We start from the raw sequence: 54,699 nt of genomic DNA on the forward strand, positions 1-54,699 counted from the left end.
CGGGCCGTTCACCGCGCAGGCGCTGATGACGAGCTTCATGATCTCGTACGCCGTGGACGAGGGATACACGCGCCCGCAGGTGCTGACCGGGGTCACCGTGGCCTCCTGTGTGGCCCTCGTGGTGCTGCCCTGCGCGAACCTGCTCTCCGACCGCTTCGGGCGCCGCCCCCTCGTCCTGGCCGGGGCACTGCTTTCGGCGGCCACGGCCTTCCCGGTCTTCGCCCTCGTGGACAGCCACCGGCCCGGACTGCTGGTCCTCGCCTGCGTGATCGGCCACGGGATCGCCCAGTCCGTGATGTACGGACCGCTGGGAGCGCTGTTCAGCGAGATGTTCTCTACCCGGGTGCGCTACACGGGCGCCTCGCTCGGCTACCAGACGGCGACGCTGCTCGGCGCCGGTTTCTCGCCGCTGATCGCCAGCGGGCTGCTCGCCGCCCACGACTCCAGCGACGCGGTCGCGCTGCTGCTCACGGCCGGCGCCGTGATCACCGCGATCGCTGTGTGGCGGGTCGGGGAGACGGGCGCCAACCGTCTCGACGCACCACTCGAAGCACGAGCCGGGCAACGCGACGCACAAGGAGAAAGCACATGAGCCACCGCCCCCTCGCCGGCCTCGCCGCCCTGCTGCTTCTCGTCGCGGCGCCCCAGGCGTCCGCCACCACCGCACCACCCACCGCCGCACCACCCACCGTCCGCCACCTGGAGGGCACCCTGCCCTCCGGCGCCGCGTACGTGATCGACACCCCGGACGCCTGGAACGGCACCGTCCTCCTCTTCAGCCACGGATACCGTCCCGAGGGCGCCCCGAACCCGGCCGCGAACGCCCCCGACGAGACCACCAAGCGGCTTCTTCTGAAGGAGGGTTACGCACTGGTCGGCTCCTCGTACGCGACGACGGGCTGGTCCGTGGAACAGGCGGTGCCCGACCAACTGGCCGCCCTCGACGCCTTCACCGGGAAAGTCGGCGAAGCCAGGCGGACGCTCGCCTGGGGCCAGTCACTCGGCGGTCTGATCACCACGACGATCGCCGAGCGCCATCCGGGACGCGTCGACGGCTCCCTGTCCATGTGCGGCCTGGTCCACGGCGGGGTCGCCAACTGGAACTCGACTCTGGACGCCACCTTCGCGCTGCGCACACTCCTGGCCCCGCCGTCCGGTGACTCCGGAATCCGCCTGACGGGCTTCAAGGACGCCTCCGACGCGGCCAAGTCCGCCAAGCGCCTCGGCGCGACCCTCGGCACAGCGCAGAAGACGGCGGACGGCCGGGCCCGCATAGCCCTCGCCGCCGCGCTGCACGCCATCCCCGGCTGGAACGACCCCGCCACGCCACGCCCGGCCCCGGACGACCACGCCACCCGACAGGCGAATCAGTACACCGCCGTACGCGGCCTGGTGGCGCAGCCCGGCTTCGTCTGGCGGGAGGAGGCCGAGCGCCGCGCGGGCGGCAACATGTCCTGGAACACGGGCGTCGACTACGCGGCGATGCTGGCACGCTCCGACGACCACAAGGAGGTCAAGGCCCTCTACAAGTCGGCGGGCCTCTCGCTCCGGGACGACCTCCGCGACCTGGCCCGCGCGCCCCGCGTCAGCGCCGAGCCGCGGGCGGTGCGCTACATGACCGAGCACGCCGCGCCCTCGGGCCGCCTGAGCACACCTCAGTTCACCGTCCACACCACCGGCGACGCGCTCGTCCCCGTGCAGGTGGAGAACGCGTACCACCGCGCGGTCACCAGGGCGGGCCGCACCCCGCTGCTGCGCCAGGCGTACACGTCGAACGCCGGGCACTGCACCTTCAGCCCCGCCGAACAGCTCGCCGCCGTCCACACGATCGATCACCGGGTCACCACGGGCCACTGGGCCGACACATCACCAAAGGCGCTCAACTCCCGAGCCCACCATGCCGACCCGACCACGCCCTCGCGTTATGCGTCGTACCGGCCGGGTCCTTATCCGCGACCCTTCTGACGCCACGTCGATCTGACGTCACGTCGAGTGGTATCCGATGACCCCGTCCATTTCCCTGTCGATGCGGCCCGGACATTGGGCCGGGTGGGTCGCTGGTGTGGTCCGTTGTGCCGAACTGGGGGCGTGGGGGAGTTTTCTGACTTGGTGTCGGCAAAGCCTATATTCCGATGTTTTCCGCCTTCACCCCGTCGCACCGGATCTTCCGAGGATGAGGAATCACTCATGGCTGACCGACACGCCGACCGACCCGGCCAAACCGGCCATCCTGCCCGTCCCGCCAGCCCTGTCAGCTCTGCCCGTCCCGCCCGACTCGCCGGCTTCGCCGTGACCGTGCTCGGCGCGTTCGCACTGACGGGGATGCCGGTGGCCGCCGCCGTCGCCCCGTCCGCGCCGCCGCCTCCGCCGGTGCCCGCACCGCAGTCCTCCGCGGGGCCGGCGCTCCCGTCGGCCGCGCAGACGCTGGCTGCCGACAAGCCGTCGAAGGCTTTGCTGCAGGCGCTGCAGCGTGACCTGAAGTTGTCGGGTGAGCAGGCGCGCACGCGGCTGGTGAACGAGGCGGAGGCCGGCACGCGGGCGGGCCGGCTGCAGACCGCGCTGGGCAAGGACTTCGCGGGCGCCTGGGTGCAGGGCGCGACCTCCGCCCGCCTGGTGGTGGCGACCACGGATGCCACGGATGTGCCTGCCATCAAGGCGGAGGGGGCGCAGGCCAAGGTCGTCACGCATGGCCTGGGAGAGCTGGAGGCGCTCACGAAGAAGCTGAATGCCGCCGCGGTGGCGGGAGCGGGTCTGGACACGCCGGTGCGCTACGTCGACGTGCGGGCCAACAAGGCGGCGGTCCAGGCGACGAGCGCCGCGGCCGCCGACAAGCTGATCGCGGCCGCCCAGGTCGACCGGCGGCTCCTGGACGTCAAGGTGTCGGCCGACCGTCCGCGCGCGCTGCACGACGTCCGCGGGGGCGACGCGTACTACATCGACGAGAAGGCCCGCTGTTCGGTGGGGTTCTCGGTGACCAAGGGTGCACAGGAGGGCTTCGCCAGCGCCGGGCACTGCGGCAAGGCGGGCGCCAAGACCACCGGCTTCAACAAGGTCGCCCAAGGTGCCTTCGAGGCGTCGGTCTTCCCGGCCAAGGACATGTCCTGGGTCGGCGTGAACGACCAGTGGACCGCCACGCCCCGGGTCAAGGGCGAGAAGGAGACGGACGTACAGGTCGCCGGGTCGGTACAGGCTCTGGTGGGCGCCGCCGTCTGCCGGTCGGGTTCCACCACCGGCTGGCACTGCGGGACCATCGAGCAGCACGGCACCAGCGTGAGCTACGCGGAGGGCGTCATCGAGGGGGTCACCCGCACCACGGTGTGCGCGGAGCCCGGTGACTCCGGCGGCTCCTACATCTCCGGCACCCAGGCCCAGGGAGTGACCTCGGGGGGCACTGGTGACTGCAAGAGCGGCGGGATCACGTTCCATCAGCCGTTGAACCCGCTGCTCGACGAGTTCGACCTCACGTTGAAGACCGCCCCCGCCCAGCGCGAGCCCAGCACCCAGGAGGCCTCGGGCAGTTGGGGTACGGGCAGGGTCTATGAGACCGGGACACGGGTGACCTACAACGGCATCACCTATGTGTGCCTGCAGCCGCATCAGGCGCAGGGCGTGTGGCAGCCGGCCCGCACGCCGGCCCTGTGGCAGCGCGTCTGACGAACCGTCCGGTCAGCGCATGGGGCCCACCCGAGGGCTCAGGTCTGTGCCAGCAGTGCGTACGCCGTTGCCACGAACGTTTCGCGGGCGTGGTAGCGGCGGGTGCAGACGGCGGCCAGGGCTGTCCCGGTGTCGGGCCGGAAGCCCAGGAAGGCCTGCTGGCCCAGGGTGGCTCCGCAGTGGAAGTAGAGCGGGCCGTGCTCGGCGGGGTGCTGGAACCAGCCGATGGTGTGCGTGTGCCGGTGCCCCCAGCCGCGCCGGATGACCGGGCGGGCCGCCGCCCGCAGGGCCGCGGCCAGGGGGCTGCCCGTCGGGTCGAGGTGGGCTTCGAGGAAGGTCAGCAGGTCGTGCGGGGTGGCACGGATCGCGCCTGCCGCCTCGAAGCCGCCGATGGTCAGCGGGGGCGTGGGCGTGGCGCCGTCCTTGCGGTGGCCGGTGGCGTCGGTGTCCGGGCCGGTGGGATGCAGGGCCGTGCCGCCAAGGCCCAGGGGGCGCAGCACCTGTTCGGTGAGCAGGTCGTCCCAGGGCGTGGCGGTGGCGGCGGCCAAGGCGTGACCGAGCACGGCGACACCGAAGTTGGAGTAGTGCCAGCGAGAACCCGGCCGCCGGGGTGGACGGCGGCGTACGAAGGCGTCGATGACGTGCCGGTCCCGAAAACCGGCGTAGGGGTTGGTGCGCCAGGTGGGCAGGGCCCGGGGGTAGAAGTCGGCGGGCAGGGCGGGCAGGCCGGACGTGTGGGTGATCAGGTGGGCGAGGGTGACGGGGTCCGCGCCCGTACGCCGGGCCGGGGCGAGGAGGGAAAGCGCCGGCTCGCCCGCGGAGAGAGTGCCGGATTGCGTCAGGTGGGCCAGGAGCAGCGCGGTGAACGTCTTGGAAGCCGACCCGATCTCGTAACGCAACTGGTCACGGGGTACGGGCGGCGGTTGTGCCGTGCCGCCGCAGCGCACGGTGCGCCGGCCGTGGCGGGACAGCGCGAAGACGGCGTCGGGTGCCCGTACCGCTTCGATGGCGTCGTCCAGCCGTCGGCTCACCGTCTCGTCGTCGTCATCCTGCGGGCGGGGCTGCGCCGGGGGGTGGCGGGGCGGGTCTTCGTGGGCTTCGCGTGACTCGCCCGGCCAGGGCGGGTGCGGGGGCGTCATGCGGGTGTGGAGTGGGTGAGTTGTGTCAGGGCGCGGGAGGTCGCCATGACGGAGGCGAAGGCGGCGACGAGCGTGGGGTGGTAGATGAGGTCGAAGAGTTCTTCGGGCTCGCCCTGCGGGATGGTGCGTACGGCCGGCATGGCCCCGTCGGGCTGTTGCGCGGCGGCGAAGCCCTCCCAGGCACGCTCGTCGAGGGCGGGGCGGGGCAGGCAGGCGTCGACGACGAGGAGTTCGCCCAGCAGGTCCCAGCGCTCCAGGTCGAGCCAGTCGTCCAGCCAGGCGGGCAGCCAGTGGCTCAGGTAGTCGGCGATCGGGGGCGGGATGTTGTCCGGGCTTTTGCCCCAGTCGGTGAGATGGAAGACGGTGTGGGTGATGTCGTAGGCCGTGTGTCCTTCCACGGTCCAGGGTTCGGGGGTGCGCCCCAGCCATGTCCGGCCGATGACCTCGGATTCCGGCGGCCTCGGCTCGAGCCCGCCGCGGCGTTGGAACGCGGAGAGCCCCAGGCGGCGCACGGGTGACATCTCGTGGGCGGCGAAACTCTCCAGGCTCTGGTTGAGCCGGACCATCTCCTCGAAGGCGGGATGGCTGTAGCCCAGCTCCTTGAAGGGGAGGTACACCTCGAAGGGAATGGGCGAGAGCAGTTCGATGCGCTGGGCGCGCACCAGCATTTGACCGCCGTCCAGGGTGTCGCGCCAGGCGTGGTCGAGCAGTTGCCGTGCCAGCTGCGCCTGCCGGGACCCGGCCACACCTTCGCGGAACAGCACCGCGCAGATGAGGGCCAGTTCGCCGACCGGTTTGAAGCGCTCCAGAAAGCCCACTTCCGGGTCGACGTCCGGTTCCAGGCGAAACCCGTCGCGGTGGGCGTGCAGCCACTCCAGGGCGCGGCTGCCGACGGTGTGCATGAGGCGGGTGCTGGTCATCTCGCCACTCCTCGTCCCCGCTGTCCGCCCTGTCCCTGCCGCGCGACGGGCGGGTGTTCCGGCTGCTGGTGTTCCGGCTGCGCGAGTGCGTGGGCCTTCCCGTTCGCCGCGGGGCGGGTACCGGTGTCCTCGCGCAGCGCGTCGGCGGTCAGTACGGCGGCGAAGGCCGTCATCAGAGTCGAGTGGTAGCAACCGATGAAGTCGGAGGCGGGCACCCGGCCGCCCCGCCCGGAGCCGATCTCCGGAACGGCGCCGGTCGCGTCCTGCGCTCGGGCGAGTCGCGTCCAGGCGTCCCGCAGCATCGTGCGGTCGGGCGGGCCGGGCAGGCTGCCCGCCACGGCAAGGAGCTCGCAGCTCAGGTCCCACCGCTCGTCCTCAAGGCAGGTGTCCAGCCAGGGAGGAAGCCACTGCGACAGATAGGCGGCGACGGGTGGCGGCACATGGTGCGGGGTCGCCCCCCAGTCAGTGAGGTGGAAGATGACGTGGGTGAGCGTGTAACCGGCGTCCCCTTCGAACATCCAGGGTTCCGGAAGGCCGCCGAGCCAGGTGCGCTCCAACGCGCGCTCCATGCCCTGGTGCGGCCGAATGCCCATGTGGCGTTCGGAGTTGAGGATGCCGAGGCGCCGGTTGGGCTGCTGTTCGGTCACCTGCCAGGAGCGGGTACGGGCCACCGTCGCGGCCGCCTTCTCGAAGGCCTCGTGGCGCAGCCCGGCCGAGGCGAACGCCGCGTAGATCTCCGAGGGGTACGTCGCGAACGGCTCCAGGCGCTGCAACTGGCACAGGAGGTCGCCTTGTTCGGTCTGCCGCCAGGCGAAGGCCAGCAGTTCCTGTGCTTGTTCGTGCAGCGGCGAGGACGCCTCGCTGTGCCGGCGCACGGTGACGCACACATGCGCCAGTTCTCCCAGCGGCTTCCAGGTGAAGTTCACGTTGCCGCTCTCGGCCAGCGCGTCGTCCCCCAGCGCGAAGTCGGCACGGTGCTCGGACACCCAGGCCAGCGCCGATCCGGCGATCCCCCGGACATCGCGCGCCCTCACCCCGGCACCCCGGCCCGCAGCAGTTGCGCCGCCTCCACCTGCAGCACCACGCGGGGGTCCGTGGAGCCCATGTGTGCCACGAACTCCAGCCCGGCCTCCAGGCCGAGTGTGTCCGGCACCCCGTCGAGCAGGACCAGCCAGCGGCCCGCTCCGGCGGCTTGCAGCCAGTCGCGGCGCCGGACCGCGCGGACGAAGCCGCGGGCGACGTCCACGGACCGTGTGCGGGCCACCCGGGCCACCTCACAGTCGGTCCCGGGCACCGCGAGGGGGGCCAGCACGGCGAGTTGATGGGTCAGCACCTGCCACGGGGCGTCCTCCAGCCAGGCGGCCCGGGGCTGTGTCGCGTGGTCGGGCGCGCCGTCGAAGGAGGCGTCGAGTCCCGCCAGTGTGCGTCGCATGGCCCAGTGGCTCCACAGTGACGTGGGCGAGGCATCGGCGGGGGGCGGGTAGGCCTGCACGGCTTGGCCGAACAGGGCGAGATCGTCGGGTTCGAGCGGCGTACGGCGCAGGACGCCCGGCAGCACGGCGTCGGCGCCCACCACCCGCACGGCGGCGAGAGCGAGGCCGTCGGCGGCCGCCCCGTCGGGCCCGGCCACACTGCCGGTCAGCCGGAACCGGCCCCCGCTCCGGAGAGCGGAGACCAGTTCCGATGTGAGGCCCTGCACCGCGCCCGCCAGAGGCGTCGTAGTGCCTGAGTCCTCCATACCGGTGCCCGTCAAGCCTTCTTGGGCCGCGGTGTCGGAGGCGACAACAGCAGGGAGATCGTCCCGCCCGTCAGGGCCAGTGCCGCACATTCGCGGCTGTCGCGGTAGGAGCCGTCGGCCTCGACCGGGTCGAGAGCCGCCTCAACGTCCAGCGTTTCGGCTACGTCCTGATCTGTGAATTCGGTGGAAGCCATGCTTCTACCTCTTCCATCATAGAACGCCGGGTCGCCCACGTAATGCCAGCGTGTTTCCCGCACGTACTGCCAGTCGTGGAAACTCAGCGCATGGATTTCCTTTACCTCATGTGCATTAGGGAAATACACGAAGAGGCAAGGCCTTACATGCCGCACGCCTCTGAACTGCGTTCTTCGAGGCGCCTCTATAAGCCTAGACGAACAACCACGGAGCAGCATCCGCAGGCAATATTTGGCTTATCAACTATCGCGACCTGTACGGGCATTGGCTGCGTGAAGCCATCGGGCGCGGGAGAATTCGCCCCCGCCATGGAATATGCCAGGGTCACGCAGCCGTGTGCTTCAGCGCACCCGTCCCCGCGGTTTCAGCGGCACGGGCGGCAAGGACGGCGCGGGGATGCGGTCGCCGTCGTAGCCCTTCACCTCGCCGAAGCGCGAGGCGTCCATCCAGTCCGAACGCGCTTGCGCGATCTCCTCGTTGGACCGCCCGATGAAGTTCCACCACATGATCAGTTCCTCGTCGAACGGCTCGCCGCCGAGGAGCATCAGGTCCGCGTCCGACTCGGCGCGCAGCGGCAGTTCGGTGCGGCCGCAGCCCAGGTACAGCATCGAGCCGGGCAGCACGGGGACGCCGTCCACCCGGGTCTCGCCGGACATGCACAGGACGGCGTACTCGAAGTCGGGGTTCAGCGGCAGGCGTACGTCCGCGTCGCGGGCCAGGGCGAGATCGGCGCCCACGATCGGGGTGTAGGTCGTGCCGGGCGACGTGGCGCCGTCGACCGTGCCGAGGATGAGGGTCGCCGTCAGGCCGGGGGCCGTGACCAAGGGCAGCTCCGCGTGGTGCTCGAAGCGCGGGTCGGTGTTGCGGTGGGCGTCGGGCAGGGCCACCCACAGCTGGGCGCCGTGCAGGAAGCGGGCATGCGACCTGGGGCTCTCCTCGGAGTGCGAGATCGCCCGGCCCGAGGTCATCAGGCCCAGCTCGCGCGGGCGGATCGTCTGGAGGCTGCCGGTGGAGTCGCGGTGCAGGACCTCGCCCTCGTGCAGCCAGCTGACCGTCTGCAGGCCCATGTGCGGGTGGGGGCCCACCTGCATGCCGGGCTCCTCGGCGATGTCGTCGGGGCCGTAGTGGTCCACGAAGCACCAGGCGCCGACCATGCGGCGGCCCAGGTTGGGCAGCAGGCGGCGGACCTCGGTGGACTCGCCGAGCTTGACCTGTCGGGGGCTGAGGAGTTCACGGACCGGTTCGGCGACGACGAACCCGCGACCACCGCACAGGGACGGGACCGCCTCACGATCAAGATTGCTCATGTCGCACAACCTAGACCCGTGGAGCACCGGGCGTCAGGCACGCACGTCGGTCATTGCGGAGCAACCCCGCCAGCGCTGCCGTCCCGGCCGGATTATTTAGTGGAATTTTTAACTAACCCTGACCGTTGGAGCGCTCGAAGGAGGCAACAGTGGACACGATGTACTACGACCACGGAACCGCGGCGGAGCGCTGGGAGCGCGCGCGGCAGTTCTTCGACGCCAAGGAGTACGCCACGGCGGCGCGCATCCTCGACGCCCTGGCCGACGAGGTGCCTGAGCAGGTCGCCCCGCGTCTGCTGCTGGCCCGCGCCTACTACCACTCGGCGCAACTGCTGCGCGCGGAGGCCGAGTTGCGTACGGTCATCGAGCTCGACCCCGTCGAGCAGTACGCCAGGCTGCTGCTCGGCCGCACGCTGGAGCGGCAGGGACGGGACGCGGACGCGGCCCCGCACCTGCGGATGGCGGCGGCCCTCTCCGGGGACTTCGCCGGGGCCTGATCCCTGGAGCGAGAGGCCCGACCCCGGGAGCGGGAAGTCTGATCCCGGGAGCGAGCGGTCCGGTTCCGGGCGTGACGCGCGCTCACGCCCAGAACGCCTCCGCCAACGCGAGACCCACGAAGACCGCGCCGAGCGCGGCGACCACGCCGGCCACGACATTGACCGCGGCGTAGAACCTGGCACCGCCCTCGGTGAGCCGCAGCGTCTCGTACGAGAAGGTCGAGTACGTCGTCAGGGCCCCGCACAGGCCGGTGCCGAGGAAGAGCTGCGTGTGGGAGGAGGCGGCGCCCGCGACCGTCGCGCCCGTGAGCACGCCGAGGATCAGGCTGCCCGCCACGTTGACGGTGAGCGTTCCCCACGGGAAGACCGTGTCGTGCCTGGCCTGCACGGCCCGGTCGGTGAGGAACCGCAGCGGGGCGCCGATCATCGCCCCGGCCACCACACAGAGCCAGTTCACCGGACCACCCCGGTCATGTCCGCCTCCGTACGACCGTCGGTACTACCAGGCGGCGGGTCACCCACGCCGCGCTCCACACCGCCGCGAGGGCCGCGAGCAGCGTCAGTCCGAGATAGGCGAGCCCCGTGCCGGCGTGGCCGCCCGCCACCAGGCGCTCGATGTCCACGGCATAGGTGGAGAAGGTGGTGAAGCCGCCGAGCACGCCGGTGCCGAAGAAGGGCCTCAGCAGCCGGTGCGGGGCCCGCATCTCGGTGAGGATCGCCATGAAGGCGCCCATGACCGCGCATCCGACGACGTTCACCAGGAGCGTCGTCGTGGGGAAGGTGCCGGGGGCGGTCGGCCAGATCAGGGACGCGCCATAGCGCGCCGACGCGCCGATCGCGCCGCCGACGGCCACGACCGCCACCACGGGCCACACGCCGTGTCTCACCTGTCTCACCTGCGCGGAATCGAGAAGCGCCACAGTAGGACGTCGCCAAAGAACGTCACTGGAGCACGCCACTGAAGATCGTCCTCAGGCTAGCCGCCCGGCGGGGTGTCCCGCAGACCGAGGCGCAGGTGCTCGACGTGGAAGAGCGCCTGGTCGAGGAGTTCGGCCACGTGGTGGTCGTAGAGGGCGTAGATGACCGAACGGCCGCGCCGTTCGCCGGTGATGAGGCCGAGATTGCGCAGCAGGCGCAGCTGATGGGAGCAGGCCGACTGCTCCATGCCGACCGCTTCGGCCAGATCACCGGCGGCGCAGGGGCCCTCCTGCAGTCGGGCGAGGATCAGCAGCCGCGAAGGCGTCGCCAGGGCCTGGAGCGTGGCGGCGACGTCGGCGGCCCCCACGCTGTCCAGGCGTTCGCGCGTGGTGGCGTTGCTCTTGTCGTCGACTCCGTGGCCCATGGCGCCATCCTATCGATGACACATGTACGCATGAAAAGCTGTTCATTCATTCCTGTACGGTGTGGACGTTGCCGTTCTCCAGCCCGTGAAGGGTCGCCTCGCCATGCCCACTGCCCTGATCCCCCGCCCCGACCAGGGGACCCCCGCCGGTCCAGCGGCGCCTCCTCGCCGCCGCACCCGCGTCCTCGCGCTGGCCGAGGCCCGCTGGGCGGCCGCGGCCACAGTCGCGTTCCTGATCGCGCTGCCGCTCGAACTGGCCGGGACGCCTTCATGGCTGTGGGGCGCGCTGTACGCCGTCGCGTACGTCGCCGGGGGCTGGGAGCCCGCGCTGGAGGGGCTGCGGGCACTGCGCGAGAAGACCCTGGACGTGGATCTGCTGATGATCGTCGCGGCCCTCGGCGCGGCCTCCATCGGACAGGTGATGGACGGGGCGCTGCTCGTCGTCATCTTCGCCACGTCGGGCGCCCTGGAGGCCCTGGCCACCGCCCGCACCGCCGATTCGGTGCGCAGCCTGCTCGACCTCGCGCCGACCACGGCCACGCGGGTGGGCGACGGTGGCGGCGAAGAGACCGTCGACACCGCCGAGTTGAAGGTCGGCGACGTCATCCTCGTACGGCCGGGTGAGCGGGTCGGCGCGGACGGCGAGGTGCTCGAAGGTGCCAGTGACGTCGATCAGGCGACGATCACCGGGGAGCCGCTGCCGGTCGCCAAGGGTGCCGGGGACGAGGTGTTCGCGGGCACGCTGAACGGGGCCGGGGCGCTGCGGGTGCGGGTCGGGCGTGACGCGTCGGACTCGGTGATCGCGCGGATCGTGGCGATGGTCGAGGAGGCGTCGGAGACCAAGGCGCCCACGCAGCTGTTCATCGAGAAGGTCGAGCAGCGGTACTCGCTCGGCATGGTCGTCGCCACGCTCGCCGTGTTCGCCGTGCCGCTGGCCTTCGGCGACGACCTGACCGGGGCGCTGCTGCGGGCCATGACGTTCATGATCGTGGCATCGCCGTGCGCGGTGGTCCTCGCCACGATGCCGCCGCTGCTCTCGGCGATCGCGAACGCGGGGCGGCACGGTGTCCTGGTGAAGTCGGCCGTCGTGATGGAGCGTCTGGGGCAGGTCGACGCGGTCGCCGTCGACAAGACGGGCACCCTCACCGAGGGGACGCCCCGGGTGACCGCCGTCCACGCGCTCCCCGGCAGCGGCCTGAGCGACGACACCCTTCTCGCGCTCGCGGCGGCGGCCGAGCACCGCAGCGAACACCCCCTGGCCCGCGCCGTGGTGAGCGCCGCGCGGGCGCGCGGCCTGGACCTTCCGCCGGTGACGGACTTCGCGTCGACCCCGGGCGTCGGGGTCAGCGCCACGGTCGGGGGCGCGGACGTCCGGGTGGGCGCTCCGGCACGGCTGCTCGAAACCGGGCCGAGCGACGCCCCCGCGGACGCGGCGAGCGACGAAGTCCACCTCCTCGCACGGCAGTTGGGCAAGGAGGGCCAGACGGCCGTTCTGGTGCTGCGCGACGGGGTCCCCGCGGGTGTGCTCGGCATCGCCGACCGTCTGCGCCCGGACGCCGCGACCACCGTGACCGCCCTGAAGGCCCTCACCGGTACGACCCCGATGCTGCTCACCGGAGACAACGCGCAGGCCGCGGCCCGGGTCGCGGCCGAGGTCGGCATCGAGGACGTACGGGCCGGACTGCTCCCGCAGGACAAGGTCACCGCGGTACGCGAGGCGGAGCGTGCGGGACGCAAGGTCCTCGTGATCGGAGACGGCGTCAACGACGCGCCCGCCCTCGCCGCGGCCCATACCGGCATCGCGATGGGCCGCGCGGGTTCCGACCTCGCCCTGGAAACCGCCGACGCGGTCATCGTGCGGGACGAACTCGCCACCGTGCCGAGGGTGATCGCCCTGTCCCGGCGCGCCCGCGGCCTTGTGGTGCAGAACCTGGTGATCGCCGGCACGTTCATCGCCGTACTGGTCACCTGGGACCTGGTCGGCAACCTGCCGCTCCCCCTCGGCGTGCTCGGCCACGAGGGCTCCACCGTGATCGTGGGCCTCAACGGGCTGCGACTGCTGCGGGAGGCGGCGTGGCGGGACGCGGGGAGCTGACGTCGCACACTCTCAGCGCGAGAGTCGGTCCAGCCACTCGGTGAGGAGGGCCGTCTCGGCGGAGGTGAGCGCCTGCGGCGGCTCCGCTGCCAGCGTCGCGCCCAACCTGGCCGCAGTGGCGGGCAGTTGAGACTCATCCTGCCCGGCACGCCGCGGCGTTTCGGGGCGGCCTTCGGTCGCTTCCGGGGTGAAGACGGCGGCGTGCACCGCGTCCCGTACGCGATGCGACAGGTCGGGGTCGGCGAACGTCGCCGGGCGGGAGACGAGCATGAGCGCCACGCCCACGTTGGCCGACATCACCATCTGGGCTGCCAGTTCGGGAGCCAGTCTCAACTTGCCCTGCGCCGCGGCCCGTTCCAGGTCACGCGTGAGGATCTGATGGGACTCCAGGGCCGCGGCGGGCGGGGTCCGCATCGCGGGCGAGTTCATCAGCCGGTACAGGTTCGGGTTCCGCAGCGCGAAGTCCACATGGCTGTCCCAGCCGTCGCGCAGGTCGCCGACCGGGTCCGCGGTGGCCTCTCGCCGCCGCTTGGTCGCCAGGTACCGGTCGAAGCCCTGGTCGACCACGGCCGCGAGCAGCCCCTGCTTGTCCCCGAAGTACCGGTACAGCGCCGGGGCGCCCACCTGCGCGGCCTCGCACACGGCCCGCGTGGAGACGTCTCCGTCGTCCGACTCCGCGACCAGGCGTGCCGCCACTTCCAGGATGCGTTCACGCGTACCGGCCCGGGGGGCGCCGGACGATCGAGCGGTCATACGATGCCGCCGTTGGCGCGCAGGACCTGGCCGTTGACCCAGCGGGCGGGGCCGGCGAGGAAGGAGACGACCTCACTGATGTCCTGTGGCGTGCCGAGCCGCTCCAGCGGCGGCTGGGCGGCCATCCTGGCGACGGTCTCCTCGTCCTTGCCGTCCAGGAACAGGGCGGTGGCGGTCGGCCCGGGGGCCACCGCGTTCACCGTGATGTCGCGGCCGCGCAGCTCCCTGGCCAGGATCAGCGTCATGGCCTCGACGGCGCCCTTGGTGGCCGCGTAGGCGCTGTAGCCGGGGATGGCGAGACCCACGACGGAGCTGGAGAAGTTGATGATCGCGCCACCGGCCCGCAGGCGGCGCGCGGCCTGCTGGTCGACGACGAACGTGCCGCGGATGTTGGTGCGGTGCATGCGGTCGAGGGCGTCCAGGTCGGTCTCGGCCAGCGGTGCGAGGGTCATGACGCCCGCCGCGTGGACGACGACGTCGATGCCGCCGAAGGTTTCCTCCGCCGCGTCGAAGAGGGCGGACACCGCGTTCTCGTCGGCCACGTCGGCGCGGTGCGCGATCGCCGCTCCCCCGGCGTCGGTGATCGCGGCCACCGCCGCGTCGGCCTCGGTCTTGTTGCCCGCGTAGTTGACGACGACGGCGAACCCGTCGGCGGCCAGCCGCTCGGCGCTCTCCCGGCCGATGCCGCGCGAACCGCCGGTGACCAGGGCCACCCGGCGGGACGCGCTCGACTGCTGCTCACTCATGGCGTTGCTCCCTGTTGCGAGTCCCGAGGGGTGGGCAGCGATGCCCACCCACCACCCGACGAAAGCAACGCTAACACTCACACGTTAGCAGTGCTACCCATCGCGAGTAGCACTGTTACGCCGACCGCGCGCGGCACCTGAGGGTCTAGCCGCGATACGTCTCCAACAGCCGCAACCACACCTCACTGACCGTGGGATACGCCGGAACCGCGTGCCACAACCGGTCGATCGGCACCTCCCCCGCGATCGCCACCGTCGCCGAGTGGATGAGTTCGCCGACGCCTGGACCCACGAAGGTCACGCCGAGCAGGACCTCGCGGTCGAGGTCGACGATCATGCGGGCACGGCCTTCGTAGCCGTCCGCGTAGAGGCCGGCCCCCGCCACGCCCGCCATGTCGTAGTCCACGGCGCGCACGCGATGTCCTGCGGATTCCGCCTCCGCGAGGGTCAGGCCCGCCGAAGCCGCCTCGGGGTCGGTGAAGACCACCTGGGGTACGGCGGCGTGGTCAGCGGTGGCCGAGTGCGCGCCCCAGGCGTCGGTCTCCAGGAGGGGCACGCCCTGGGCGCTTGCGGTGATCGCGGCCCCGGCGATGCGGGCCTGGTACTTGCCCTGATGGGTGAGGAGCGCGCGGTGGTTGGCGTCGCCCACCGCGTAGAGCCAGTCGCTGCCCTGCACCCGCAGGCTCTCGTCGACCGGAAGCCAGGAGCCCGGTTCCATGCCGATCGTCTCCAGGCCCAGGTCGTCGGTGCGCGGGGCACGGCCCGTGGCGAAGAGGATCTCGTCGGCCTCGAGGGTGCCACCGTCGCTCAGGGTCGCGGTAACCGTGCCGTTCTCCCGCCGCACGCCGGTCACGGAGACGCCCGTACGGACCTCGGCGCCCGCCTCCGTCAGCGCCTTGGTGACCAGTTCCCCGGCGAACGGCTCCATGCGCGGCAGCACGCCGTTCTCACCGCGGACGAGCAGGGTGACCTGCGAGCCGAGCGCCTGCCAGGCCGTGGCCATCTCCACGGCGACCACACCGCCGCCGACCACCGCGAGGCGGCCGGGCACGTGATCCGCGCTGGTGGCCTCGCGGCTCGTCCACGGCTTCACCTCGGCCAGACCCGGCAGGTCGGGCAGGGCTGCACGGGTGCCGGTGCACACCGCCACCGCGTGGCGGGCCGTGAGGGTCCGCTCGGTGTTGTCGGGGCTCGTGACGGTCACCTGGCGGGTGCCCGCGATGCGGCCGTGGCCGCGGTAGAGGTCGATGCCGATCGACTCCAGCCAGCCGACCTGGCCGTCGTCCTTCCAGTGGGAGGTGTAGTAGTCCCGGTGCGCCAAGACCGCCGACGCGTCCAGGGGCCCCTGCACCGACTGGCGCAGTCCGGGCACCCTGCGGGCGTCCGCGCGGGCGATCACCGGGCGCAGCAGGGCCTTGCTCGGCATGCACGCCCAGTACGAGCATTCGCCCCCGACGAGTTCGCTCTCCACGATCGCCACGCTCAGGCCGCCCGCACGGGCCCGGTCCGCGACGTTCTCCCCCACCGGACCAGCACCAAGGACCACTACGTCGTACGTCTTCGAATCCGTCATGGAAGCCAGTGTGGTCGCAGGTGTGCGCCGTGGCCACATGGGTACGCGCGCGACAGCGGGCACGGGTGAGCGCGCGGAATACGTCTGCCGCCCGGGCCGTTGTGCACTACGGCTTCGACTGACAGCAGGAAGAGGGAAACACCATGACCAGCACGACTGTGGAGCTCACCAAGGAGAACTTCGACCAGACGGTCACGGACAACGAATTCGTCCTGATCGACTTCTGGGCGGACTGGTGCGGTCCGTGCAAGTCGTTCGCTCCCGTCTACGACAAGGCCGCCGAAGCCAATCCCGACATGGTCTTCGGCAAGGTGGACACGGAGTCGCAGCCCGAGCTCGCTCAGGCCTTCGGCATCCAGTCGATCCCGACGCTGATGATCGTCCGCGATCAGGTGGCCGTGTTCGCGCAGCCCGGCGCCCTGCCGGAGGCCGCGCTCCAGGACGTCATCGGACAGGCCCGGCAGCTGGACATGGACGAGGTCCGCAGGTCCGTCGCCGAGGAGCAGGCCAAGGCCGAGGCGCAGGAGCAGTAAGCGGGAGCAGCAGGAAGGACCCGTAATACAGAGGGTCAACCGAGGGGTCAGCTCGACTCGCGGTGCACTGCCGTCGCACCGAGCACGTCGTGCACCTCGGGCTCCGTGCCCGGGTCACGCACGACCCGGTCGACGAGCTCCGCGAGCTTCTGACCCGACGGCAGCTCGATGCGGACCGTGCTGAGCCGCGGCCGCAGGAGCCTGCCGAGCATCAAGTCGTCGGCGCCGATCATCGCCGTCTCCTCGGGGACGGCGATGCCTTCGTCCTGCAACGCCCGCATCAGCAGCATCGCGAACTCGTCGTTGTACGTGAACACCCCGTCGACGCCGAGCGTGCGCCAGCGCGCCGCGAGCCGCGCCGCCGACTCCTCGTCGTAGGCGAGGGGCAGCTCGGTCATCGTGGCGTCCGTGCCGTACCGCGCCAGGGTGCGGCGGATACCTTCGGCGCGCGGGAGCGCGAAGGCTTCCAGGCCCCTCTCCTCGGGGATCACGACGCCGATGTGCCGGCTGCCGCGCTCCAGGAGGTGGGTGGCGGCGCACTGCCCCACCAGACGCTGGTCCATGAGCAGGGCGTGGGCGCCCTCCGCCCGCTGCGGGCCGATCGTGAAGACGGCCCTGGCGCCCGAGCGCTTCAGGACGTTCACACCGCGCGCGCCGAGCCCCGACGCGTCGGGGGCGAGGACCGCCACCGGGCGCAGCTCGGCCCAGGCGCGGGCCGCCTCCTCGCCGGTCAGGCCGAGGCTGCCGTACTGCACGACCGTGTAGTCGAAGCGGCTGAGAGCCCACTGCAGTTCGTTGAAGAACTCGCTGAAGAGCGGGCCCACCGGGATCTGCGGGGTGGGCATCAGGACCACCCGGGTGTGCCCGGCGCGCAGGCTGCGGGCCGCGGCGTGCGGGACGTAGCCCAGTTCCTTCGCAGCCTCGTGGACCCGGCGGCGGGTGGGTTCGCTGATGCGGACGGCGCTCGTGTTGTTCAGGACGTACGAGACGGTCGCGCGCGAGACCCCCGCCAGGCGTGCCACGTCGGCGCTCGTCGGCACGGAGTACTGCGCTGACTGCCGCGCGGACCGCTGTGCGTCTTTGTTCGGTATCTGCACCATGACGGGGCTCATCTTTCCAGACGGCGCGTGAGCGCTCCCACGCGGGCGCCGGGGCGCTCCCGGTCCGCGTCGGCGCGCCCCCGGCCGCCGTACGCGGCGTGAACTTCCCTGCCCACGTACCGCGTTCCCGACCGGCCGGTTAGCGTGCCTGCACCTGCCCGTCGATCAAAGGTGCCCCCACATGACTGTCGACCGTGCCGATGGACTCGCGCGCACCGCCCGCGCGCTGGCAGACGGAGAAGTGTCCGCGCGCGAGCTGACGGAACGGACGCTGGCGCGGATCGAGGCCTCCCAGCCCACGCTCAACGCGTTCAAGCTGGTGCGGGCCGAGGCCGCGCTCGCCGAAGCGGACGCCGCCGACCGGGAGTTGGCGTCCGGCAAGGGCGGGCGGCCGCTGCTCGGGGTGCCGCTCGCCGTCAAGGACGACACCGACATGGCGGGCGAGCCGACCGCGTTCGGATGCCGGGGCGACTTCCCGCCGAAGAAGGAGGACGCCGAATCGGTGCGCCGGCTGCGGGCGGCCGGAGCGGTGATAGTCGGCAAGACCAACACCTGCGAGCTCGGGCAGTGGCCCTTCACGGAAGGGCCCGGCTTCGGGGACACCCGCAACCCCTGGCACACCGGCCACACCCCCGGCGGTTCGTCGGGCGGCTCGGCGGCCGCGGTCGCCGCGGGCCTGGTGCCCGCCGCGCTCGGCTCGGACGGCGCGGGCTCGGTGCGCATCCCCGCCGCCTGGACCCACCTCGTCGGGATCAAGCCGCAGCGCGGCCGCATATCGACCTGGCCCTGGCCCGAGGCCTTCAACGGCATCACCGTCAACGGCCCCCTCGCACGCACCGTCGCCGACGCGGCCCTGCTGCTCGACGCGGCGAGCGGCAACCACAGCGGTGACCTGCACAAGCCGCCCGCCATCAGCGCCACCGACGCGGCGACCCGCGAGCCCGGGCGGCTGCGGATCGCCCTCTCCCTGCGCATGCCGTTCACCGCGACACCCAAGCGGCTGCATCCCGTGGTGCGGCGCAAGGTCATGGTCCTCGCCGACCGCCTTGCCGCCCTCGGACACGACGTCGTGGAGGACGACCCGCGCTACGGCCAGATCGGCCTCGGCTTCGTCCCCAGGGGCACGGCGGGCATCGCGGACTGGGCCCGCGAGGTGCCGGACCCGAGCCTGCTCGACCCGCGGACCAAGGAGGCGGCCCGCCTCGGCCGGCTGCTCGGCGGCGCCCCGCTGCGCCTGGCCCGGCGCGCCGAGGGCGCGCTGCACCGCAGGATCGGCGCGATCTTCTCGACGTACGACGTCGTCCTCACGCCCACCACCGCCACTCCCCCGCCGCGGATAGGCACGCTGGCCGCCCTCAGCGGCTGGCGCACCGACCAGGCCATGATCGCCGCCTGCCCCTACGCGTGGACGTGGAACGTCCTTGGCTGGCCAGGCGTCAACGTGCCCGCGGGCAGGGTCGGCGACGGCCTTCCGGTCGGCGCCCAACTGCTCGGCCCCGCGAACAGCGAGCCGCTCCTCATCTCGCTCGCCGCACAACTGGAGGCCGACCAGCGCTGGTACGAGCAGTGGCCCGCGATCTACGGTGACCCGCGTGACAGCCAACACCGATGACCCGCAGATGTCCGCAGACCCAGGCCGTACCGGCCGCACCGCGACCACCGAGGCCCGGCCGCGCGAGGTCGGCCGGGTGCAGACGACGTACGCGCCCGCGCACGACGGCGACCCCGACCCCGGCGAGATCGTCTGGACGTGGGTGCCCTACGAGGAGAACGACGGGCGCGGCAAGGACCGCCCCGTCCTGGTCGTCGCCCGCGAGGCGCGCGGCACGCTGCTCGCGGTGCAGCTCTCCAGCAAGCAGCACGCGAACGATCGAATTGGGGCCTCCCCTGGTCGAGCGAAGTCGAGAGCTCGGGGAAGGGTGCCGATCGGCAGCGGGCCGTGGGACCGCGAGGGGCGCGAGTCCTGGGTGGACATCGACCGGGTGCTCCGGGTGCACGACGCGGGCATGCGGCGCGAGGCGTGCGCGCTCGACCGGATGCGGTTCAACCTCGTCGTGCGGCGGCTCCAGGAGCGCTACGGCTGGTGTTGAACGCTTTACTGGAACGCCTTCTCGAAGGCGGCCCGCGTCACCGTGCCGCGCGTACGGTCGAGCACCCCGAAGATGATGTGCCCGAAGTACCCGTGGAACCGGCCGCCTTCGTCGAGCAGCGTCCGGAACGCTTCCGCCACCTGGGCGGGGTCGTTCTGGAAGACCCCGCAGCCCCAGGCGCCGAGCACGAGCCGCCGGTAGCCGCAGGCGACGGCCGTCTCCAGGACCCGCTCCGCGCGCCGGGCCAGCGCGGCCGGCAGGTCCTTCGCGCGCTCGGGGGCCTGGCGCAGCACGACGCCCGCGTTCGGTGCCGCCGAGGTCAGGAAGCCGGCCTCGTAGGCGTCGTCGAGCAGCCGTCCCTTGTCGTCGCGGAAGACCGGAACGCCCGGGGAGTGGATCACGCGGTCGGTGTAGAAGGGGTCGCGGTGGGCGCGGTGGTGGTCGTAGAAGTCCCGGACCGAGCGCACGCACGTGTAGAGGGCCGAGGCCCGGCAGAGCGCCTCTTCCTGCGCCTGGGCGCCGTTCAGATAGCCGCCGCCGGGATTGCGCGCGGAGGAGAAGTTCAGGACGGCCACCGGGCCCCCGTCCGCGGCCGTCAGGCGCCGCGCGGCCTCCAAGCTGCTCTCCCCGGTGACCTCGATTACCGTGGAGATCAGCTCGGGCGGCGTCACGGGAGTCACGGGAGTCCCCACCAGGGCCGCCGGACCGAACATCCGCGTGCCGGAGCGCGCGGCGTCCACGGCATCCGCGATCACCACCTCGCGGCCGCCCGGAGCGACGTACCGCCCTGCCGCCACGATCTCCTCGGTCTGCTGCGCGATTCCGCGCAGTCGCGCACTCATGCTTGCTCCCCCGAACCGGACACTTTCGCGTCCCCCGTCTCACACATGAACGCATCGTGAGCTTTCGCCGACGTCCGTCGCAACAGAATTCCCTGGCACCGGCATGGCCCCAGGGGCACTCTTGTGCGAACGGCCGTCAGGGTCTTGGGTGGTGTGAGCGCTGCCGACCCCGACCGGCCCGGGCCACCCCGACCGAGTCGGCCGGGTGGTCCACAACCGCTGGACCAGGCAGGACTTGAACAGGAGGACCTCAGCATGCCCGAGGGTGACTGTACGACGTACCGCGCGAAGTACGGCACCGCGGTATCCGAGTCCGAGGCAGAGGCGCTGGTCGCCGGTATCTGCTTCAAGACCGGACCACCGCGCATCACCGGTGTCGAACTGGAATGGCTGATCCACGAGCCGCACCGGCTCCATCTGCCCGTGTCCCCCGCCCGCCTCGAAGCGGCCTACGCCGCACTGCGGGCCCTTCCCCTGCACTCCCTGATCACCGTCGAACCAGGCGGCCAGCTGGAGCTCAGCTCGCTCCCCGCCGCCTCGCTCATGGAGTGCGTGACCGCCGTATCGGCGGATCTCTCCCTCGCACGCGACCGTCTCGCCGCCCTGGATCTGACGCTCACCGGACTCGGTGCCGATCCCTGGCGTCCGCCGTCCCGCATCCTGCACCGCCCGCGCTATGACGCGATGGAGCGCTACCTCGACCGCACCGGTCCCGCGGGCCGCCGCATGATGTGCTCCACGGCGTCCGTGCAGATCTGCCTGGACGCGGGGCACGAGGAGCCGGGCCCGCTCGGCTACGGACGCCGCTGGCGGCTCGCCCATCTGCTGGGCCCCGTGCTGGTCGCCGCGTTCGCCAACTCGCCGTTCCAGAACGGGCGTTACACCGGCTGGCGCTCCACGCGGCAGGCCGTGTGGGCATCGGTCGCGCCGGGCACGTCGGGCGCGCCGCCGCTGGACGCGGAGCCGCGGGCGGCCTGGGCTCGGCACGCCCTGGACGCTCCGGTGATGTTCGTCAGATCGCAGGACGGCGACGACGACGCGCCCTGGGCCGTCCCGGAGGGGCTGACCTTCCGTGACTGGGCCCGCTCGGGTGCGCCGCGCCCGCCCACCCGCGACGACCTCGACTACCACCTGACCACGCTCTTCCCGCCGGTACGCCCGCGCGGCCACCTGGAGCTGCGGATGGTCGACGCCCAGCCGGGACAGCACGGCTGGATCGTGCCGCTCGCCGTGACGAGCGCGCTGTTCGACGACCCGCAGGCCGCCGAGACGGCCTACCGCACCGTGAAGCCGCTGGCCGAGCGCGCGTGCCCGCCGGGTGCGCCCGCGGCGCCGCGCAGCCCGTTGTGGCTGGACGCGGCGCGCGACGGGCTCACCGACCCGGAGCTGCGCGAGGCCGCGGTCGCGTGTTTCGCGGCGGCCGTCGACGCGCTGCCCCGCCTCGGGGCGAGCGCCGAGGTGTGCGAAGCCGTCGCCGCGTACGCCGAGCGGTATGTCGCGCGGGGCCGCTGCCCCGCGGACGACCTGCTCGACGGGAACCCGCACGGCCACCACCACGACCACGAGCACGAGCACGAGAAGGGCATCCTCCGATGACCGGAACCGTCAGCGACCCCGATGCGCTTCGCCGACGCGCCCAGGCGGCCCTGCTGGCCGCCAGGGACCGCACCTCGCTCCTCACCACCTGCGTCGAGGAGCCCGAACTGACCGCACAGCACTCGCCGTTGATGTCACCTCTGGTCTGGGACCTGGCCCACATCGGCAACCAGGAGGAGATGTGGCTGCTGCGGGCGGTGGCGGGCCGTGACGCCATGCGGCCCGAGATCGACGGCCTGTACGACGCCTTCGAGCACCCCCGCTCCGAGCGGCCGAGCCTGCCGCTGCTCGCACCCGCCGAGGCCCGCCGCTACGCGGCCGAGGTGCGCGGGCGCGCGCTCGACGTCCTGGAGAGCACACCCTTTCGCGGTTCGCCGCTGACGGACGCGGGCTTCGCCTTCGGCATGATCGCCCAGCATGAACAGCAGCACGACGAGACAATGCTGATCACCCATCAGCTCCGGTCGGGGCCCGCGGCGCTCACGGCACCCGACCCCGCGCCCGCGCCGCCGTTCGGCGGTCCCGCCGAAGTCCTCGTGCCGGGCGGCCCGTTCACCATGGGCACCTCCACGGAGCCCTGGGCGCTGGACAACGAACGCCCGGCGCACCACCGTCTCGTCCCGCCGTTCTTCATCGACACGACGCCGGTGACCAACGCCGACTTCCAGCGCTTCATCGCCGACGGCGGCTACGAGGAGCAGCGGTGGTGGGCCCCTGCGGGCTGGGACATGGTGCGGGGGAACGGTCTCTCGGCGCCGCTGTTCTGGCGCCGCGAGGGCGGCCAGTGGCTGCGCCGCCACTTCGGGACCGTCGAGACCGTGCCGCCCGACGAGCCGGTGCTGCACGTCAGTTGGTACGAGGCGGACGCGTACGCCCGCTGGGCGGGCCGGCGTCTGCCCACCGAGGAGGAGTGGGAGAAGGCCGCCCGGCACGACCCGGCGACCGACCGCTCGATGCGCTACCCGTGGGGCGACGCGGACCCCACGCCCGAGCGCGCGAACCTGGGTCAGCGCCACCTCCGCCCCGCTCCGGCCGGCAGCTACCCGGCCGGTGAATCACCGCTCGGCGTACGCCAGTTGATCGGTGACGTGTGGGAGTGGACCTCCAGCGACTTCCTGCCCTATCCCGGGTTCTCCGCCTTCCCCTACCGCGAGTACTCGGACGTCTTCTTCGGCGGCGACTACAAGGTGCTGCGCGGCGGTGCGTTCTCCGTGGACGAGGTCGCCTGCCGGGGCACGTTCCGCAACTGGGACCACCCGGTCCGGCGGCAGATCTTCTCCGGGTTCCGCACCGCGCGCGACGCGAACCCGACGGAGGTCCGCTGATGTGCCGTCACCTGGCCTTCCTCGGGCCGGACGAACCGCTGGACAAGCTCCTCGTGGACCCCGCGCACAGTCTGCTGCGCCAGTCCTGGGCGCCGCGCCACCAGCGTTACGGCACGGTCAACGCCGATGGCTTCGGGGTGGGCTGGTACGCCGAAGGCGACCCGGTGCCGGCCCGCTACCGCCGCTCCGGGCCCATCTGGGGCGACCAGTCCTTCGCCGACCTCGCCCGGGTCGTGCGGTCCGGGGCCGTGCTCGCCGCCGTGCGCGACGCCACCGAGGCGGGCGCGGACGGTGAGGCCGCGGCGGCGCCCTTCGCCGCCGGGACCTGGCTGTTCAGCCACAACGGCGCGGTCACGGGCTGGCCCCGGTCGCTGGCCCAGGTGTCCCGCCTCCTGCCGCCCGCGGAGCTGCTCTCCATGGAGGCGCGCTGCGACTCCGCCCTGGTGTGGGCCATGGTCCTGCACCGGCTGCGCAGCGGCGACGAGGAGGGCCAGGCCCTCGCGGACACCGTGACCGAGGTCGCGGAGGCGGCCCCCGGATCACGTCTCAACCTGCTGCTCACCAACGGCGAGACGATCGCCGCGACCGCCTGGGGCGACAGCCTCTGGTACCTCGCCGAACCGGGCCGCCGCACCGTCGTGGCCTCCGAGCCCTACGACGACGATCCGCACTGGCGCCAGGTGCCCGACCGCACCCTGCTCGCCGCAAGCCGTACCGATGTCCTGCTGACCCCGCTCAAGGAGCCCACCGCGTGAGCCCGTTCCAGCTGACCCGCACCCTGCCCGTGGACGCCACGGACGCCGCTCTGCGCGCCGACGTCCTGCACGGCCTCACCCGAACCCCCAAGACACTGCCGCCCAAGTGGTTCTACGACGCGCGGGGCAGCGCGCTCTTCGACGAGATCACCACGCTGCCCGAGTACTACCCGACGCGTGCCGAGCGCGAGATCCTGCAGACCCGCGCCGCGGAGATCGCCGCGGCGACGGGCGCGCGCACGCTCATCGAGCTGGGCTCGGGCTCTTCGGAGAAGACCCGTCATCTGATCGACGCGCTCGCCGACCTGCACACGTACGTGCCCGTGGACGTGAGCGAGAGCGCCCTCACCGGCGCCGCGAACACCCTGATCGCCTCACGGCCGTCCCTGAACGTGCACGCCCTGATCGCCGACTTCACCGGCGGTCTCGCCCTGCCGGGCACACCGGGCCCGCGGCTCGTCGCCTTCCTCGGCGGCACGATCGGCAACCTGCTGCCCGCGGAGCGCTCGGCGTTCCTGTCGTCGGTGCGCACCCTGCTCTCCCCCGGCGACGCGCTGCTGCTCGGCACGGACCTGGTGAAGGACGAGTCGGTGCTCGTCTCGGCGTACGACGACGGGTCGGGGGTCACCGCCTCCTTCAACAAGAACGTCCTGACCGTGATCAACCGCGAGCTCGGCGCGGACTTCGACCCCGACGCGTTCTCGCACGTGGCCGTCTGGGACCGCGAGCACGAGTGGATCGAGATGCGCCTGCGCTCCCTGGCCGCCCAGACGGTGAAGATCCCGGCACTCGATCTCGCCGTCGACTTCGACCGCCACGAGGAGATGCGCACCGAGATCTCGGCCAAGTTCCGCGAGGAGGGCGTACGGTCCGAGCTGTCCGCCGCCGATCTGAAGCTGACCCACTGGTGGACGGACGAGAGGGCGCGCTTCGCGCTGTCGCTCAGCGTGGCGCGCTAGGTGTCAGAACAACACAGCCAGGGCCACGTGACCGGGCCTGCGGTTCTCACGGCCCGCTGACGTCCAGCTCCCGGGTGATCCGGCGCGAGGCGGCCTTCGCCTCCGTCGCCGGGTCACCCCCGGCGAGGACCTTGGACATGTACGCCTTGATGGGGTTGTCCGCCTCCACCGCGGCCCACTTCGGTGAGGCCGGTGTCGCCCGGCCCCGCGCGGCGCCCGCGGCCATCGCGGCGACCCCCTCCTCGCCCGACACGGCGGAGGCGAGGGTCGTCTTGTTCGGCACGTAGTTCATCGTCCGGGCCAGGTCGGTCTGCCACTTCTTGCCCGCGAGTGCCTCGATCACGGCGACCGCGCCCGCACGGTCCTTCGTCTTCCCGCGCACCACGAGGTCGGATCCGCCGGTGAAGACGGCACCCGGCTTCGCCGCCGTCTTGCCGGGGATCGGGAAGTAGCCGAGTTTTCCCTTCAGTTTCGGGTTCGCCTCCTCGATGGCGCGTGCCGTCCCGGGCACGGCGACGATCTGCGCCACATTCCCCTTGGCGAACACCCCGGCCTGCGGCGGATGCTCCTCGTCCGCGTCGCGCGGGCCCTCGCCCAACGCCTGCAGTTGCCGGTAGAAGTCCATGCCCCGCAGCGCCGCGGGCGAGTGCAGGCTGCCCTCCCACACGCCGCGTGATCCCTTGGCCTCCGTGGCGAGCTCGCCGCCCTCGTCCCAGATGAATCCGGCCAGGGTGTACCAGTCCTGGCCCGCCAGGTAGATCCCCTGGTCTCCGCCGGAGTTGAGGCGCTCGGTGTCGGCGATCCACTGCGCGCGCGTCTTCGGCGGCTGCTCGATCCCGGCCCGCGCGAAGAGGTCCTTGTTGTAGATGACGACGCGGTTCGCGGCGTACCAGGGGATGCCGTACTGGCTGCCGTTGTAGCGCCCCGGCTCGGCGAGGCCCGGCAGCCAGTCCTTCATGCCGAGGTCGCGCGCGGACTCCAGGGTGAGGTCGTAGAGCCCGCCCTCGTCGACGTACTGGGCGACCTGGGTGTTGCCGACCTCGATGACGTCGGGCCCCTTGTCGGCCTTGAGCGCGGCCTTGACCTTGCCGCCGATGCCGGTCCACTCCTGGAGGCGTATCTCCAGGTCGATGTCGCCGTTGCGCTTCTCGAAGTCCGTGGTGAACCGCTTGAGGAACTCCGCCGACGCGCTGCCCCGCATGAGCCACACGGTGACGGTCCGCCGGTCCTCTCCGCCGCCCGGCAGGACACCGCATCCGGGAAGCAGCGTGGTGGCGGCGAGGACGAGGGTCAGGGACATGGCGGCGCGGCGGTGCGGTTTCACGTGGGTCACTTTCTGCCTGCGGACAGGGAGGGGCGGCCCGACGCGGGGGGTGAGCGGATGGCTCGAACGGGTATGGCTGGAGTTTGGTCTGTACCAATGGGTCGGTCAAGGGGCAACGGCACCGAAATCCACGTTTCCGGTGCCGTTCTTGTCGCGCGGCTCGATCTGGGTGGTGCCGCCGGGCACCCGGCGCCCACCGCCTCGCGCACCGCCGCGTGGTGGGGCACGGTGGAGTGACGTCACCGCACGGCTGTGACGTCACCGCACGGCGGAGAGGAACTGCCTCATGTCCGACCACACCTACCGGGTCACCGAGATCGTCGGCACCTCGCACGAGGGCGTCGATCAGGCCATTCGCAACGGCATCGCCCGCGCCTCGCAGACGCTGCGCTCGCTGGACTGGTTCGAGGTCACCCAGGTGCGCGGCCACATCGAGAACGGCGAGATCGAGCACTACCAGGTGGGCCTGAAGGTCGGGTTCCGCCTTGAGGACGGCGACAGCGCCTGACCCTCGCCGAGGGCCCGCGCCCGAGCGGTCACGTCCGCCCTTCGCGCTCCTGCGCGTCCTTCAACGCGGCTGACGTGCTCGCCCAGCGCGCCCGTACGACCGTGAAACCCGCCCGTTCGGCCTCGTCGCACACCAGCTCGTCGTCGTCCACCAGCATCCGGACCTCACGGGCCCTGGAGATCCTGCGCAGGATCTCCAGCTTGGTCCGGCGGGCGGGCCGCCGGTCGTCGTTGCGGCGCATCCAGATGCGCCCCTCCGGGAGCCCCTGGGCCGCGAGCCATGCAACGGTGTCCTCGCGGCACCGCTCGGGCCTGCCCGTGAGGTAGACGACCTCGCACTCGCGCGCGCTCTCCAGGGCGAGCGCCACCCCCTGGGCCAGCGGCGGATCGTCCGGAGCCGCCGCGAAGAAGGACGCCCAGTCCCGCGGCTTGCGCTCCAGGAAGCGCTGGCGGTGCGCGGTGTCCGCGAGGGTGTTGTCCAGGTCGAATACGGCCAGCGGCCTGCTGTCGTCGCTCACGCGCCCAGCCTAGGCAGTTCCTGCGACAGCCTGGCCCGACCCCGGCCCCCGGGCCCGGGAATCCTGGCGCCGCTCAGGCGTTGAACCTGGCGTGACCTCAGTGATCGGATCAACCCGCTTCTCCGTCCTCGACCGCTCCCGCACCCGCGAGGGGCACGAAGGGCCCGAGGCGCTGCGCGACACCGTGCGCCTGGCGCAGGAGCTCGAAGGGCTCGGGTATCACCGGCTCTGGGTGTCGGAGCACCACGCGGTGCCGGGCGTCGCCGGCTCCGCGCCGACGGTCCTCGCCGCCGCGGTCGCCGCCGCGACGCGCACCATCCGGGTCGGCACGGGCGGCGTGATGCTGCCGAACCATCAACCCCTGGTCGTCGCCGAGCAGTTCGGGGTCCTCGAAGCGCTCTTCCCCGGGCGCGTGGACATGGGGCTCGGCCGTTCGGTGGGGTTCACCGACGGGGTGCGCAAGGCCCTGGGCCGGGACAAGCACGACGCCGAGGACTTCGCCGCGCAGCTCACCGAGCTCCTGGGCTGGTTCCGCGGCACGTCGGACACCGGAGCGCACGCACGCCCCAGCGAGGGCATGACCGTCCCGCCGTTCGTCCTGGCCATCGGCGAGGGAGCCACCGTCGCGGCCCGGGCCGGGCTGCCGATGGTCATCGGCGACATCAGGAACCGCGAGAAGATGCTCCGCGGCATCGACCACTACCGCGCCACGTTCCGCCCCTCGGAGTGGTCGAGCGAGCCGTACGTGGTCATCTCGGGCACGGTCGCCGTCGCCGCGACCCCCGAGGAGGCCCGCCGCCTGCTGATACCGGAAGCGTGGTCGATGGCGTACTCACGCACCCACGGCACCTTCCCGCCCCTGCCCCCGGCCGAGCGCGTCGAGTCGCCGGACATGACGATGACCGAGAAAGAGCGCGAGTTCTACGAGTCCGGTCTCCTCGGCCACATCCACGGCACGGAGGAACAGGTGGCCGACGAGCTCGAAATCCTGATCAAGGAGAGCGGGGCACAGGAAGTGCTGGTCACGACCAGTACGTACGACCGTGCGGCCCTCGTCGACTCCTTCCGGCGCCTGGCCCGGGTCGCGGGTCTGGCCGGGACCTAGAATCGTGGGGTTTGCCCCCTAGCCGCCCACGGAGTCCCCATGCACAGCCCCCACGATCCGTTCGTACGTGTCCGGGGTGCCCGCGAGCACAACCTCCGCGACGTCGACGTGGACATCCCGCGCGACGTCCTCGCGGTCTTCACGGGGGTGTCCGGCTCCGGCAAGTCGTCGCTCGCCTTCGGGACGGTCTACGCGGAGGCCCAGCGCCGCTACTTCGAGTCCGTGGCCCCGTACGCCAGGCGGCTGATCCACCAGGTGGGGGCGCCGAAGGTCGGGGAGATCACCGGCCTTCCGCCGGCGGTCTCGCTCCAGCAGCGCCGCTCCGCGCCCACCTCCCGCTCCTCGGTGGGCACGGTCACGAACCTCTCGAACTCGCTGCGCATGCTGTTCTCCCGCGCCGGCAGCTACCCCGAGGGCGCCGAGAGGCTCGACTCGGACGCCTTCTCGCCCAACACGGCCGCCGGAGCCTGCCCGGAGTGCCACGGCATGGGCCGGGTGCACGGCACGACCGAGGAACTCCTCGTCCCCGACCCGTCCCTCTCCATCCGCGAGGGCGCCATCGCGGCCTGGCCCGGCGCCTGGCAGGGCAAGAACCTCCGCGACGTCCTCGACGCCCTGGGACACGACGTCGACCGCCCCTGGCGCGAGCTGCCGCAGGCGGACCGGGACTGGATCCTGTTCACGGACGAGCAGCCCGTGGTCACGGTGCACCCCGTGCGGGACGCGGACCGCATCCAACGCCCGTACCAGGGCACGTACATGAGCGCCCGGCGCTATGTGATGAAGACGTTCTCGGACTCCAAGAGCCAGACCCTGCGCACCAAGGCCGAACGGTTCCTGGCGAGCTCCGACTGCCCCGCGTGCGGCGGCAGCAGGCTGCGCCCGGAGGCGATGGCGGTCACGTTCGCGGGGCACACGATCGCCGATCTCGCGGCACTGCCCCTGTCCGAGCTGGCCAAGTCCCTGCACGGCGCGGCGCATTCGGAGGCGGCCCGGGTCCTGGCCGCGGACCTCCTCGCCCGCATCGACACGATCACCGAGCTGGGCCTCGGCTATCTGAGCCCGGACCGCGCCACCCCCACCCTCTCCGCCGGCGAACTGCAACGGCTGCGCCTGGCGACCCAGCTCCGCTCGGGGCTCTTCGGCGTCGTGTACGTCCTGGACGAGCCGTCGGCCGGTCTGCACCCGGCGGACACGGAGTCCCTGCTCACCGTCCTCGACCGGCTCAAGGCCGCGGGGAACTCGGTCTTCGTCGTGGAGCACCATCTCGATGTCATGCGCCACGCGGACTGGCTCGTCGACGTGGGTCCCGACGCGGGTGAGCACGGCGGGCAGGTGCTGCACAGCGGCCCGGTGGCGGATCTGGAGGGTGTCACGGAGTCCGCTACGGCCCGTTTCCTCTTCGGGCGTGAGTCCGCGCCGCCGCGCGAGGTGCGGGACCCGCGCGGCTGGCTGAAGGTCGGCCCCGTCTCCCGGCACAACCTGCGCGACGTGACGGCCGAGTTCCCGCTCGGCGCGTTCACCGCGGTCACCGGAGTCTCCGGCTCGGGCAAGTCCACGCTCATCGGCGAGGTCACCGAGGACCTCGACGGCGTGGGGCGCCTGGTGTGCGTCGACCAGAAGCCGATCGGCCGCACGCCCCGCTCCAACCTGGCCACCTACACGGGCCTCTTCGACGTCGTGCGCAAGGTCTTCGCGGCCACGGACGCGGCACGCACGCGGGACTACGGAGTCGGCCGCTTCTCCTTCAACGTCGCGGGCGGGCGGTGCGAGACCTGCCAGGGCGAGGGATTCGTGAGCGTCGAGCTGCTCTTCTTGCCCAGTACGTACGCGCCCTGCCCGGACTGCGGGGGCGCCCGCTACAACCCCGAGACCCTCGAAGTGACGTACCAGGGAAGGAACATCGCGGAGGTGCTCGACCTGACGGTGGAGGCCGCCGCGGACTTCTTCGCGGACACCCCGGCCGTGGCGCGCAGCCTGCGCACCCTCCTCGACGTGGGGCTGGGCTATCTGCGCCTCGGGCAGCCCGCGACGGAACTGTCGGGCGGCGAGGCCCAGCGGATCAAGCTGGCGAGCGAGCTGCAGCGCGTCAGGCGGGCTCACACGCTCTACCTCCTGGACGAGCCGACGACCGGGCTCCACCCGGCCGACGTCGAGGTCCTGATGCGCCAACTGCACGGCCTGGTCGACGCGGGCCATTCGGTGGTGGTCGTCGAGCACGACATGGCGGTGGTGGCCGGCGCGGACTGGGTGATCGACCTGGGTCCCGGGGGCGGTGACCAGGGCGGACACGTGGTCGCCGCAGGGCCGCCCGGCGTGGTGGCGCGGGCCGCGGGGAGCCGGACGGCGCCGTATCTGGCGCGGGCGATGGCCGGGGGCCGCTGAGGTTGGTACACACCAACTCCTTGACGGCGCACCGGAGTCTGCCTTAAATCAAGTACTGAACAAAGCGGCGGGGTTGATCACTCGCCGCGTTCAGTTCTCGACATCGAGTTGTCATGCGCATGCCTTGACAGCCTCTTCGTGTACCTCAGCACTAAGCACCCCCCACTCTCTCGCCACCCCCACGTGAAGCGATGTGATGACAGTGCATACCTCCTGGCGCCGCCGTGCGGCGCTCACCACAGCCGCCCTGGCCTGCTGCGCCACGGCCCTGACCGGTCTCCCCTCCGGAGCGTCGGCGGCCCCCTCCCCCACCCACGCCGCGGCGGCCGCCACGTTCACCGACGACTTCGACGGGCCCGCGGGCTCAGCGGTCGACGGCAGCAAGTGGCAGATCGAGACCGGCGACAACGTCAACAACCACGAGCGGCAGTTCTACACCTCGGGCAACAAGAACGCGGCCCTCGACGGCCAGGGCAACCTGGTCATCACCGCCCGCAAGGAGAACCCCGAGAACTACCAGTGCTGGTACGGCCGTTGCGAGTACACCTCGGCCCGCCTCAACACCTCCGGCAAGTTCACGCAGACGTACGGCCATGTCGAGGCCCGCATGAAGGTGCCGCGCGGGCAGGGCATGTGGCCCGCGTTCTGGATGCTCGGCGCCGACATCGGCAGCGTGGGCTGGCCGCAGAGTGGTGAGATCGACGTCATGGAGAACGTCGGCTTCGAGCCGAGCACCGTCCACGGCACCCTGCACGGCCCCGGCTACTCGGGCTCGGGCGGCATCGGCGCGGGCTACACCCTGCCCGGCGGCGAGGCGTTCGCGGACAAGTTCCACACCTTCGCGGTGGACTGGTCACCGAACAAGGTCACCTGGTCCGTGGACGGCAACGTCTACCAGACCCGCACGCCCGCCGACCTCGGCGGCAAGCAGTGGGTCTTCGACAAGCCCTTCTTCCTGATCCTCAACCTCGCGGTCGGCGGCTACTGGCCCGGCGACCCCGACGGCAGCACGAGCTTCCCGCAGCAACTGGTCGTCGACTACGTCCGTGTGACCACCAACGACTAGCCGAATCAGGGGAGTCAGGACGCTCCACGAGGCAAGGACGACAGCGGTTCGGTGGACCGCCTGCGGGGCAGGACATCTGCCTCGGAGGCCTCCACCGCACCCTGGGGGAAGCGATGCCCGTCCGGCGCAGGATCTTCCTCAACTACCGGCAGGACGACACCGGAGACGCGGCGTCCTTCCTCGACCACGTCCTTTCCTTCGTGTTCGGCAGAGAGACCGTGTTCAAGGCGAGCCGGTCGATCGGCGCGGGCACGGTCTTTCCGCCCGCCATCGAAAGGGCGATGGAGGAGACCTGCGTCGCCCTCGTCCTCGTCGGGCCACGCTGGCTGGACGGGCACCGCTTGTTCAGGCCCGACGACTGGGTGCGCAGGGAAGCCGCCTACTTCCTGCGTGAGGACGTGGGCATCCCGGTGATCCCCGTGCTGGTGGGAGGGGTGCGGCGGGTTCCGCCGGCCGAGGAACTCCCCGCGGAGCTGGCGGGCTTGCCCGACCGTCAGACCGTTCACTTCCGGGCCCGGCACACGTCGTACGACATTCCCGGCCTCGTCCGTGTCCTGCACGAGGTGGCTCCCGGCCTCACTACCCGGCATTTCTTGAGGCCCGCCCAGGACCCTCCCGCGGACCATCTGTCCAGCTCCCTCCTGCGCCCCGAGTACGAGGTCGTCCCCTTCCGGCGGCGGGAGGCAGAGCTGGCCCGGCTCACCGCCTGGCGGGACTCCGCGGAACCGCTCGACGTGGAGGTGCTGGTCGGACCGGCCGGACAGGGAAAGTCGCGGCTGACCGTGGAGTTCTGTGCGCGCTCACGGAAGGCGGGATGGACCGCGGGGGAACCGGCCGAGGGGACACAGGCCGGGGATCTGGTCCGGCTGAGCGAGTCGGGGGTGCCGACGCTCGTCGTGATGGACCGGGCCGAGTCGGCGGCCGCGGAGGCGGCGGCCATGCTCGGCGCGCTGGCCGGGCGGACGGCACAGGCGGCACCGGCCCGGATGATTCTTGTCGCGCGCTCCATGGGGGCTTGGTTCAGTGAGCTCCTGGAACGGGCCGGGGACGCCGCCGCGTCGGTCCTGCTGCCCGCGCGGGACCGCCCGCTGGAGCTGGGCGCGCTGCTGGGAGACCCGTCGGAACGAGCCGATGAGTTCAGGCGGGCGGCGGAGAGGTTCGCCGACCGGCTGGGGGTGCGCGCGCCCGCCCCGTCGCAGATGGCCGAGCCGCCGCCCGGCCGCCAGGGTGCCCTGTCCGCGCTGGGCGGTCCCGAGAGCGGCGACCGCATTCTCGACCTCCATGCGGCGGCCCTCGACGCGGTGCTCGCCCTGGCCGACGGTTCGGCGGACGCTTCCGCCGACCCCGTCGTGCGCCTGCTGCACCACGAATGGCGGGACTGGAGGCGCAGCTCCGTAGCCGCCGAGTTGCCCGATCCGCACCGTGAGCGGCTGGCCGTGGTGGTGGCCGTGGCGACGTTGTACGGGGGACGCTCGGAACGGGACGCGTACAAGGCGCTGGCCGTTCAACTCACCTTCAGACAGGAGCAGATGCACGTCGTACGACGGTATCTGCGGTGGGTTTCCCGGCTGTATCCGGCGAGCGGGCAGGCCCGGGGCGCGGCCGCACCCCACGCCCTGCGCCCCGACCGGCTCGGGGAGGAACACGTCGCCCTGACCGTCCTGGAACAGCCCGAGCTGATCCGGGGAGTCGCCGCTGAACTGGACGAGGCGCATCGCGAGCGGGCGTTGCTCGTGCTGGGGCGGGCGGCACCCCGGCACCCCGCCCTGCTGCCCCACCTCGCCGAGCTGATCGAGAGCGATCCGGCCGGGATGGTGGCGCCCGCGGTGTGGGCGGCGATGCGTCTCGAACAACCGGCGCCGGTCGTCGAGGCGCTGACCCAGAGCGTCCGGCTGCACCGGAACCTGTCCGTCGCCCACCGCGTGCTCGACATCGCCCCGCACACCGAGGTCTACGCGCAGCTGCGTGCCGTCGCCGCGCGCACCGTCCTGTCGGCGGAACGCGTCAGGAGCAGCCCCGAAAGGGCGACGCTGGCCTCCGTGTCGTACCAGCTGAGCCTGGCGGCGACGCTGGCCGGGGACCACACGGAGGCACTGCGTGCGGCGCGGGCGGCGGTCGAGGCGCACGACGAGATGCCCCCGGCCCCCGCCCTGTCCGGGCCACCGCTGATGGCACTGCGGGCGGCCAGGCACGCCAACCTCGATCAGGTCCACGCGCTGACGCTGCTCACGTACTGCCTCGCCGTGACCGGAGACCTCGCGGAGGCCCGCCGCACGGCGCAGCGAGCCGTCAAGCGCGTCTGGTCACCGGTGCGGACGTGGTCGCCGGGACCGGCCCCGGCCCGCATCGACGTGGACGTGACGCGGTACGGGCTGTCGCAGGAGGAGAGGGAGGCCGTCCAGGCCCTGGACCTGTTCCTCGCAGAGCCCGACGAGTCCGCGGTCGCGGCCCTGCTGCCGCGGTTGCAGCAGATCGTCGCCCTGAAACAGAGCGACGCGATGCTCGGTTGGGTGCTCGACGGGGCGCGGGGCGACGGCGGTCCCGGGAACGTCGCCATCCCTCCGGATCTCTCGGGCGAGGACTCCGCGTCCGGGTCGGCGATCCGCGCGGAGGCCGAGGCGTCGATGCGCGTGGTGCGTCAGCAGATCTCCGACGGCATCAAGGACATCTTCGCCGACTTCCTCCACGCCCCCGTCGTCCCCGTGCCGTTCGCGGAGATCGTCGCGGCAGCGCGGGAAGCGGGGGTGCACCGCTGGGATGTCACCGAGGCCGGGGCGCCGAACGACGTGGTTGCCGTGGCCGTGGGGGACGGTGATCTACGGGCGTTGTACTGGGACCCGGCGAGCACGTACTGGGTGCTGGACAGCCTGGAGGTCGACGCCTATGGGCAGTTCGCAGGGGTGGGTGGTGCCGGTTCACCCGTCGCCGGGGCTGGCAGCACTGCCCGGGAGGTGGTGGAGCGGCTGCTCGGGGAACGGCCCGCGGGAGGGTAGCCGGAGCCGGCGCGGGCCTGAGGCGCGAGCAGACGCTCCGTACGTTCACCAGAAGATGTTGCGGATGATTTTCCAGACCCTCGCTATGTCGTCCCGGATGCGCTTGTACACACCGTAGAGAACATCGCTCAGCCAGTTCCTGAAAGCGGTGAGGGTGGCCAGAATGGCCTCCTGGGCAGCATCGTCGATTTTGTCCAGAGCCTTGGTGATTTTCGCTCGGTCCGCATCGGAGAATGCCATTTCTCTGCTCTTTTCTGTCCGGCGTTCTTTCGGACTCAGTAGAAGATCGAATACAGCCAGCTCCACACCTTCCGCATCTGCTGCCGGATCTTCAGGTAAAGGATGTGCAGGGCGAACTTCACCCAGTTGCTGAAGGCGTTCAGCGACGCCAGGACCCGGTCCAGATTTCCCGCGCGGTACTCGCGGTCCACGGCATCGGTGAGCAACTGTCGTTCCTGGTTGTTCATGACCGGACCTCTCCTCGCCAGCCGTTCACCGGACCGGCGCCCCTTTGAGCCACGACATGATCCGCACGACCATCTCCTGGTCGTCGGCGAGGTCGCCGCGGTCGGCCTGGATGACCAGAAGAACCAGGTCGCACCCCGGCAGCACCTTCCGGTAGATCGCGTCGTACCGCTCGTCCTCGGAGATGGACCGCCCGTATCCCGGCAGGTCCACGACGTCGACGACCCCGCCCGACGGCAGCGCGACCCTCTTTCCCTGGGCGTCGTGGGTGCCGACGCCGACCGCGCTCGTCCGCCATTCGGTGGCGAACAGCGCGTTGACCGTCGTCGTCTTGCCGACCCCGGACTGGCCGAGGACCGCGATCTTGGGCGGTTTGCGCATCTCCGCGGAGAACTTGCTCTCCAGCAGCCGCAGTTCAGAGGCGCTGAGGAACTTCGACAGCTCGGCGAACAGCTTCTCCCGGGCCGGCGCCCGTTCCTCGGGGTGCCCGAGCCGGCGTCGCCTCTCCTGCCGCACGAAATCCCTGGCCTCGTCGCTGACCCCGTCGACGGCCTCGAAGGGCAGCGGCTCGACGTCGGTGAACTTGAAGCCCGCGTAGCAGTGCCGGATGACGCGGTTGAGCAGTTCGTGCAGGCGATAGCGCTTGAGCGCCGAGTAGTACTCGATGTGATCGGGTTGCAGACGAGTCACCCTGGACAGCAGCCGGACGACGTCCGCGCACTTGCGGTCGATCTGCCGGGCGGCCTCGTCGGTGGGCAGGTTGAGACCCTCGTTCCAGCCTTCGTGGACGATCTCGTCGACGCGGTTCAGGCCGACGACCAGCCGGACCGGATCGCGTTCGGCGGGTTTCACAGCGTTCTTCAGTTGCTCGATCATTGGGGCGTGACCTCTGTTTCCTGCGTTTTCTCCGGTGTTTCGCGGTTCGGTGTGCCGGATGTCCCCGCGGTTTCCGCCTCCGTCATCGCGGCCAGGAGCCGCCCCAGGTTCCAGCGCCGGACCGCCGAGTACGGGACCAGCCGTACGGCCCTGCCGGGCGGGACATAGGGGGTGAGCTGTTCCCGTACGTCCCGCAGCTTCTCGGCGTGCAGCGCCTCGTCGAGCACCGCGCCGGGCAACCCGACAGCCGGGTCCTGGGTGTCGAACTTGCTGACGGCGAGGACCACTCGGGCGCCCGGCGCGAGCAACGGACCGAAGGACCGGAAGAACTTCTGGTCCTGGGTGTAGGAGCGGACGTCCGCCTGGGTGAGCCACACGACGACATCCGCGCGGGCCATCCAGTACTCGTAGTGAGAGCGGTAGCGGGCGGCGGTCTCCAGGTTGGCGGCGATGCCCGGCATGTCGACCACCCGCCGTCGGCGGCCGTGCGCCGCCCTGACCCGCACGGGTTTCGGACTCGTGGTGCACTCCCTGGCCGCGTCCGACTTCAGCGCCAGACCGAAAAGGGAGTTCATGGTGCTGCTCTTTCCGACACCCCGCTTTCCGAGGAAGACCACGGTGGGGGCAGCCCCGAGGAGACGCGCGGACCTTCGCGTGAAGCGGGCGCTCCACTTCCGCAAAGCTCTTCCGAGTTGACCGCGCCCGGCGAACGTGTTCCATTGCACGACAACAACCCCCCGCTCTATGAGCATTTCCTTGTACACTCGCCAGTGTGGGGACGCGGCGGGGGGCCGGAAAGCGTTTCTTTGTGTCCTGTCCGATGAAACAGGGAAACACGTCCGGCACGGGAGAACAGACTTGATGCCGCTTCCAGGATTGCCACATGGAAACGGCATTCAGGGGGTCTCATGGGCGCGTCCGAATTCGCCGTGCGGCTGCGAAGGGCACGGCTGGAACAGGAGATGTCTCTCCGGGAGCTCGCCGAGAAGACCGGCTACAGCTACGGCCAGCTCAGCAAGGTGGAGAACCGCAGGGCGCCGGCGAGCGAGATGCTCGCGCGGCAGTGCGACGCGGCTCTGGGCCTCGACGGGCGGTTGTCGGAGTCGCTGACCGGGCGAGCCGAGGACGAGGACGGTTTCGAGGAGGGCGGGCCAGGGTCTGCGGGCGACCGGTACCGAGGCTGGTGTCTGTCCCTCAAGGTCGACGGGGAGAGCGAGTTGTTCCGCCTCTCCGCCCAGCCCGGCCGTCCACTGCACGAGCCCGGACCGCCCCTGATGCGCTATCCCGCCGCCAGGATCTCGCCGCCGCCCGACGAGCGCGTCGGTGGCCACGTGCTCGACGCGATGACCGCCCTGCACGAGAACACCCGCGCCCTGGGCCGCACCGCGAGCCCGGGAGTAGTGCTTCCGCTGGCCATCTCGCAGGCACACACGCTCCGTTCACTCGCCCGCGACGTCCGCGGCGTGGACCGCAGGCGGCTGCTGGCCCTCGGCGTACGGGTCTTCGAGCACACCGGCTGGATGGCCCAAGAGGCCGGCGACGACTCGGCGGCGCTGTGGTGGACCGACGACGCCGTGCGTGTCGCCGCCGAACTCGGCGACCGGGACATGCCGCGCTACGCCCTCATACGCCGCGCCCTCGTCATGTACTACCAGCGACGCCCGGCCCGAACGATCGACCTCGCGGGCCGTGTGCTCGACGACTCCGCCGCCCCACCCGCCCTGCGCTGGATGGCCGCCCAACGCGTCGCCCAGGGCCACGCGTTGCGGGGAGACCACGGGTCCAGCATGCGCGCACTCGAACGGGCCGAGCGGCTGCGGGAGTCGGCCGGTGCCGAAGGCCGGGCACCGGCTGCCCTCGGACCCGCCTTCGCGCCGGGCTCCACCACCCTCATCACGGGCTGGTGCCTCTACGATGCCGGTCGCCCCGCCCAGGCGACGGAGGCCTTGCGCAACGGCCTGGCCCGCATCCCCGCCGACGCCCACCGCGCCCGTGCCCGCTTCACCGCCCGCCTGGCACTCGCCCTGGCCGCGCATCGCGAGCTCGAAGAAGCCGCCGCCTGCCTGGAAGAGGTGCTCGGGCATGTCCGCCGGGTCGAATCGGCCACCGTACAGGCCGACTTGGTGGCGTTCGACAGGATGCTGAGCCGGTGGCCCGGAGCGCCTGTCGTGAGAGCGCTCCGGCCGCGGCTGGACGAGGCCATCCATGACTGGAGGGCGGGGGACGACTGAGTCTCCGCGCCCGCCGGACCGGCTACGGGACGATCGCGTCCACGTAGCCGCCGTCCACCCGCAGCGCGCCGCCCGTCGTGGCCGAGGCCAGGGGGGAGCTGAGGTAGACGACCATGTGGGCGATCTCCTCCGGCTCGATGAGCCGCTGGATCAGGGACTGCGGGCGGTGCTTGACCATGAACTCCCGCTGGGCCTCGTCCCAGGGCAGGGCGGGGTCGACCAGCTCGTACACGAAGTCCTCCACACCGCCGGTGTGCGTGGGGCCCGCGATCACGGAGTTGACCGTCACGCCCGATCCGGCGGCCTCCTTCGCGAACCCCCGGGAGACCGCGAGGAGCGCCGTCTTCGACGTGCCGTAGTGGATCATCTCGGCGGGGGTCACGAGCGCCGAGTCGCTGGCGATGTTCTGGATCCGCCCCCAGGCGCGGTCCTTCATGCCCGGCAGATAGTGGCGGATCATGCGGACGGCGGTCAGGACGTTGACCTCGAAGTAGCGGCGCCACTCGTCGTCGCTGATGTCCAGGGCGGGCTCCGCGCCGAACACGCCCAGGTTGTTGATGAGGATGTCCGCCCGGGGAACGGCCGCGAAGACCTGCGCGGCGCCCTCGTCGGTGGAGATGTCGCCGGGGGCCGGGAAGAACTCGGCGGCGCCGTGCTCCCCCTTCAGCCGGTCGACGGCCTTGTCGACGGAGGCGGCCGTACGGCCGTTGACGGCCACCCGGGCGCCCGCCCTGGCCAGGCCGGCCGCGATGGCCGCCCCGATCCCCTGGGTCGATCCAGTGACGAGGGCGGTCTTGCCGGAGAGATCGACGAGCATGCTGCGTACCTCCTGCTGCGTGCGGTGCGACTGGGCGACCTCAAGTGTGGCCGCCGCCTTGCCCCCCGATGTCCAGTAGATCATTCAGGCCGCTCAGGTGGCTTTCCGTGCGACTTTCTGTAGGCGGTCGGCGTCACTCCCACCTCCCTGCGGAAGATCGTCCGGAAATTGGAGGCCGACCCGAACCCCGTCGCCCCGGCGATCCTCTCCACGGACCAGTCCGAGGCCTCCAGAAGGCGGCGCGCCTCGATGATCCGCTGGAGGGCGACCCACTGCATGGGCGGCAGGCCCGTCTCGCGCACGAAGCGGCGGACGAGGGTCCGCCGCGACAGCAGGCTGTGGTCGGCGAGCCGCTGCACGGTGATCGCGGCCCCCAGGTTGTCGAGCACCCACTCCCGCGTCGCCCGCAGGCTGTCGCGCGGCGGAACGGGCACATCCCTGTACTGCGGTTCGTTCGCGCCACGGGTGGAGGAGAAGACGAGGTCCTTCGCCACGCCGTCCGAGGCGATCGCACCGAAATCCCGCTCCACGACATGCAGGCACGCGTCGATCCCGGCGCCTCCGCCCGCGCACGTGAGAACGGACCCGTCCTCGGTGAACACCCGGTTCTCGACGACGTCCACGCAGGGATACGCCAGACGCAGTTCTTCGGTATGGCGCCAGTGCGTCGTGGCCGACTTGCCGTCCAGGATTCCGCAGGCCGCGAGCGCGAACACCCCGGTGCAGATGCCCACGACACGGGCACCCCGTTCGGCGGCGATCCGCAGCGCCTTCAGGTAGGCGTCCGGGACCGGGACGTGCGGTTCCTCATACCCGGGCACGACGACGATGTCGGCGGACTCGACGTCGGCGAGCGACGCCCCGCCGTCCACATCCCCGCGTACGAGGACCTGATAGCCCGGATGCCGCCCGAAGACATGCTCGGGAATGCTGACGTCGAGCGCGAACACACGCGGCATCACCAGGATCGCGACCACCGTCCGGCCTTCTCCTGACCCCAACTGAGCTCCCCCTCGTACCTTCGCGGACCTGTTGCCGGCTCTGGCACGATCCTTGCCGTAAGTGGCACAGCCGAGCCTGGTCCGCCCCTGAACCGCCTCATACCGTCGACCTCATGAGCAACGCACAGCAAGTCGAGAGTTTCGGCGTCCCGTGGGAGAAGACCTACGGGTACGCACAGGCGGTCAGACACGGCGACACCATCTACCTGTCCGGCCAGGTGTCCCACAGCGGCACGGAAGTGATCGCTCCCGCTCCCGTCGATGATGCCGGACGCGTCACCGACTTCTCCCGCACGGGCGAGCAATTGCGCCAGTGCTACGCCAACGCGGCCGAACTGCTCGGACGCTTCGGCGCATCGCTGGACGACGTCGTCGAGGAGGTCATCTACGCCCTCGACGTCGAGGCGACCGACGCCGCGGCGGGGCCGGTGCGCAAGGACGCCTACGGGCGGCCGGACCCGCAGGTGGCCAGCACCATGGTCGGCACTCCGCGGCTGGCTTTCCCGGAACTGCTGGTCGAGGTCAAGTTCATCGCCCGGGTCTGACGGACCTCGGCCGACGGGCCCGCTCGCCCCGCTCTGCCCGATCCCGACCTGCTCACTGCCAATAGGAGGCGCGCAGCGAGGACTTGGCCAGCTTGCCGGTGGGCGTGCGGGGCAGCGAGTCCGTGAAGTCCACCGACCGCGGCGCCTTGTAGTGGGCGAGGCGCTCGCGCACGAACGCGATCAGCTCACGCTCCAGTTCGGACCCGGCACTCACTCCGTCGGCCGGGCACACCACCGCCTTGACGGCCTCCCCCATCTCCGCGTCCGGCACCCCGATCACCGCGACGTCCGCGACCGCCGGATGCAGCACCAGGCAGTCCTCGGCCTCCTGCGGATAGACGTTCACACCACCTGAGATGATCATGAACGCCTTGCGGTCGGTGAGGAAGAGATAGCCGTCCTCGTCCACGTGCCCGATGTCGCCCGTGGTGGTCCAGTTCGGGTGCGTGGGGTGCTGGGCGCCGCGGGTGCGGTCCTCGTCGCCGTGGTAGCGGAAGGGCAGTTCGTCGCGCTCGAAGTAGACGATCCCGGTCTCGCCGCTCGGAAGCAGCTCACCCGCCTCGTCGCAGATCCGCAGCTCGCCGAGGAACCCGTCCTTGCCCACCGAGCCGGGCTTGCGCAGCCACTCGTCGGGCGAGATGAACGTGATGCCGTTGCCCTCCGTCGACGAGTAGTACTCGTAGAGGATGGGTCCCCACCACTCCAGCATCCGCCGCTTCACCTCTACCGCGCAGGGCGCGGCGGCGTGGATGGCGACCTTCATCGACGACAGGTCGTACCGCTCGCGCACCTCCGCGGGCAGCTTCAGCATCCGTACGAACATGGTCGGCACCCACTGGCTGTGCGTGACCCGGTGCTGCTCGATCGCCCGCAGGGCGCCTTCCGCGTCGAAGGCGTCCATCAGGACGACCGTGCCGCCGAGGGACGTGACGACTCCGCAGAAACGCAGCGGCGCCGCGTGGTAGATCGGGGCGGGCGAGAGGTAGACGGTGTCCTCGCCGAACCCGTACATGGCCTGGAAGATCAGCACGTACGTGCTCGGCTCGTCGCGCACGTCACCCTCGGGCAGCGCGGGCTTGATGCCCTTGGGGCGGCCCGTCGTACCGGAGGAGTAGAGCATGTCCGTGCCGCGCGGCTGATGGGCGGGCGGCTCGGCGGACGCGGCCTCCAGGGCCTTCTCGTACGTCCCGTCGTCGAGGCCGAGCAGGATCGGCGGACCGCCCGCCAACTCCACCACGGCCGCGCCCAGTTCGGCGAGCGAACCGGAGACGATCAGCACCTTCGCCCCGCAGTCGCGCACGATGTACGCGGCTTCGTCCGTGCTGAGGTGGTGGTTGACGGCGGTGAGATAGAGGCCCGAGCGCAGCGCCGCCCAGTAGACCTCCAGGGCGCGCGGGTCGTTGTCGCACAAGAGGGCGAAGTGATCGCCCCGACGCAGCCCTGCGGCCCGCAGATGATCCGCGAGCCGCAGGGAGCGTTCTTCGAGCTGTCCGTAGGTAAGGGTCCGTGTGCCGTCGGCGGTGACGACGGCCGGCCTGGCGGGGTCGTACGCTCCCGGATGCATGCGGGCGACGGTACAGGAGCGCCTTGACGGGACGTCAGACCCCGTACAGAGCCGGGTTGTTCGGCTAGCGGCTGACCTTTCGGGTGGCCCTCAGCCATTCCTTGTTCATCGCGGAGATGGAAGGCAGCGGAATGCCCTTCGGGCAGGCGGTGGCGCACTCGCCGGTGAGCGTGCAGCCGCCGAAGCCTTCCTCGTCCATCTGCGCGACCATGTCCAGGACACGCGTCTCGCGCTCCGGGGCGCCCTGCGGCAGGACACCCAGGTGGTTGACCTTGGCCGAGGTGAACAGCATCGCCGAGCCGTTGGGGCAGGCGGCGACGCAGGCACCGCAGCCGATGCACTCCGCGTGCTCGAACGCGAAGTCCGCGTCGGGCTTCGGCACGGGCGCCGCGTGGGCCTCGGGGGCGGCGCCGGTCGGGGCGCTGATGTAGCCGCCGGACTGGATGATCCGGTCGAAGGACGAGCGGTCCACGACCAGGTCCTTGACGACCGGGAAGGCGGCGGCCCGCCACGGCTCGACGTCGATCGTGTCGCCGTCCTTGAAGGACCGCATGTGCAGCTGGCAGGTGGTGGTGCGCTCGGGCCCGTGCGCGTCACCGTTGATGACGAGTGAGCACGCACCGCAGATGCCCTCGCGGCAGTCGTGGTCGAAGGCGACGGGGTCCTCGCCCTTGACGATGAGTTCTTCGTTGAGGGTGTCCAGCATCTCCAGGAAGGACATGTCGGACGAGATGCCGTCGACCTCGTAGGTGGACATGGCGCCGTCGGCGTCGGCGTTCTGCTGGCGCCAGACGCGCAGGGTGAGCTTCATGCGTAGCTCCGCTGAGTGGGGTGGACGTACTCGAAGGCGAGGTCTTCCTTGTGGAGGGTGGGAGCCTCGCCCGTGGCCGTGAACTCCCAGGCGGCGGCGTACGAGAACTCCTCGTCCACGCGCGCCGCCTCGCCGTCCGGCGTCTGCGACTCCTCGCGGAAGTGGCCGCCGCAGGACTCGGCGCGGTGCAGGGCGTCGAGGCACATCAGCTCGGCGAGCTCCAGGTAGTCGACGATGCGGTTCGCCTTCTCCAGGGACTGGTTGAACTCCTCGCCGGTGCCGGGCACCTTGATCCGGCGCCAGAACTCCTCGCGGATCTGCGGGATGCGCTCCAGGGCCTTGCGCAGCCCCGTCTCCGTACGGGCCATGCCGCAGAACTCCCACATCACCTCGCCGAGTTCACGGTGGAAGGAGTCGGGGGTGCGGTCTCCGTCGACGGCGAGGAGCCGGGTGATCCGGTCGGTGGTCTCGTCCAACACCTCACGTACGACGGGGTGTTGGTCGGAGACCTCCTCGTGGTGCGGGTTGCGCGCGAGGTAGTCGTTGATCGTGGACGGGAGCACGAAGTAGCCGTCGGCGAGGCCCTGCATCAGGGCCGAGGCGCCGAGGCGGTTCGCGCCGTGGTCGGAGAAGTTGGCCTCACCGATCGCGAAGAGGCCGGGGACGGTGGTCTGCAGGTCGTAGTCGACCCAGAGCCCGCCCATCGTGTAGTGCACGGCGGGGTAGATCCGCATCGGCGTCTTGTACGGGTCCTCGTCGGTGATCCGCGCGTACATGTCGAAGAGGTTGCCGTACTTGGCCTCGACCGCCTTCTTGCCCATGCGCTTGATGGCATCGGCGAAGTCCAGGTAGACACCCTGGCCGCCGGGGCCCACTCCCCTGCCCTCGTCGCACACGTTCTTCGCCGCGCGCGAGGCGATGTCACGGGGCACGAGGTTGCCGAAGGAGGGGTAGATGCGCTCCAGGTAGTAGTCGCGCTCATCCTCGGGGATCTTGTTGGCCGGGCGGTCGTCGCCCTGCGCCTTCGGGACCCAGATGCGGCCGTCGTTGCGCAGCGACTCGCTCATCAGCGTGAGCTTCGACTGGTGGTCGCCGGTGCGCGGGATGCACGTCGGGTGGATCTGCGTGAAGCAGGGGTTGGCGAAGTAGGCGCCGCGCCGGTGGGCCCGCCAGACGGCCGTGGCGTTGGAGTTCATGGCGTTCGTCGACAGGTAGAAGACGTTGCCGTAGCCCCCGGAGGCCAGGACCACCGCGTCGGCGAAGTACGTCTCGATCTTGCCGGTGATCAGGTCGCGGGCGACGATGCCGCGGGCGCGCCCGTCTACGACGATCACGTCGAGCATCTCGGTGCGCGCGTGCATCTCCACGTTGCCCGCCGCGATCTGCCTGCTGAGCGCCTGGTAGGCGCCGAGGAGGAGCTGCTGCCCGGTCTGGCCGCGGGCGTAGAACGTCCGGGAGACCTGTACGCCGCCGAAGGAGCGGGTGTCGAGGAGGCCGCCGTACTCGCGCGCGAACGGGACGCCCTGGGCGACGCACTGGTCGATGATTTCCACCGAGATCTGTGCGAGGCGGTGGACGTTGGACTCGCGGGCGCGGAAGTCGCCGCCCTTGACGGTGTCGTAGAAGAGCCGGTGAACCGAGTCGCCGTCGTTGCGGTAGTTCTTCGCGGCGTTGATGCCGCCCTGCGCGGCGATCGAGTGGGCGCGGCGCGGCGAGTCCTGGTAGCAGAACTGGACGACGTGGTAGCCCTGTTCGGCGAGCGTGGCGCCGGCGGAGCCGCCGGCGAGGCCGGTGCCGACGACGATCACGGTGTGCTTGCGGCGGTTGGCGGGGTTGACCAGCTTGGCCTCGAAGCGACGGGTGTCCCAGCGCTCGGCGATGGGACCGGCCGGTGCCTTGGTGTCGACGACCGGCTCCCCGGTCGTGTAGTCGGCGTACGAGTTCATCAGCTCACCACTCCGGTCATGACGGCCACGGGGACGACGACGAAGCCCGCCGTCAGGACCAGCGCGAGGCCATTGGCGACGATCTTGAGGGCGCGGTCGCGGGTCGCCTTGCCCGCGCCGAGGGTCTGCGCGGCGCTCCACAGGCCGTGGCGGACGTGGAAGCCGAGGGCGGTGACGGCGACGATGTAGATGACGTTGCCGTACCACGTGGAGAACGTGTCGATGATGTTCTGGTACGGGTGCAGGTGCTCGTAGCCGCCCGGGTGCACGGTGCCGGTCGTCAGGTCCAGGATGTGCCAGACGATGAACAGGGCGAGGATGATCCCGCCCCAGCGCATCGTGCGCGTGGCGAAGCTCTTGCCCGCCTTCTTGTTGACGTACTTGGCGGGGCGCGCCTTGATGTCGCGGCGGCTGAGCTGGTACGCGGAGACGGCGTGCGCGACCACGGCGACGACGAGCACGACGCGGATCAGCCAGAGCGTCCACTCGTAGTGCATGAAGGGCTCGCCGACCGTGCGCAGCCAGTGGGCGTAGTGGTTGAGCTCCGCGGGCCCGAAGAAGATCTTCAGGTTTCCGATCATGTGGGCGATCAGGTAGAGCAGCATGATCAGGCCGCTCACGGCCATCACTGTCTTCTTGCCGACGGACGAGTCCCAGATCGTGCGCGTCATCGACGGCCGTTTTCGGTCCGTCCGCGTTGCCAGAGCCATGGGACCGACGCTAAGGCCGAAGGTCCCGATCGGTCCAAGAGATGGATCAGCTCATCTCGATAGCGAGCGGCTATCATCGGCCGTACGCTGGCGTATATGCAGTTCCAACAGCTCCTCTACTTTGTCGCGGTGGCCGAGACCCGGCACTTCACGCGGGCCGCCGAGCAGGTCCACGTCTCACAGCCCTCGCTGTCCCAGCAGGTCCGCGCCCTGGAGAAGGAGCTGGGCGCCGAGCTGTTCAGCAGGGCCCGCGGCAACATCGCCCTGACCGACGCGGGCGAGGCCCTGCTGCCGCTGGCCCGCCGCATCCTCGCGGACGCCGACACCGCGCGGATCGAGGTCCAGGAGCTGGCCCAGCTGCGCCGCGGCCGCATCCGCCTGGGGGCGACCCCCAGTGTCTGCACCGGCCTGCTGCCCGAAGTGCTCCGCGCGTTCCACGACCGCCACCCCGGCATCCAGCTCCTCCTGGAGGAAAGCGGCTCTCACGACCTCGTACGGGAACTGGCGCGCGGCGCCCTGGACCTGGCCATCGTCGTCCTCCCCCTCCCCACCCCTTCTCCGGCCCTGACCACGGTGGAACTGCTCCGCGAGGACCTGGTCGTGGTGTCGTCCCCGGACGCGCGCAAGTTCGGCGGCAAGACCGTACGGGTGGCCGATCTCCAGCGGGAGCGCCTCGTGATGTTCCGGCACGGCTACGACCTGCGGGAGCTGACGGTCGCCGCCTGCCGGGCCGAGGGCTTCGAGCCGGAGTTCGCGGTCGAGGGCGGCGAGATGGACGCGGTGCTCGGCTTCGTGCGGGCCGGGCTCGGGGTCGCGGTCGTCCCCCGCATGGTCGCCGAACGCGCCGGACGCGGCCTGCGGATGACACCGCTGGCCCGCCCTTCCCTGCACCGCACGATCGCACTGGCCCACCGCAGCGATGTGGCTCCGCCACGGGCCGCCCGGGAGCTTCAGCGGATGCTTCTGGAGCGGTGAGTTTCCGCTTCGCGGTGAGGCCGGTACGTGGCCTGCGGGTGGGACGTGGCTGATCGCGCAGTTCCCACCGGCCCGCAGGTTCCAGCGAAGCTAACGCGCGCCGGGCAAGCCGCCCGTCTCGGGGTTCCTGATCGTCAGGCAGTACGTGCCGCCCGCGGGGTCCCGCATCACGATCCAGTGCGGGCCCCTCCACACGGCCTCGGCGCCGAGCTGCTCGTGCCGGACGCGGTCCGCGTCGAGGTCGGAGCAGGAGAAGTCCAGGTGCGCCCCGGCCGGTCCCTCCGTGTCCAGGCGCTGGAGCAGGATGCGGATCGGCAGCCGTGGGTCCGGCTCGACGAGGTGGAACTCCGGGCGCGAACCCGGGCGGTCGGACCACCCGGTGAAGGCGGGCCAGAACGCCTTCTCCGCCTCGAACACCGCAGGCGGCACGTCCAGACACACCTGGTCGAGGCGGCTCGTGGTCCCGTCCGGTGCGAGGAGCGGCCCGGGACGGACCTTCTCGCCCTCCCAGCGCACCACGCAGAACAGCTGGCCGCCGGGCGAGCGCAGGACCTCCAGGCCCTCCTCCGCGAAGACCGTGGTGGCACCCAGCGCGCGGGCCTCGCCCGCCTTGGCCGGTACGTCCTCCACGGCGAAGTCGAGGTGCGCGCCGCCGGGTCCTTCGACCGCCTGCGCCTTCAGGAAGGCGTCGGCCCCCTCCGGCAGCGGCCCGTCCGGCAGCAGCGCGTCCGGCAGCAGCGTCACGAACTGGCCTTCGTCGCCCCGGAACGCGGAGAGCCGCGTCCCGGTGACCGCCGCCCAGAACGCATGGGCTTTCGCGAACCGGTCCCTCGGCCGGTCCACGAAGGCGTACACCCACTGGATCACTGCGTCGGACATCCTCGTACTCCTCAGCTCACCGCGTCGGCCAGCGCCAGCTCGTGCAGTTGGTCCGGCGGGCCGGGCCTGGCGTAGTACCAGCCCTGCGCCGTGTCGCAGCCCAACTCTCGCAGCTGATCCGCCTGGGCGCCCGTCTCCACCCCTTCGACCGTGACCGCGAGGTCCAGGCTGTGGGCGAGCGCCACGATCCCCTCGACGATCTTCAGATCGACGGGGTCGGCCGGGAAGTGCTGCATGCCCTGGGTGAAGGAGCGGTCGAGCTTGAGGACGCTCACCGGCAGGCGGCGCAGATTGGCGAGGTTCGAATAGCCGGTGCCGAAGTCGTCGAGCGCTATGTCCACGCCCATCTCGGCGAGCCGCCGCAGCGGCTTGAGCAGGTCGTCGTCGGCGCCGATCAGCGCGGACTCGGTCACCTCCAGGCACAGCGCGCCCGGTTCCAGGCCCGCGCGCTCCAGGATCTCCACGGTGTCCGAGACCAGGCCGGGGTGGTTCAGCTGCATGGGCGAGAGGTTCACGTTCACGCGCAGCGGCCCGGCGTCCTTGTGCCGTGCCTCCCAGGTACGGGCCTGGCGGACGGATTCCTCGAGGACCCAGCGGCCGAGCGGCACGATCAGGCCGGTGTGCTCGGCGAGCGGGATGAACCGGTCGGGGCCGATGATGCCGTGCTGCGGGTGCAGCCACCGCACCAGCGCCTCCGCCCCGCGCACGCTGCCGTCGCCCAGGTGCACCAGGGGCTGGTACTCGATGAAGAACTCGCCGCGCTCCAGGGCGGCGGGCAGGGCGGTCGTCAGGCCGTGCCGGGTGATGGCGCGGGCGTCGGCCTCGGGGTCGGCGAGCTCGAAGCGGTTGCCGCCCGCGGACTTCGCGCGGTACATCGTGATGTCGGCGCTGCGCAGCACCTCCGCCGCGCCTCGCTCACCGGCCGGGCCCTCGACGATGCCGATGCTGCCGCGCACGGTCAGCTCACGGCCCTCGACGCGGATCGGCGTGGAGAGCGCGTGCATGATGCGCCCAGCGAGGTCGTCCACCTCGGTCTGGGTGTCACGGCCCGTGGTCAGCGCCACGAACTCGTCGCCGCCGAGCCGCGCGACCATCTCGCCGGGGGCAGTGGCGCACGACTGGAGCCGGTCGGCGACCTCGACGAGGAGCCGGTCGCCCGCCGCGTGCCCGAGGCTGTCGTTGACGGTCTTGAAGCCGTCGAGGTCGAGGTAGCAGAGCCCGAAGCGTGCGCCGTCGCCCGCGGCGAGGGCCTTCTCCAGGCGCTCGAAGAACAGGGTGCGGTTGGGCAGGCCGGTGAGGGCGTCGTGCGTGGCCTCGTAGCGGAGGCGCAGATTGAGCAGCCGGCGTTCGGTGGTGTCCTCCATCAACGCCAGTTGGTACTGCGGCACTCCGTCCGCGTCACGCAGCAGCGAGACGGTCAGGTTGGTCCACAGGGCGGTGCCGTCGGGGCGGTAGAAGGCCTTCTCTACGCGGTAGTGCTCGCGCTCCCCGCGCACCAGCTCCTCGTAGAGCTTCCATACGTGGGGTGAGTCCTCCGGGTGGGTCCACTCCGCGACGTTGCGCCCGCGCAGCTGGCTCTCCAGTCCGCCGAACATGCGGATCAGCGCGTCGTTGGCCTCCAGGACCGTGCCCGTGAGGTCGGCGATGCCGATGCCGATCGCCGCGCCGTGGAAGACGGCGCGGAAGCGTGCCTCGCTCGCGTGCAGGGCCTCGGCGACCGCGCTGCGGGCGTTCAGGGCTGCGCGGGATATCGCCTCCTGCTCGGCGAGGGTCCGCTCGCGCAGGGCCGCCGCGAAGCCCGCGGCCACGGCGTGCTGCAGGCGCGCGGACCGGGCCCGCAGCTCCTCCTGGGGTCCGCCGTCGCCGCAGTACAGGACGAGGTAGGCGTCCACGCAGTCGAGCGTGCGGCTCAGCGCCTCGGGGTCGGTGCAGTGCGTGCCGACGAGCGCCGCGCCGATCGCCTGGCCCTCGGCCGCGTCGAAGATCCGCTCGTGCAGCGCGGCACGCAACCGCCGTGCCAGCGGCACCAGTTGCAGCTCGAACTCGGGACGGGTCAGCGACGTCGCCGTCACGGGGAAGATGGCGCGGCTCCAGATGGTGGCGAACCTGCGCACTCTGTCCTCGGGGCCGTCCGGTTCCCCGCTCATGCCCTGCGCCCCACGCCGGCGAACCCGGAGAAGGCATAGGGATCCTCCTCCTCGGGCGCGGTGTCGGGCCGCCAGCGCGGCATCGGCACGAGGCCGGGTTCCACCATGTCGTATCCCTCGAAGAACCGCGCGATCTCCTCGCGCGAGCGCATGATCAGTGGATTGCGGATGTCCTTGTAGACGCCGACGGCCTGACCGGCCTGCTCGGCGGGGATCGGCATCCCTTCGTACGAGGCGTGCGTGAGGGCGATCACGCTGCCGGGCGCAGTGGCGTCCCGCAGTTCGGCGACCGCTGTGTAGGGATCGTACGCGTCCTCCACGAAATGCAGGACGGCGACGAGAAGAAGGGCGACCGGACGGTCCAGGTCGAGCAGCCCCTCGACCTCCGAACTGCCCAGAATGTCCAGCGGTTTGCGCAGATCGGCGGCGACGACGGCCGCCTTCTCGTCGCCGTCGAGGACGGCACGGCTGTGCGCCACGGCGACCGCGTCGTGGTCGACGTACACCACGCGGGATTCGGGGTCGGCCCGCCGCGCGACCTCGTGCACATTGCCGAAGGTGGGGATGCCCGAACCGATGTCGAGGAACTGGGTGATGCCCTCGTCCACGGCGAAACGCACCGCTCGGCGCATGAAGGCACGATTCGCCTGCATGATCTTGGGCAGCCCCGGCATGTGCTCCATGGCCCGGCGGGCTGCGTCCCGGTCGACCTCGAAGTTGTGCGAACCGCCCAGGTAATAGTCGTAGATGCGGGACACGCTGGGCATCGTGATGTCGATGCCCTGCGGGGCCCAGGCGGGACGCTCCATCAGGACTCCAAGACGTAGGCGAGACGAGCCGGTGTTCGAAGTGAGGCTACTGATCGTCCGCCAAGGGAGCGAGTCAAAACGGAAATTGGGCGTCCGTTCTCGGTCACTGCCTGTGGCAAGTGCCGAATTTCAACCCAAAGAACCGGTCCGTTCCTTCCCCGGGAGGGGGAAAGGAACGGACCGGTAGACCGTACGCGAGGTACTTCTGACTGGCCCCCCTTCTTGGCCGACTTCTTCTTCGGACCTGCCCTTCGGCGCCGACTGCTTCTGTACCTCTATTTCCCGTACGTCTATTTCCTGTACGCCGAGTTCCTGTACGCCTACTTCGGGGCGCCGACAGGCTTTCCGTCAGGGCCGGCGGCATACCAAGTGCCGCCCACGCCCTGCCCATTGGTGTCGCCGGGCTTCTTGTCACCGGCGAAGGTGTACATCGGCCAGCAGTCGATCGTCTGCTGGCGCACTCCGTCGGGGCGGTCGAAGACGACGAACCCCTTCTTCAGGATCCCCTTGGTGTCGTTCTTGGCCACGGGCGGCACCACCGGCCACTTCTCCAGGCAGGCGCCGGTGCACGCGGACTTCATCGGCCAGGCGGAGTCCTTGGTGAAGCGGTAGACGGTCATGCCGTTCTTGTCGACGACGATCTCCCCGAGCTTGGGGTCCTTGCGGGTGGACAGCCCTGCCGGGTCGACAGGAGCCGTCTCGGCGGGGGGTTCGGCCTCGTCGGCCGCGGGCGCCGCCTTCTTGCCGTCGGGGGCCGCCGCGTACCAAGTCCCGCCCACGCCCTGCCCCTTGGCGTCACCGGCCTTGGTGTCCTTGGCGTACCGGTACATCGGCCAGCCATCGATGGTCAGCTGCTTTGTGCCGTCGGAGCGGGTCACCTCGCCCATCAGGGACTTGTCGACTCCGGCCGGCGCCTGCGCGCCCTCGGGGGAGACGACGGGCCAGGTCGACGCGCAGGCGCCGTCACAGTTGGACTTGGGGGGCTGGGCCGTGTCCTTGTCGAAGCGGTAGAGCGTGCGGCCCTCGCTGTCGGTGACGACCTTGCCGAGCTTCTTGCTGTCCCAGACAGCGAGCTGACCGGCGGCCTTCGCCTTCCCCGCACCTTCCTTCGCGTCGCCCGTGTCGGCGCCGTACCCGTCCCCGGCCCCGTAACCGTCCTTGGCCGGGGCCTGGTTGCCGACGTTCTGCCCGTTCGGCGACTGGTCCCCCTTTTCCTGACCACACGCCGTCGTCAGCGCCAGCATGGCCGCAGCTGTCGCTACGAGTGAGGCGCTTCGCCAGGTCTTCATCGGTAACTCCCGCTGTCTGCTTGGGTGTCGCGCCGCTGAGTGCGTCACGCATGGCCCTAGGTACGGGTGGGGACGGCTGATGCGTTCAACCCGCGTGCAAGATTCTTTTCCGCGTCGGGCTCACGCCCGCCCGTTCGTCGAGCCCGCCCGCGCCGGTCCGGCAAGCCCGCGTCCACCTGTTCGTCAAGCCGGTGCCCGGCGTCTCCTCCCTTCGGGTCACAGGAGGGCGGCATCGGCGTGGCAGGGCGACGCGCTGCCCATGATCCCTGACGTGCATGGATCCACGAGGGCCTCGTCCGGCCTGGTCACACGCTTACTGGCGCTCCTGGTGATGGCTTGGCTGCTCGGCGCGCCGGCGGCTGCCGCGGCGCCCGCCGGCGCGCCCGCCACCGCGCCCGCCGACAACTGCGCCTACGCCTCGATCGGTGACGGGCCCGGCGGTGACGCCGTGGCGGTCTCGGGTGACGGAGTGGTCTGCAGGGCGGGCCCCACACGCCACCCGAAGCCGCCGCCTCCACCCCCGCCGCCACCACCGCCACCCCCCGCTCCGGCCCCGCCGCCGCGCCCGGAGCCGCCCGCGCCGGAGCCACCGCCTCCGCCGCCACCACCGCCGCCACCGCCTGCGCGGCCGACCCCTCCGGAGCCCACACCGCCGCCCCCACCCCCGCGGCCGGCCCCGAAGCCGACCCCGTCCGCCCCGGCCAAGGTCACGCCGAAGCCGGTGAGTTACCCCTCGTACCGCGTCACGGCACGCAAGACGCCGCCCCGCGGCGGTCCGTCCCTGGTCTCGCTCACCCTGCTCGTCACCGCGCCCGCGGTGCTCGCCGTCGCCGCGCTGCGGCCGCGCTGACCCGTCGGAGGTCCCATGTCGGAATGGCTTGTTCTCACCCTCGCGATGGCGGCCGCGTGCGGCGTCGTCCTGGTCGTCACGTTCCTGCGGCACCGCAGGACGAGCCCGGATTTCGACGCCTCGGAGACCCCGGACGTCATCGAGTACATGACGATGATGATCGGCGTGGTGTACGCCATCGTCCTGGGCCTGGCCATCGCCGGTGTCTGGGAGGCCCGCAGCGTCGCCGAGGACCATGTGCACACCGAGGCCCAGGCGTTGCACGAGGTGTCGGAGCGTGCCCGCGTCTATCCGGACGACGTCCGTGAGCGCATCCGCACGGATGTACACGCTTATGTCAGCCATGTCGTGACCACCGAGTGGGACGCGATGACCGACCGCGGAGAACTCACCGATCGCGGCGCGCAACTCCTTGACCGGGTGCGCCACGACGTCACCGACTACCAGCCCAAGTCCGACTTCGAGGCCCAGGCCTACCAGCCGCTGGTCGACCAGGTCGCGATCGCCGACGACGCGCGCAACTCCCGGGGCGACAGCGCCGGGGCCACCATGCCCGGCGTGGTCTGGTTCGGTCTCATCACGGGCGGTCTCGTCACCGTCGGCATGATCTTCGCCCTGCAGATCCGCCGCACTCCGCGCGAACTCATGCTCGCGGGGCTGTTCTCGGCCTTGATCGCCTTCCTGCTCTTCCTCATCTGGGACTTCGACGCCCCCTACAGCCGCGGCGTCGCGGCCACCCCGGATCCGTTCCGCGCCCTCTTCGACAACCTCGGGGGATGAGGGGGCGCGGCCCCGCCCACAATTCCCGGGCGGGGCCGCGATCCTGACGGCAACTCACCCCGCGATGACCGACGCGACCTGGGTGAGGGAGTCGATCCGCCAGTCGGCGGCTTCGACGACGGCCTGGTCATCCGCCCACCAGTGCCCCCAGGGCCCGCGCCGGATGTGCGCGACCCGCAGCCCGGCGGCCTTCGCGGGGAAGATGTCGTTCGCGGGGTGGTCTCCGACGTACAGCGTCTGCTCCGGGGCGGCCTGGGCCACCTCGATCACCTTGGCGAAGAAGGCGGGGTCGGGCTTCGCCACGCCCCACTCCCCCGACGTCGCGACGAGATCGGCGGGCAGGTCGAGGCCCCGCAGCAACTCACCCACGCGTTCGGTGCGGTTGCCCGCGACGACGACCCGCAGCCCCTGGTCGCGCAGTCCGCCCAGAGCGGGACGCACATCGGGGTAGAGGTCGGTCTCGGCCAGGTGCTCACCGCGCCCCGCCGCCTCGCGGGCCTGGTGGGCGGCGGCGACATCTATGTCCGGGCTGAGCAGCCGCAGCGCCTCGGTGTGGTCGTGGCCCCGCGTGACGACACCTCCCACGAGCGCGGAGACGGTGTGACGGGGCACGCCGAGCCAGTCGGCCCAGGACGCCCAGTAGCGGTCATCTTTGGTGAGGGTCTCCCCCACGTCGAACACCACGGTCTCAATCATCGGGGCCAGCCTATGGCGCGAGCACCTCCGACCGGCCGTCTGACCCGCGCACCGAAAGTGGGTGGCGCACCCTTGTCCACATGGAACCCATCGAACCCATCGAACCCACACGGATCGCGCGGCAGTTGGTCCAGGCACGGCACCCCGACGCGGTGGCCGCGATTCTCGGCGGCAGCGCGGTGACGGCGCGGCGCACCCCGTACTCCGACCTGGATGTCGTGGTGATGGTGACCGGCGAGCGGGAGCCGTCC

General features: G+C 71.3%; 54 protein-coding genes (2 of these 54 running past the window's edge). 23 read left to right on the top strand and 31 right to left on the bottom strand.

Going from position 1 to position 54,699, the window contains the following annotated elements:
- The 3 genes from ACWFRU_RS13695 to ACWFRU_RS13705 form a co-directional block, all read left to right on the top strand.
- Positions 1-592, top strand: the 3' end of a protein-coding gene (locus tag ACWFRU_RS13695) for an MFS transporter (RefSeq protein WP_453686502.1). It extends 809 nt beyond the left edge of the window; the window shows 592 of its 1,401 coding nt (coding positions 810-1,401); its start codon lies off the left edge, out of view; its stop codon occupies positions 590-592.
- Positions 589-1,965, top strand: a complete 1,377-nt coding sequence (locus ACWFRU_RS13700; protein ID WP_453686504.1) for an alpha/beta hydrolase family protein — start codon at positions 589-591, stop codon at positions 1,963-1,965. Before ACWFRU_RS13695 ends, ACWFRU_RS13700 begins: the two co-directional genes overlap by 4 nt.
- Before the next feature lie 222 nt (positions 1,966-2,187).
- Positions 2,188-3,654 carry a carbohydrate-binding protein gene (locus tag ACWFRU_RS13705; RefSeq protein WP_453686506.1) on the top strand — a complete coding sequence of 489 codons (1,467 nt, stop codon included), beginning with the start codon at positions 2,188-2,190 and terminating at the stop codon, positions 3,652-3,654.
- A gap of 38 nt (positions 3,655-3,692) precedes the next feature.
- Here ACWFRU_RS13705 and ACWFRU_RS13710 read toward each other — a convergent pair whose 3' ends face one another.
- From ACWFRU_RS13710 to ACWFRU_RS13735, 6 genes are all read right to left on the bottom strand, one after another.
- A complete protein-coding gene (locus tag ACWFRU_RS13710) occupies positions 3,693-4,793 on the bottom strand; it encodes a serine hydrolase domain-containing protein (protein ID WP_453686508.1) in 1,101 nt (366 codons plus the stop codon).
- The gene (locus ACWFRU_RS13715; protein WP_453686510.1) at positions 4,790-5,713 is read right to left on the bottom strand and encodes a DUF6895 family protein; all 924 of its coding nucleotides are present in this window, start codon (positions 5,711-5,713) and stop codon (positions 4,790-4,792) included. Before ACWFRU_RS13715 ends, ACWFRU_RS13710 begins: the two co-directional genes overlap by 4 nt.
- Positions 5,710-6,747 carry a DUF6895 family protein gene (locus ACWFRU_RS13720; protein ID WP_453686512.1) on the bottom strand — a complete coding sequence of 346 codons (1,038 nt, stop codon included), beginning with the start codon at positions 6,745-6,747 and terminating at the stop codon, positions 5,710-5,712. Before ACWFRU_RS13720 ends, ACWFRU_RS13715 begins: the two co-directional genes overlap by 4 nt.
- Positions 6,744-7,451 carry a hypothetical protein gene (locus tag ACWFRU_RS13725; RefSeq protein WP_453686802.1) on the bottom strand — a complete coding sequence of 236 codons (708 nt, stop codon included), beginning with the start codon at positions 7,449-7,451 and terminating at the stop codon, positions 6,744-6,746. The genes ACWFRU_RS13720 and ACWFRU_RS13725 overlap by 4 nt, the downstream gene beginning before the upstream one ends.
- Positions 7,452-7,462: 11 nt before the next feature.
- Complete coding sequence (locus ACWFRU_RS13730) at positions 7,463-7,645, bottom strand: hypothetical protein (RefSeq protein ID WP_363207207.1); 183 nt, start codon at positions 7,643-7,645, stop codon at positions 7,463-7,465.
- Positions 7,646-7,987: 342 nt separating this feature from the next.
- The gene (locus tag ACWFRU_RS13735) at positions 7,988-8,953 is read right to left on the bottom strand and encodes a pirin family protein (protein ID WP_453686514.1); all 966 of its coding nucleotides are present in this window, start codon (positions 8,951-8,953) and stop codon (positions 7,988-7,990) included.
- Between the two features lie 149 nt (positions 8,954-9,102).
- Here ACWFRU_RS13735 and ACWFRU_RS13740 point away from each other — a divergent pair, with 149 nt between their 5' ends.
- On the top strand, positions 9,103-9,450 hold the full coding sequence (locus ACWFRU_RS13740; protein WP_453686516.1) for a tetratricopeptide repeat protein: 348 nt from the start codon (positions 9,103-9,105) through the stop codon (positions 9,448-9,450).
- 82 nt (positions 9,451-9,532) lie between these two features.
- Here the strand turns inward: ACWFRU_RS13740 and crcB (ACWFRU_RS13745) are convergent, their stop codons facing one another.
- The 3 genes from crcB (ACWFRU_RS13745) to ACWFRU_RS13755 all read right to left on the bottom strand — a co-directional run bounded on the left by crcB (ACWFRU_RS13745) (position 9,533) and on the right by ACWFRU_RS13755 (position 10,792).
- Entirely contained in the window at positions 9,533-9,907 is a 375-nt protein-coding gene (gene crcB / locus ACWFRU_RS13745; protein WP_453686519.1) for a fluoride efflux transporter CrcB, read from the bottom strand.
- Between the two features lie 13 nt (positions 9,908-9,920).
- Positions 9,921-10,337 carry a fluoride efflux transporter CrcB gene (gene crcB / locus ACWFRU_RS13750; RefSeq protein WP_453686520.1) on the bottom strand — a complete coding sequence of 139 codons (417 nt, stop codon included), beginning with the start codon at positions 10,335-10,337 and terminating at the stop codon, positions 9,921-9,923.
- A gap of 89 nt (positions 10,338-10,426) precedes the next feature.
- Positions 10,427-10,792: an ArsR/SmtB family transcription factor gene (locus ACWFRU_RS13755; protein WP_453686522.1), complete on the bottom strand. Its 366-nt coding sequence runs from the start codon at positions 10,790-10,792 to the stop codon at positions 10,427-10,429.
- 103 nt (positions 10,793-10,895) lie between these two features.
- Between ACWFRU_RS13755 and ACWFRU_RS13760 the strand changes: the two genes are divergently transcribed.
- Complete coding sequence (locus ACWFRU_RS13760) at positions 10,896-12,887, top strand: heavy metal translocating P-type ATPase (RefSeq protein WP_453686524.1); 1,992 nt, start codon at positions 10,896-10,898, stop codon at positions 12,885-12,887.
- 12 nt (positions 12,888-12,899) lie between these two features.
- On the opposite strand, the gene ACWFRU_RS13765 is transcribed toward ACWFRU_RS13760, so the two are convergent.
- The 3 genes from ACWFRU_RS13765 to ACWFRU_RS13775 form a co-directional block, all read right to left on the bottom strand.
- Complete coding sequence (locus ACWFRU_RS13765; RefSeq protein WP_453686526.1) at positions 12,900-13,640, bottom strand: TetR/AcrR family transcriptional regulator; 741 nt, start codon at positions 13,638-13,640, stop codon at positions 12,900-12,902.
- Positions 13,637-14,386 (bottom strand): SDR family oxidoreductase, encoded by a 750-nt coding sequence (locus tag ACWFRU_RS13770; RefSeq protein ID WP_365815133.1) that lies wholly within the window; start codon positions 14,384-14,386, stop codon positions 13,637-13,639. Before ACWFRU_RS13770 ends, ACWFRU_RS13765 begins: the two co-directional genes overlap by 4 nt.
- 145 nt (positions 14,387-14,531) lie before the next feature.
- Positions 14,532-15,959, bottom strand: a complete 1,428-nt coding sequence (locus ACWFRU_RS13775; protein ID WP_453686529.1) for a dihydrolipoyl dehydrogenase family protein — start codon at positions 15,957-15,959, stop codon at positions 14,532-14,534.
- 143 nt (positions 15,960-16,102) lie between these two features.
- On the opposite strand from ACWFRU_RS13775, the gene trxA reads away from it, so the two are divergent.
- Positions 16,103-16,492: a thioredoxin gene (trxA, locus tag ACWFRU_RS13780; protein ID WP_453686530.1), complete on the top strand. Its 390-nt coding sequence runs from the start codon at positions 16,103-16,105 to the stop codon at positions 16,490-16,492.
- A gap of 47 nt (positions 16,493-16,539) precedes the next feature.
- Here the strand turns inward: trxA and ACWFRU_RS13785 are convergent, their stop codons facing one another.
- A complete protein-coding gene (locus tag ACWFRU_RS13785) occupies positions 16,540-17,592 on the bottom strand; it encodes a LacI family DNA-binding transcriptional regulator (protein ID WP_453686532.1) in 1,053 nt (350 codons plus the stop codon).
- Positions 17,593-17,773: 181 nt separating this feature from the next.
- Here ACWFRU_RS13785 and ACWFRU_RS13790 point away from each other — a divergent pair, with 181 nt between their 5' ends.
- Positions 17,774-19,204 (top strand): amidase, encoded by a 1,431-nt coding sequence (locus ACWFRU_RS13790; RefSeq protein WP_453686533.1) that lies wholly within the window; start codon positions 17,774-17,776, stop codon positions 19,202-19,204.
- The gene (locus ACWFRU_RS13795) at positions 19,185-19,682 is read left to right on the top strand and encodes a type II toxin-antitoxin system PemK/MazF family toxin (protein ID WP_453686535.1); all 498 of its coding nucleotides are present in this window, start codon (positions 19,185-19,187) and stop codon (positions 19,680-19,682) included. The genes ACWFRU_RS13790 and ACWFRU_RS13795 overlap by 20 nt, the downstream gene beginning before the upstream one ends.
- Before the next feature lie 5 nt (positions 19,683-19,687).
- On the opposite strand, the gene ACWFRU_RS13800 is transcribed toward ACWFRU_RS13795, so the two are convergent.
- Entirely contained in the window at positions 19,688-20,524 is an 837-nt protein-coding gene (locus ACWFRU_RS13800; protein WP_453686537.1) for a TIGR02452 family protein, read from the bottom strand.
- Between the two features lie 255 nt (positions 20,525-20,779).
- Between ACWFRU_RS13800 and egtA the strand changes: the two genes are divergently transcribed.
- The 4 genes from egtA to egtD are packed head-to-tail and all read left to right on the top strand — an operon-like array spanning position 20,780 to position 25,159.
- Positions 20,780-22,120, top strand: coding sequence for an ergothioneine biosynthesis glutamate--cysteine ligase EgtA (egtA, locus tag ACWFRU_RS13805; RefSeq protein ID WP_453686539.1), 1,341 nt, complete (start codon positions 20,780-20,782; stop codon positions 22,118-22,120).
- Positions 22,117-23,445: an ergothioneine biosynthesis protein EgtB gene (gene egtB, locus ACWFRU_RS13810; RefSeq protein WP_453686541.1), complete on the top strand. Its 1,329-nt coding sequence runs from the start codon at positions 22,117-22,119 to the stop codon at positions 23,443-23,445. The genes egtA and egtB overlap by 4 nt, the downstream gene beginning before the upstream one ends.
- Positions 23,445-24,200, top strand: a complete 756-nt coding sequence (gene egtC, locus ACWFRU_RS13815; protein ID WP_453686543.1) for an ergothioneine biosynthesis protein EgtC — start codon at positions 23,445-23,447, stop codon at positions 24,198-24,200. The genes egtB and egtC overlap by 1 nt, the downstream gene beginning before the upstream one ends.
- A complete protein-coding gene (egtD, locus tag ACWFRU_RS13820) occupies positions 24,197-25,159 on the top strand; it encodes an L-histidine N(alpha)-methyltransferase (RefSeq protein ID WP_453686545.1) in 963 nt (320 codons plus the stop codon). Before egtC ends, egtD begins: the two co-directional genes overlap by 4 nt.
- A 46-nt stretch (positions 25,160-25,205) precedes the next feature.
- Here egtD and ACWFRU_RS13825 read toward each other — a convergent pair whose 3' ends face one another.
- Positions 25,206-26,459 carry an extracellular solute-binding protein gene (locus ACWFRU_RS13825; RefSeq protein WP_453686804.1) on the bottom strand — a complete coding sequence of 418 codons (1,254 nt, stop codon included), beginning with the start codon at positions 26,457-26,459 and terminating at the stop codon, positions 25,206-25,208.
- A gap of 310 nt (positions 26,460-26,769) precedes the next feature.
- Here ACWFRU_RS13825 and ACWFRU_RS13830 point away from each other — a divergent pair, with 310 nt between their 5' ends.
- Complete coding sequence (locus ACWFRU_RS13830) at positions 26,770-26,991, top strand: dodecin (RefSeq protein ID WP_160509111.1); 222 nt, start codon at positions 26,770-26,772, stop codon at positions 26,989-26,991.
- Positions 26,992-27,019: 28 nt separating this feature from the next.
- Here ACWFRU_RS13830 and ACWFRU_RS13835 read toward each other — a convergent pair whose 3' ends face one another.
- The gene (locus ACWFRU_RS13835; protein WP_453686547.1) at positions 27,020-27,508 is read right to left on the bottom strand and encodes a phosphatase domain-containing protein; all 489 of its coding nucleotides are present in this window, start codon (positions 27,506-27,508) and stop codon (positions 27,020-27,022) included.
- 91 nt (positions 27,509-27,599) lie between these two features.
- On the opposite strand from ACWFRU_RS13835, the gene ACWFRU_RS13840 reads away from it, so the two are divergent.
- The 4 genes from ACWFRU_RS13840 to ACWFRU_RS13855 all read left to right on the top strand — a co-directional run bounded on the left by ACWFRU_RS13840 (position 27,600) and on the right by ACWFRU_RS13855 (position 35,057).
- Positions 27,600-28,613, top strand: coding sequence for an LLM class flavin-dependent oxidoreductase (locus ACWFRU_RS13840; RefSeq protein WP_453686549.1), 1,014 nt, complete (start codon positions 27,600-27,602; stop codon positions 28,611-28,613).
- Between the two features lie 39 nt (positions 28,614-28,652).
- On the top strand, positions 28,653-30,998 hold the full coding sequence (locus ACWFRU_RS13845; RefSeq protein WP_453686551.1) for an ATP-binding cassette domain-containing protein: 2,346 nt from the start codon (positions 28,653-28,655) through the stop codon (positions 30,996-30,998).
- Positions 30,999-31,194: 196 nt separating this feature from the next.
- The gene (locus ACWFRU_RS13850) at positions 31,195-32,064 is read left to right on the top strand and encodes a glycoside hydrolase family 16 protein (protein ID WP_453686553.1); all 870 of its coding nucleotides are present in this window, start codon (positions 31,195-31,197) and stop codon (positions 32,062-32,064) included.
- Positions 32,065-32,177: 113 nt separating this feature from the next.
- Positions 32,178-35,057: a hypothetical protein gene (locus ACWFRU_RS13855; protein ID WP_453686555.1), complete on the top strand. Its 2,880-nt coding sequence runs from the start codon at positions 32,178-32,180 to the stop codon at positions 35,055-35,057.
- A 45-nt stretch (positions 35,058-35,102) separates the two neighbouring features.
- Here ACWFRU_RS13855 and ACWFRU_RS13860 read toward each other — a convergent pair whose 3' ends face one another.
- Genes ACWFRU_RS13860 through ACWFRU_RS13875 form a run of 4 tightly spaced genes read right to left on the bottom strand, consistent with a single transcriptional unit; the run spans position 35,103 to position 37,294 of the window.
- Positions 35,103-35,297: a hypothetical protein gene (locus ACWFRU_RS13860; protein WP_453686556.1), complete on the bottom strand. Its 195-nt coding sequence runs from the start codon at positions 35,295-35,297 to the stop codon at positions 35,103-35,105.
- A 35-nt stretch (positions 35,298-35,332) separates the two neighbouring features.
- Entirely contained in the window at positions 35,333-35,524 is a 192-nt protein-coding gene (locus ACWFRU_RS13865; RefSeq protein WP_453686558.1) for a hypothetical protein, read from the bottom strand.
- 25 nt (positions 35,525-35,549) lie between these two features.
- Positions 35,550-36,398, bottom strand: coding sequence for a GTPase (locus tag ACWFRU_RS13870; RefSeq protein WP_453686560.1), 849 nt, complete (start codon positions 36,396-36,398; stop codon positions 35,550-35,552).
- Positions 36,395-37,294, bottom strand: a complete 900-nt coding sequence (locus tag ACWFRU_RS13875; RefSeq protein WP_453686562.1) for a GTPase — start codon at positions 37,292-37,294, stop codon at positions 36,395-36,397. Before ACWFRU_RS13875 ends, ACWFRU_RS13870 begins: the two co-directional genes overlap by 4 nt.
- A 12-nt stretch (positions 37,295-37,306) precedes the next feature.
- Between ACWFRU_RS13875 and ACWFRU_RS13880 the strand changes: the two genes are divergently transcribed.
- Positions 37,307-38,629 (top strand): helix-turn-helix domain-containing protein, encoded by a 1,323-nt coding sequence (locus ACWFRU_RS13880; RefSeq protein ID WP_453686564.1) that lies wholly within the window; start codon positions 37,307-37,309, stop codon positions 38,627-38,629.
- A 22-nt stretch (positions 38,630-38,651) separates the two neighbouring features.
- Here the strand turns inward: ACWFRU_RS13880 and ACWFRU_RS13885 are convergent, their stop codons facing one another.
- Both ACWFRU_RS13885 and ACWFRU_RS13890 read right to left on the bottom strand, forming a co-directional pair.
- A complete protein-coding gene (locus tag ACWFRU_RS13885) occupies positions 38,652-39,446 on the bottom strand; it encodes an SDR family NAD(P)-dependent oxidoreductase (RefSeq protein ID WP_453686806.1) in 795 nt (264 codons plus the stop codon).
- A gap of 80 nt (positions 39,447-39,526) precedes the next feature.
- Complete coding sequence (locus ACWFRU_RS13890; protein ID WP_453686565.1) at positions 39,527-40,447, bottom strand: GlxA family transcriptional regulator; 921 nt, start codon at positions 40,445-40,447, stop codon at positions 39,527-39,529.
- Between the two features lie 113 nt (positions 40,448-40,560).
- On the opposite strand from ACWFRU_RS13890, the gene ACWFRU_RS13895 reads away from it, so the two are divergent.
- Complete coding sequence (locus ACWFRU_RS13895) at positions 40,561-40,992, top strand: Rid family hydrolase (protein WP_453686567.1); 432 nt, start codon at positions 40,561-40,563, stop codon at positions 40,990-40,992.
- 52 nt (positions 40,993-41,044) lie between these two features.
- Here the strand turns inward: ACWFRU_RS13895 and ACWFRU_RS13900 are convergent, their stop codons facing one another.
- The 4 genes from ACWFRU_RS13900 to ACWFRU_RS13915 form a co-directional block, all read right to left on the bottom strand.
- A complete protein-coding gene (locus ACWFRU_RS13900; protein ID WP_453686569.1) occupies positions 41,045-42,556 on the bottom strand; it encodes an acyl-CoA synthetase in 1,512 nt (503 codons plus the stop codon).
- Positions 42,557-42,620: 64 nt separating this feature from the next.
- A complete protein-coding gene (locus ACWFRU_RS13905; RefSeq protein WP_453686571.1) occupies positions 42,621-43,367 on the bottom strand; it encodes a succinate dehydrogenase/fumarate reductase iron-sulfur subunit in 747 nt (248 codons plus the stop codon).
- Complete coding sequence (locus ACWFRU_RS13910) at positions 43,364-45,313, bottom strand: fumarate reductase/succinate dehydrogenase flavoprotein subunit (protein ID WP_453686572.1); 1,950 nt, start codon at positions 45,311-45,313, stop codon at positions 43,364-43,366. The genes ACWFRU_RS13905 and ACWFRU_RS13910 overlap by 4 nt, the downstream gene beginning before the upstream one ends.
- Positions 45,313-45,984, bottom strand: a complete 672-nt coding sequence (locus ACWFRU_RS13915; protein WP_363207861.1) for a succinate dehydrogenase — start codon at positions 45,982-45,984, stop codon at positions 45,313-45,315. The genes ACWFRU_RS13910 and ACWFRU_RS13915 overlap by 1 nt, the downstream gene beginning before the upstream one ends.
- Before the next feature lie 135 nt (positions 45,985-46,119).
- Between ACWFRU_RS13915 and ACWFRU_RS13920 the strand changes: the two genes are divergently transcribed.
- A complete protein-coding gene (locus ACWFRU_RS13920) occupies positions 46,120-46,998 on the top strand; it encodes a LysR family transcriptional regulator (RefSeq protein WP_453686574.1) in 879 nt (292 codons plus the stop codon).
- Positions 46,999-47,088: 90 nt separating this feature from the next.
- Here the strand turns inward: ACWFRU_RS13920 and ACWFRU_RS13925 are convergent, their stop codons facing one another.
- The 4 genes from ACWFRU_RS13925 to ACWFRU_RS13940 all read right to left on the bottom strand — a co-directional run bounded on the left by ACWFRU_RS13925 (position 47,089) and on the right by ACWFRU_RS13940 (position 52,122).
- Positions 47,089-47,877 (bottom strand): VOC family protein, encoded by a 789-nt coding sequence (locus ACWFRU_RS13925; protein ID WP_453686576.1) that lies wholly within the window; start codon positions 47,875-47,877, stop codon positions 47,089-47,091.
- 11 nt (positions 47,878-47,888) lie between these two features.
- On the bottom strand, positions 47,889-50,024 hold the full coding sequence (locus tag ACWFRU_RS13930; RefSeq protein ID WP_453686578.1) for a putative bifunctional diguanylate cyclase/phosphodiesterase: 2,136 nt from the start codon (positions 50,022-50,024) through the stop codon (positions 47,889-47,891).
- On the bottom strand, positions 50,021-50,833 hold the full coding sequence (locus ACWFRU_RS13935; protein ID WP_453686579.1) for an SAM-dependent methyltransferase: 813 nt from the start codon (positions 50,831-50,833) through the stop codon (positions 50,021-50,023). The genes ACWFRU_RS13930 and ACWFRU_RS13935 overlap by 4 nt, the downstream gene beginning before the upstream one ends.
- 320 nt (positions 50,834-51,153) lie before the next feature.
- Positions 51,154-52,122: an SCO0930 family lipoprotein gene (locus ACWFRU_RS13940; protein ID WP_453686581.1), complete on the bottom strand. Its 969-nt coding sequence runs from the start codon at positions 52,120-52,122 to the stop codon at positions 51,154-51,156.
- 271 nt (positions 52,123-52,393) lie between these two features.
- Here ACWFRU_RS13940 and ACWFRU_RS13945 point away from each other — a divergent pair, with 271 nt between their 5' ends.
- The gene (locus ACWFRU_RS13945; RefSeq protein ID WP_453686583.1) at positions 52,394-52,972 is read left to right on the top strand and encodes a hypothetical protein; all 579 of its coding nucleotides are present in this window, start codon (positions 52,394-52,396) and stop codon (positions 52,970-52,972) included.
- A gap of 15 nt (positions 52,973-52,987) precedes the next feature.
- Positions 52,988-53,752: a bestrophin-like domain gene (locus ACWFRU_RS13950; RefSeq protein WP_453686585.1), complete on the top strand. Its 765-nt coding sequence runs from the start codon at positions 52,988-52,990 to the stop codon at positions 53,750-53,752.
- 54 nt (positions 53,753-53,806) lie between these two features.
- On the opposite strand, the gene ACWFRU_RS13955 is transcribed toward ACWFRU_RS13950, so the two are convergent.
- A complete protein-coding gene (locus ACWFRU_RS13955; protein WP_453686587.1) occupies positions 53,807-54,448 on the bottom strand; it encodes an HAD family hydrolase in 642 nt (213 codons plus the stop codon).
- Between the two features lie 80 nt (positions 54,449-54,528).
- Here ACWFRU_RS13955 and ACWFRU_RS13960 point away from each other — a divergent pair, with 80 nt between their 5' ends.
- Positions 54,529-54,699: the 5' end (the start) of a nucleotidyltransferase domain-containing protein gene (locus ACWFRU_RS13960; protein ID WP_453686589.1), read on the top strand. The gene runs 585 nt beyond the window's last position; the window shows 171 of its 756 coding nt (coding positions 1-171); it begins with the start codon at positions 54,529-54,531; the stop codon falls past the right edge of the window.

The sequence above is a fragment of the Streptomyces sp. NPDC055099 genome (genome assembly GCF_053607685.1).

Coding starts and splice junctions, on each gene's coding strand:
- ACWFRU_RS13830 (WP_160509111.1), top strand. CDS start 26,770: ATGTCCGACCACACCTACCGGGTCACCGAGATCGTCGGCACCTCGCAC.
- ACWFRU_RS13775 (WP_453686529.1), bottom strand. CDS start 15,959: ATGACGGATTCGAAGACGTACGACGTAGTGGTCCTTGGTGCTGGTCCG.
- ACWFRU_RS13845 (WP_453686551.1), top strand. CDS start 28,653: ATGCACAGCCCCCACGATCCGTTCGTACGTGTCCGGGGTGCCCGCGAG.
- ACWFRU_RS13930 (WP_453686578.1), bottom strand. CDS start 50,024: ATGAGCGGGGAACCGGACGGCCCCGAGGACAGAGTGCGCAGGTTCGCC.
- ACWFRU_RS13790 (WP_453686533.1), top strand. CDS start 17,774: ATGACTGTCGACCGTGCCGATGGACTCGCGCGCACCGCCCGCGCGCTG.
- egtC (WP_453686543.1), top strand. CDS start 23,445: ATGTGCCGTCACCTGGCCTTCCTCGGGCCGGACGAACCGCTGGACAAG.
- egtB (WP_453686541.1), top strand. CDS start 22,117: ATGACCGGAACCGTCAGCGACCCCGATGCGCTTCGCCGACGCGCCCAG.
- ACWFRU_RS13910 (WP_453686572.1), bottom strand. CDS start 45,313: ATGAACTCGTACGCCGACTACACGACCGGGGAGCCGGTCGTCGACACC.
- ACWFRU_RS13895 (WP_453686567.1), top strand. CDS start 40,561: ATGAGCAACGCACAGCAAGTCGAGAGTTTCGGCGTCCCGTGGGAGAAG.
- trxA (WP_453686530.1), top strand. CDS start 16,103: ATGACCAGCACGACTGTGGAGCTCACCAAGGAGAACTTCGACCAGACG.
- ACWFRU_RS13825 (WP_453686804.1), bottom strand. CDS start 26,459: ATGTCCCTGACCCTCGTCCTCGCCGCCACCACGCTGCTTCCCGGATGC.
- egtA (WP_453686539.1), top strand. CDS start 20,780: ATGCCCGAGGGTGACTGTACGACGTACCGCGCGAAGTACGGCACCGCG.
- ACWFRU_RS13925 (WP_453686576.1), bottom strand. CDS start 47,877: ATGTCCGACGCAGTGATCCAGTGGGTGTACGCCTTCGTGGACCGGCCG.
- ACWFRU_RS13955 (WP_453686587.1), bottom strand. CDS start 54,448: ATGATTGAGACCGTGGTGTTCGACGTGGGGGAGACCCTCACCAAAGAT.
- ACWFRU_RS13880 (WP_453686564.1), top strand. CDS start 37,307: ATGGGCGCGTCCGAATTCGCCGTGCGGCTGCGAAGGGCACGGCTGGAA.
- ACWFRU_RS13900 (WP_453686569.1), bottom strand. CDS start 42,556: ATGCATCCGGGAGCGTACGACCCCGCCAGGCCGGCCGTCGTCACCGCC.
- ACWFRU_RS13760 (WP_453686524.1), top strand. CDS start 10,896: ATGCCCACTGCCCTGATCCCCCGCCCCGACCAGGGGACCCCCGCCGGT.
- ACWFRU_RS13950 (WP_453686585.1), top strand. CDS start 52,988: ATGTCGGAATGGCTTGTTCTCACCCTCGCGATGGCGGCCGCGTGCGGC.
- ACWFRU_RS13935 (WP_453686579.1), bottom strand. CDS start 50,833: ATGGAGCGTCCCGCCTGGGCCCCGCAGGGCATCGACATCACGATGCCC.
- ACWFRU_RS13765 (WP_453686526.1), bottom strand. CDS start 13,640: ATGACCGCTCGATCGTCCGGCGCCCCCCGGGCCGGTACGCGTGAACGC.
- ACWFRU_RS13875 (WP_453686562.1), bottom strand. CDS start 37,294: ATGCCGTTTCCATGTGGCAATCCTGGAAGCGGCATCAAGTCTGTTCTC.
- ACWFRU_RS13860 (WP_453686556.1), bottom strand. CDS start 35,297: ATGGCATTCTCCGATGCGGACCGAGCGAAAATCACCAAGGCTCTGGAC.
- ACWFRU_RS13730 (WP_363207207.1), bottom strand. CDS start 7,645: ATGGCTTCCACCGAATTCACAGATCAGGACGTAGCCGAAACGCTGGAC.
- ACWFRU_RS13785 (WP_453686532.1), bottom strand. CDS start 17,592: ATGGTGCAGATACCGAACAAAGACGCACAGCGGTCCGCGCGGCAGTCA.
- ACWFRU_RS13770 (WP_365815133.1), bottom strand. CDS start 14,386: ATGAGTGAGCAGCAGTCGAGCGCGTCCCGCCGGGTGGCCCTGGTCACC.
- ACWFRU_RS13735 (WP_453686514.1), bottom strand. CDS start 8,953: ATGAGCAATCTTGATCGTGAGGCGGTCCCGTCCCTGTGCGGTGGTCGC.
- ACWFRU_RS13855 (WP_453686555.1), top strand. CDS start 32,178: ATGCCCGTCCGGCGCAGGATCTTCCTCAACTACCGGCAGGACGACACC.
- ACWFRU_RS13915 (WP_363207861.1), bottom strand. CDS start 45,984: ATGACGCGCACGATCTGGGACTCGTCCGTCGGCAAGAAGACAGTGATG.
- ACWFRU_RS13920 (WP_453686574.1), top strand. CDS start 46,120: ATGCAGTTCCAACAGCTCCTCTACTTTGTCGCGGTGGCCGAGACCCGG.
- ACWFRU_RS13700 (WP_453686504.1), top strand. CDS start 589: ATGAGCCACCGCCCCCTCGCCGGCCTCGCCGCCCTGCTGCTTCTCGTC.
- ACWFRU_RS13705 (WP_453686506.1), top strand. CDS start 2,188: ATGGCTGACCGACACGCCGACCGACCCGGCCAAACCGGCCATCCTGCC.
- ACWFRU_RS13850 (WP_453686553.1), top strand. CDS start 31,195: ATGACAGTGCATACCTCCTGGCGCCGCCGTGCGGCGCTCACCACAGCC.
- ACWFRU_RS13800 (WP_453686537.1), bottom strand. CDS start 20,524: ATGAGTGCGCGACTGCGCGGAATCGCGCAGCAGACCGAGGAGATCGTG.
- ACWFRU_RS13870 (WP_453686560.1), bottom strand. CDS start 36,398: ATGATCGAGCAACTGAAGAACGCTGTGAAACCCGCCGAACGCGATCCG.
- ACWFRU_RS13755 (WP_453686522.1), bottom strand. CDS start 10,792: ATGGGCCACGGAGTCGACGACAAGAGCAACGCCACCACGCGCGAACGC.
- ACWFRU_RS13725 (WP_453686802.1), bottom strand. CDS start 7,451: ATGGAGGACTCAGGCACTACGACGCCTCTGGCGGGCGCGGTGCAGGGC.
- ACWFRU_RS13715 (WP_453686510.1), bottom strand. CDS start 5,713: ATGACCAGCACCCGCCTCATGCACACCGTCGGCAGCCGCGCCCTGGAG.
- ACWFRU_RS13865 (WP_453686558.1), bottom strand. CDS start 35,524: ATGAACAACCAGGAACGACAGTTGCTCACCGATGCCGTGGACCGCGAG.
- ACWFRU_RS13905 (WP_453686571.1), bottom strand. CDS start 43,367: ATGAAGCTCACCCTGCGCGTCTGGCGCCAGCAGAACGCCGACGCCGAC.
- ACWFRU_RS13885 (WP_453686806.1), bottom strand. CDS start 39,446: ATGCTCGTCGATCTCTCCGGCAAGACCGCCCTCGTCACTGGATCGACC.
- ACWFRU_RS13940 (WP_453686581.1), bottom strand. CDS start 52,122: ATGAAGACCTGGCGAAGCGCCTCACTCGTAGCGACAGCTGCGGCCATG.
- ACWFRU_RS13710 (WP_453686508.1), bottom strand. CDS start 4,793: ATGACGCCCCCGCACCCGCCCTGGCCGGGCGAGTCACGCGAAGCCCAC.